Source organism: Bacteroides sp. f07, from assembly GCF_042854785.1.
In the GTDB taxonomy this organism is placed as follows: Bacteria; Bacteroidota; Bacteroidia; order Bacteroidales; family Bacteroidaceae; genus Bacteroides.
In genome coordinates, this window is the sequence record NZ_BAABXI010000001.1 from 173,014 (window position 1) to 230,684 (window position 57,671).

Consider the following 57,671-nt stretch of genomic DNA (forward strand, 5'->3'; position numbering starts at 1 on the left):
ACGTGGTAGGCAGGCGTTGCAAATTTTCAACAAACGTGAAGTATGCGCTATCTTCGTTCTTCTTCCGGTTACAGGAAATGGGTGTGTATTCATTCGAATCAATAACAGAGGATGCGGTGTTGGAAGTGTTTTCCAAAGACGAAAAACAGAAGATGGGCCATTCGCTCAAATATTCGGTGGAGTATGGGCTGAAAGCCTGTTTGCCTTACTATGGCAAATCCGTTGAACGTATAATCGCATATCTGCCGGCCATACCCAACATGCGTAAGAACATTCAATACCTTACAGAGCAAGAACTGACGGCCATCAGGCATACCTTGGAGCACGACGGCACAATATCCCTGCAGGACAAAGCCATCATAACCTTGGCCATGTACACGGGATTGCGTGGGTGTGACATCTCAGCTCTCACGCTTGAGAACTTCGATTGGGAACACGACCTTATAAAAATCACACAGGCAAAAACGGGACAGCCCCTTACATTGCCGCTTCGCGCCGTAGTCGGGAATGCTGTCTTTGATTACCTGCTCAAAGAGCGTCCCCAATGCCCGGAACCATATGTTTTTCTCACAGTACACGTGCCACACAGAAGACTCCACACAAGCAATCTTGATGCCATATGCTCAAAAGTCATGTGCAAAGCAGGAATAAGGCAAGGTGAAAATGAAAGAAAGAGCATGCACCTGTTTCGCCACCATGTAGCGACATCCCTGTTGCAGGGCGGTGTGCAACAGCCTGTTATAAGTGCCACCCTTGGCCATTCGTCCCCAAGCTCTCTCGACCGCTATCTCAGTGCGGAATTCAAACACCTGAAAGAGTGTTCGCTAAGCATCGAGGGATTCCCGGTTGGAAAGGAGGTGTTTGGCAGATGAAAACGACTTCATTCCTTTCCAACGCGATAGAAGGATACGTAAAATACCGCAAGGCTTCCGGGCGTGACAGCCACAGCTATATCAAGAACGTAATACTATTTGACCATTTTTGCGCGAGGGAATATCCCGGACAGATCGAACTATCCCAAGAAATCGTGGACAGATGGTGCAGGCAACGTCCATCTGAATGCACAAACTCTTGCGTGTCACGTGTATATCCTATTCTGGACTTCATCAAATACATGAACAAACGTGGAATGACAAAAATAGCCCTGCCAAAAGTGCCAAGGTCTGTGCCAAGAACTTATACGCCGCATCCTTTCACATATGATGAATTGAAACGCTTCTTCAATGCTTGCGACAACACAAAGCCAAGACGTGGCCGTCTCGCCACAATCCAACGCATGACACTGCCAGTATTCTTTCGCTTATTGTACAGTTCTGGGATGAGGACAACCGAAGCCATCCTGCTGGAACGTGATGATGTAAACCTTGAAAATGGCGTAATTTCCATCAAGCGAAGTAAAGGGCATGACCAACATTATGTCGTTCTCCATGATACAATGTTGGCTCTAATGCGTACTTACGACGAGAATATATCTAGGTTAGTCCCGCACCGCAAAGTGTTCTTTCCGACACCGGATGACAAGTCTCACCCTTCTGTTTGGGTTACGTATCATTTTCGGGTGTTGTGGCAAAGTTGCAATTCATCCTACGCTATCCCATATGAGCTAAGACACAACTATGCCATAGAAAACATAAACAGCTGGACACACCAAGGATTTACCATCCATGACAAGTTGTTGGCTTTGAGCAAGAGCATGGGACACCGGCAAATAGAGAGCACGCTGGCTTATTATTCCTTGACCCCAGCGATTTCTGATATAATGGAATATACAGAGAATCAATTATTAAAATTAAAGACAGATGAAAAAGAAGATTAATCCGTAAGCAATGCAGATAGCTGATTATCTGCATGACTGGCTCGAACACTATGTCCCTTCAATCAAGGCATGCAGTCCTCACACAAAGAGAAATTATAAGATCTCCGTGAAACTCTATGTAGAATTCCTCAGAGTCATAAAAGGCACTACACCAGAAACATTAAGCGCAGAATGTTTCTGTATGGAATATATAATGGAGTGGATCATTTGGTTAAAGGAAAATAGGGGTTGCAGTCCAGCAACATGTAATGTAAGATTGTCAGCCTTGCGTGTTTTTCTGAAATATTTGTCGTTTAGAGATATATCCTATATGTCTGTTTTCTTACAAGCGGAAAATGTTCCAAATGAGAAAAACTCTAAAAGAAAGGTCATCGGGCTCAGTAAACAGGCTGTTGATGTATTGTTGTCCATGCCTAATCAAGGGAGTACTATAGGCTTTCGTGATTACACTCTGATGCTTCTCTTATATTCCACCGCTGTGCGCATCAACGAGCTTCTGACTCTGAAAATTAGCAATATTGTTATAGACTGTGTAAAACCTCACATAATAGTCATTGGCAAAGGAAGAAAGAAACGTCCGATTCCTCTTTTGGCCAAGCCAGCACAATGCTTGAAAAGGTATCTTATCAAATACCATCCGAAACAGAATGATGCAAATGCATTACTTTTCTGTTCTAAGAGCAAAGGCATATATGTCCCGATGTCCGCTGAAAACGTGAACAAGATGCTGAAAAAATATGCCACAATGGCTCATGAAAGGTGCCAAGATGTTCCTATGGATTTACATGCCCATCAATTTAGGCATGCCAAAGCTTCACACTGGCTTGAAAACGGGATGAACATAGCCCAAATCTCATACTTACTTGGGCATGAAAGTATTCAAACCACAATGGTATATCGTAAGCATCCGATAAAGTACACTATAAAAAATGGCTATATCTCCTTTCCAGGTAAGCAGCCATCTATCGTTGTATCTCCATCATTCTTTATTCTTTTCCTTCCATTTGTGTGGCAACATTTGTAGCAGTTCCTCATAATTAGCCTTCTGCATATATGGCATTCTTGCTATAACGTCATTCAGATAAGTGCGCGGATTTACTTTATGCGCTTTGCACGTAGCCAGTAACGAACAGACGACACTCATGCTGACGGCCGCCTGATGGTCTCCACAGAACAAGTAGTTCTTTCTACCCAATGTGATTGGTCGGATGGCATTTTCCGCCAGATTGTTATCAATATGGATACGTCCATCCTGCAGATACCTCATCATATTCTCCCAGCGGGTATAGGCATAGGTTATCGCCTTTCCGGTCAGGCTGTTTGGGCTGTATTTTATCCCTTCTGTTTCCATCCATAGCTTCAAGGCATCCATAATAGGTCCGGCAAGTTCCTGACGTTTTCCCATTCGTTCATTTTCTGTAAGCTGCTTCTGGTCACAGTCATGTTCTATGCGATATAGAAGCTGTATTTCTTTTAAGGCATGTTCCGCCATCTGCCTGTTTTCAGCAAGTGCCTGCTCAAAATACCTGCGTATATGAGCCATGCAGTTAACAAGGCGCACATTCGGGTTGACCTTGAAAGCCGATTCGTAACCCTCAAAGCCGTCACATTGGAAATAACCCTTGAAGTCTTTAGCCAGTTGCCCTATCACCGTACCTGACCGTGATCCTTTGTCATAATGGAAAAGCACCAGTCGTTCGACTACCGCCCTGACCATCCACAAGTATTCCTTGTTGGCCTGATGTCCTGCCTTGTCCAGTACAGGTACGGTCGTTTCATCCCCCTGTATGTAGTCGGATTTCATGATTTCCTGCCTAAGTACCTCGTAAAGTGGCTTGAGAAGTTCAACCGCAGGCTTGAACCATCCGTCTATGGTACTTTCACTAGCTTTGAAGCCCAGGTGATGCAACTGTTTCACCTGGCGGTAGAAGGGAAGATGATACTCATATTTCTGCAGGAGTATCTCCGCCAAAAGTGTAGGTCCCGCTATTCCTTTGTATATAGGCAACAGCGGCATGGCGGCTATCTCCACTCCTTTTCTGCCGACCGGTGGAAGTGAAGTGTTGTCTTTAAGGGCATATTTGGGCCGTACAATCTCCCTTATATAAAGTTGTCCGGGCTTATGTTCCACCACACGGGTCACTTCCTCACCAATCTTCCTGTACAGTTCCAGGTCAATGTCTTCCGGCTCGATGATTACCCTTTCAAGTACGGGAAGACCTTCCATTATCCTGCGGTTATTCCGTTCCCGTTTCTTGCTCTCCACCGTTTCTTTTGTGATTGTCTGCACCGCTACTTCACGCGCTTTTTCCAGTTCAGCCGCGTTATCAGGAAGAAAGTCACCGAACAGGTCAGGCTGGTTGGAATCAAGAGACGAGAGTTTCTCTGACTTGTGACCGAAAAGCTGGCGGTTCAGCCATGCGACTTGAGCCGTCAGCTCATTGAGACGGTTCTGTAAGGATTCATTCTGCCGGGTAAGCCTGATAATGGTCTCAGCCTGGGATGCGTTCACCTGCTGCAGGGACTGCAACATTGAGTTCATCTGTGAAAGCATCTCTTCCTGAGTCATAATCCGTTTCTTTTAATTACACTATAAATGTACAAAATATATCCCGGACAGACAAGGAATACGACATCTATTTTTATACAGTATATACATTTCGTTCCGCCCTCAGACGTCTCAAACGCTGCCCGGGAGATTCACGGATTCCTTCCACCATAATGACAAGATCGCGCCATTCCATCGGATAGCTGCGCGATTTCTCGTCATATTCGGGAATCTTGAAATGACCGGCTTCAAGGCGCTTGACATACATCACCAGACCGCCATCCTCGGCATGGAGAAGCTTCATCAATTTACGGCTGCTGCCAATGAAGATGAATACATCACCGTTCCTGACACTGCAGCCCATACGCTCGTGTACCACACCGCAGAGAGAACTGATACCCTTGCGCATATCAGTCCTGCCGGGGCAGAGAAAATACCGCATCGTATCATTCAGGCAGAACATGGCAACAGGCGTATTGGTTAATCAAACGGGAAGCGGCCTCTTCCATACCGGCACCCAAATGGGCACGGACGCCATTAGGAAACAACAGGGTCATTCCGGAAACAGAAGAGGAGGAAGCAATACAGGGGGACTTCAGGCTGATGGGGGTTAAGACTGATTGGGGAGCAGATGTCTCGTGATCGGGAACACTGGAAGATTTACGTTTCCAATAATTGTACGTGGAGTAACTGACATGTTCACGTTGCAGAAATTTCAGAAGACTCAGACCGCTTAAACGATGCAGTTCCTGTAAAGAGGTAAATTGTTCTTTTGTCATAATGAAAATATGTTAGAAGTTCATGCAATATTGCACAGGCAAAGGTGCTATGAAAATATGATAGAGAAAACGGGTATTTTATCGGATGCTTACGGTATATCTTGATATAACCACAAAACAAGAAGAAAAAGCTTTGGAAACCCTTGAAGGCGAAAATCAAAAGAAAATGAGAAAAAAGTGGAAGACAGAGGAAGGAAAAGCAAATCTTGAAATACTTTTAGGACTTACAAAAACAAATTGAGTAGGAGAAATTTTACTTCTTCGTTTTCCTCTTACCCGATTAAGATATACAAGTACTGTTTGGTATATTATATAAACTTCCAGCAAGGTATTATACCTGCTGGAAGTTATGTTACAGTTCCCAATTAAGAACAGAGTCTAAAGGGTGCTGAGATTGATATGCGGCAAATAATTTCCTCTCATTTATAAGCGTTGATTCATCTCGTTTTAACACATTAGAAATAAAGTTATTCAACGATTTTGTACCTCTTAGAATTGGAACGATTTGAAGATACTCGGGTAAGACTGATTGTGATATTTCTTTTAATGTTAACCCTATAACAGTTGTTCTATCATATCCATATCCAACTTCCCAAGGGATCCATTTTGAATCCAATGCATTTTGGGATAAAAGACATAACATGTGCGTGCTGTTTCTGATACCTGTTTTAATTGCACTTACAACCGAGTAAGGTCTCGTTCTGTCTATTTTTGTATCATATTCATCAAAATAGACATCAATACCAGAAGTAATAAAATAGTCTGCTATTTTTTTAGCAGTGTCCGCATCTCTTTTTTGGTGACTTATGAATATACATAAACCACTTCTTTGTGCAATGGAATTTTCGGTTAAATAAAATCTATTTAATGCCATAATCTATTATTCTACTTATCCATTTTTTTTACGCATTGGCCTTGATAAATCATAAGTGCAAGTGGCACGACTATTATATGCATTATCAATCATCTGTCTCAAAATATCTGGTGTTAGCTTATCCCAATTGATTACAGATATAAAGGCATTGGGTTCGAGCAAATTATCAATGATGCGTTCCGGTAAGTATGGATAACGCCTATGATACTCTTCTCGGCTATCAATAGACATCCATTGTGTCGTCTCTGGGTAGAACGTTTTCTCACTACTATGAGCGCATGTATAATATTCGCTTTTAACAGATGGTAGTAATATCACAATAATGCCGGACTTCTTATTCACCGTACCATCGTACATACTTGAATATAACTCCCAATCAATATGCTTGCGATTTTTTGTTTCAGTTCCTACAAGTAAAATGGTTACGGTTGTATCCTTCAAATGCTCGTCGCGTATATATTCGCGTATCTTTTGGTCGTCCCAATCTTCTGGAATCTCGCCCATGTCAACAGAGCCATCAATGAATACTTTATTTTTTTCAGCCCAACTAACCAAACCTTCTTTATATTTCTGGTCATTGGCATGATGAAAACTTACAAATACTTTATGCATAATTTATATTAATAGTTAAAAGCTTTATTAATACCCTTGAGAATCAATGATATTATCTCGGGAATATTAATAGAGTTGAATAAAATTTCATTTTCATCTTTATCAAGTCCATTTCTAAGAACCTGATAATCCTTATTTTCGAATTTCTTTAGTTCATCGTAATTTATCGTTGGCAGACAACTCATTTGGCAATATTCAATTAAATTTTTATAATCCTCATTGGTTTTTGCTTCTTCAAATAGTTTTTCTGCCGTAGTTTCACCTTTCATTAGTTTCACTATTTGTGCAGAAGCTCCACCAAATCCTCCTAATAAATAAATTGGATGTTTTTTCTGTATAGCACAAATCGCCTCTTCAAATATTCCGGCCATACGCCCCTTAAAATTGACAATTTTGCCACCCAAAACGATACGTGCATTAACATTCTCTTCCATTTCTTTACGCATAATAGATAAAGAATTTGCCCAAAGAAACATTTTGCTTGGCGTAGTTGGCTCAAAGAACTTCCCCTTATCCTCCTCACCTATACCTTTGGGTATTTCTGTTTTTACTATTTCCACACGGTCGTATTTAAATTCAGCGATGTCAGATTTTGAGAGCCTATTAAATATAGGCCAAGCAAAATAATTTGTGAAATAGATTGTACTTGGATCAGACTTTTCTTTTATGCCATACTGACATGAAAGATCGCATAAAAGTTTTGTGAAACCACCAATTCTAAGATCACCTCCATACACCAATTTAGCTCCAGTAACAAGCAGATGACGAGCTATTTCAACAGATAAATCATCAAACATGGCTTTGCCGATTCCTTTAGTTAAAGCCTCCGGAGTTTCCGAAATAGAAATTGCGATTTTCTTATCCTGTATCTTATTCATATTTGAATATAACTGACTCGGAGTAACAAAACTTGTAATCTTACCATTTTTATTCAAAACCTCCAACTCTTCACGACCTAACGGTGGTTCAGGATAGAGTATTGATTTTATATTATCTTCAATATTAATTAAATTCATTAATTCCGGAGGAACAGGAAGAATAGAAGTATTTTGCAAATCGCACTTCATTACCAATTGCTCAAGATATTCTTTCTCATAATATTGGTCTAACGCAGTACGTAGAAGCAAGATAATTACGTCATCCCATTTGCCATTAAATCTAATCTTTGGCATATTACCCAAATACGGGAATGTTCGAGAAGAAACTCCATTCAATACATTTACTAATATTGAAGGTACATTATTTTTCTTACCAGAGATAGCTTCAATTCGACACCATTCTCTTTCTGAATATGTATCAGATTCTATGATAACTAATAAGGATGAAGCTATACCTGACTGAATCTGTTGGGCAAATTGATGACCATCCAAAATATCATTAACATCGAAGAAAGAATCGAGTTTAGTATCTGAACGCAAATAATCTCTTAAAGAAATTGCCGTAGATTCACCTAAATGATCTTTATCCTTTTTAGAATGGCTAATGAATAATTTTAGCTTTTGCCCAACTTTATAAGACTTTAAATAGCGTAAAATGTTATCATAAAGTCTTATTTGAAATTCATGCCAATCAGTTTCAATATTCTCATTTTTCAAACAAATAAACTGTTCTTCTTGAAGAAGTGGGTTTATGTCGAAAGCATACTTGGATAGTTTGACGGCAAATATTTTTAGTGCCCCATTGTCTTGTTTTACTAATAATTCTTTTATATACTCATCCCATATAGTATTACAATACATATTGTCATCAACCAATAATATTGCAATAGTTTTATTACTGAAGTTTATATCTATCGGGGTAATTTGATTGGCCATATCCGTTCGAAAGAACACTGGTATATCAAGCCCATCTTCAAAAGGCCTACTTGAATTACGACACAGAAGATGGTAAATTTTCTCATATGTTTCGCTACCTTTAGTATTATCCTTGTCATACAAGACATATACAGAAAGAGGTGTTTTAAAATTAGAACTCATAAAACAAAAAATAGAAGTAATTTATACTTAAGTTAGAGTTTTAAATAAATATTAAAATGTTAAGATACAGCACGTAAGTGGAATTATTCATTAATATTATGGATGGTTAAACTCATGCATTATGAAAATTCCATGCCTATCAAATACAAAGATACAATAAAAAAGGAAAATTATCTCATATTTCCGATGCAAAATATGGTTATGTTATGTAAAGTTGATTCATTAGTAGTAAATGTCATTTTTCATACAAGCTCAAAACTATATGCCAACGTAACATCTTCTAAAAAATGCCAAGTAATAAAGAATTGACAATTTGATATGCCCGGTGTTATTGGAATGGGAGTTACGCAACGGCCTGAAGAATTGGTACAGAGTTCAACAGTCAAGAATGTGGGAAACAGAATACAACCTATGTGCTTTATTGGACAAATACTAGAAACTTCCACTGAGCAGTTTCTCTTTAGAAACAGGAGGTCAAATGCAATCAGAAAAATCATTAAGATATCCAAATTTACGAAAAGGACTATTGAGCAAATACAAACATTACAGCCTTATCTCCAAATTGATACAGAATATATTCTATACCCTGCATATTACGACCGTAAAAATAATCAGAACTTATTATATAAAAAAGATGCTGAATTTCAATATATTTAGAATGTCAAACAAAAAAATAAGAAAGTTCTGATAATGGGATAAATCCAAAATTTCGGATTTATGTCACATTTTCAAGAACTTAATGTTTCAGACACGCCACACAAGGGTTGCGGGCATCGGCAACACACGAGGCTCGCAAAGGGCGATGAACCTTTTGTTTGCTATTCGGGACATTCAGCACCGTACGGGACGAGACCTCGGCGCAACATTCCTTTCTGGTACGGTGGTAGTAAATGCTTTGACCGAACTTTACGTAATGTTCAAATATTTACGCCCACACGAACTGCAGCGTCAGCAGATTTCGTGCTTTGATGCGTGGGCGGCGATATTCACGCAAAAGACCGCTGACTATGAACTGAATGTAACAGGTGCAATCAAGCGCAAAGAGCGTTTCCGTACCTATATCAAAGTGCCGGAACTGGCTATGTTCCTGCGTGAGATTACCGATTATCGCACTGCCGACATGATAAATCTCGATGTACCGGAGAAAAATGTGCGTTTCCTCTCTCATGCGCCGACTATCCAACAGGAAGAAATGATTGGACGGCTGGTTTCCTTTGCGCACAGCGGTGAGTGGGAGGATTTGGGGCTTGACATACCCGAACCTGACAACCTCGACAAAGCGAAGATGCTGATTGCAACCAACGTCGCCCGAAAAATGGCTCTCGATATGCGTTTGTTGGGTGAAAAATTCAGCGATGATGCCGACAACAAGGCTTCTATCTGTGCAAGGACAATCTATGATTATTATATGCGCTCGAACGCCAACCGGGGTACGCAGTTCGTTTTCAGCGACCTTGGCACATATAAGCCAAACGAGTGGAACATCTATAGCGACATCAAGGAGAAACTGGTGCGATTGGGTATTCCAGCAGAAGAAATACAGTTTATCCAATGCGCCACGACCGAACGGGCAAGGAAACGGCTATTTGAGGACATGAACAACGGCAAAGTACGGGTGCTTTTCGGAAGCACTACCATGTTGGGTACAGGCGTAAACGCACAACAACGTGCAGTTGCAGTGCATCATTTGGAAATTCCCTGGAGACCAGCCGACATGGAACAGCGCAATGGTCGAGCAGTTCGCAAAGGCAATACTGTGAAGCTGTGGGGCGGTAACGTGGTCGATTTGGTGATTTACGGCACGGAAAAGACACTTGACGCATACAAGTTCAACTTGCTTAGGAACAAACAGATGTTCATATCCCAAATCAACAACGGCACTATTGCTGTGCGCCGCATAGACGAGGGCGGCATGGACGAGGACAACGGCATGAACTTCGCCGAGTTCGTGGCTATTCTGTCAGGCAATACCGACCTGCTGAACAAGGCAAAGCTCGATAACAAGATTATGCAACTTGAAAAAGAACAGGCCATTTTCAAGAAAGAACGCATCCGTGCCGAGCGAAAGATTGCAGCCTCTCGTGAAGATATTGAAAAAGCGAAGCGCACAAAGGACTGTTTCATAAAGGATTTGGAATACATCACCTCTTACGAGGGCACAAAGGCAACGATGCTTCTGAACCTGCCACAAGCTACTGCAGAGGAAATCGGACGCGAACTGCACCACATATCCAAGACCTACCGCAGCGGAGCATACGCCACTATCGGCACGTATGCAGGACTTGACTTGTTGGTGCGCAGCGAGTACAGCATCACAGGAGTATTTGAGCGTAACACGTTCTTTGTCGCAGGATTAAGCGGACTGAAATACCAATGCGGACTAAGCGGCGCATTGCCCCTTGGATTCGTGGATGCGTCACGTTATCCGCAAGGTGCACTAAGCAAATTGCCCTCACTTATCGAGAAACAGCAGAAAGCGGTGGAACGGGCTGAAAACGAAATCCCCGTATTACGGGACATCGTTTGTCGCAAGTGGAGCAAGGCCGATGAACTGGCAAAGCTCAAACTAGAGTGTAAGGAGTTGCAGCGTAAGATTGACGAAAGCCTCAAAGAAGCGGAACGCTCGCACTCTCTACCTGAAACAACATCTGCCGAGTACGAACCCAAGGCTGCCTAATTCATTTCATATTTAACCTTTCCCTCTGTTCGGTAGTGATTGCCGGACAGGGGGATTTTCGTTCCGGTCTGCCGACGGCAATATCCATTTATAGGCGGAACACTCGTATCGTCTGGTGTACGCGGTGCGACTATGCCCTTATAGTATTCTTTTTCCCCTTTTATACAATTTTCCGGTTCATCCCCTTATAGCTTCTCCATGACCGCTTTCCCGACTTCGCTCCCTGTCGTACCGGTTTGGTTTTATCAGATGCAAAGGTCGGCTGTCGCGCTTGATCCGGTGGCTTGAAGTGTATTTCCTGCAAATTCTTCCTTTCGATGAAAGCGTAATTGGCAGGAAAAGCCTGACGGATGAAGCTGTACCGACTGCCGTGTACCGCATCCATAAAATCCCAAAGCAGTTCCGCCAGAAAGGAATCGAGCAAAGGGAAAAATAAAAACAGATATTCAAGGTAACGGCAGGACTAACCACCTGCTACAAACAAATTTCTATTATGTTATACGTTCATACTATCGGTCGCATCGGCAAAGATTGCCAAGTTATCACTGGAACACACGGCACGTTCATCGCTTTTGATATTGCCGTTGATGATTATTCACACGGGAATAACGTCACTACATGGGTAAGGGTAAGAAGCAAAAAAGAGAACCATATCCGACTGTCGGAATATCTTACCAAAGGACGGCTGGTACTCATTGAGGGAACACTGTCGGCTTCTTTGTGGAAGGACAGGAACGAGGACTACCAAATCCAGTTCTCCATTGCGGCGGATGCGTTGGAGTTCATCAATACCGGTAAACGGGACAGCCAAAGCAATAACCCCGATGCGGATAATCCGGTAAGTGGCGCAGAGGATGTCCCTATGCCGCCTGCCGATATGCCGCAGGATGATACGGACGATTTGCCGTTCTGATATTGTCCCATATATCACAGATAATAAGGCAATACTAAGTGTAGTATATACTATATGTAGTAAATTAGGAAACATGCCGTTTACTCATCATAGTATATGCTGCATTTAGTCATGTATCATTTTAGTATTGTAGTAAATACTTATATACTACATTACTAAAATGACTACTTATAGTAAAATAGTATATACTAATCGTAGTATTTACGAATAATAGTATTATCTTTGTACCATAAATAAAAGAGTGAGACAATGACAAAAATAATTGCAATCCTTAACCATAAGGGCGGTGTCGGGAAGACGACCACCACCATCAATCTGGCTGCCGCCTTGCAGCAGAAGAAAAAGCGTGTGCTGGCTATCGACATGGACGGTCAGGCGAATCTTACGGAATCTTTCGGCCTCTCTATCGAAGAGGAAAAGACCGTTTACGGAGCGATGAAAGGCGAATATCCTCTGCCGCTGGTCAAAGCGGAAAACGGCATTTCTATTGTTCCGGCCTGTCTCGACCTCTCGGCGGCGGAATCCGAACTTATCAATGAACCCGGACGGGAACTGATTCTAAAAGGACTGATTGCCCGGCTGCTCGACACGCAGAAATTCGACTATATCCTTATCGACTGTCCTCCCTCTTTGGGACTGCTTACGCTGAACGCCCTTACCGCAGCCGATTATCTGATTATTCCCGTTCAGGCACAATTTCTCGCCATGCGAGGCATGGCAAAGATTACGAACGTGATCGAGATTGTCAGGGAACGGCTGAACCCGAATCTGAATATCGGCGGCATCGTCATCACCCAGTTTGACAAACGCAAGACGCTGAACAAAAACGTGTCAGAAATCATCAACGATTCATTTTGCGACAAAGTGTTCAAGACTGTCATAAGGGACAACGTGGCACTGGCCGAAGCCCCGATAAAGGGAAAGAACATTTTTGAATATAACAAGAACAGTAATGGAGCCAAAGACTATATGTCACTGGCGCAAGAGGTACTGAAATTAAAGTAAACGGATATGGCTAAAAAAGATTTGACTGGAGATATGAAAAGCGGGCTGGACGGTTTGTTGTCGCCTACCAAAAAAACGTCTGGTGAGAAACGGCAGGAAGCACCCACTACCAAAAAAGAACCGGCAGTGCATTGCAATTTTGTCATAGACAAGAGTATTCATACCCGGATGAAATACCTTGCCATAGACAAAAACATGTCTCTCAGAGATATTGTGAACGAAGCAATGAAAGAGTATCTGGAGAAGCATGGGAAATGACCCGGTGCGATTGCTGCGTCCCTCCTGTTCGGTTGGATGCAGCAATCCTACGCCGGAGCCTTTTATATATTTGCATAGCTTCCCACCGCTCTTAATCTCAAAACCGGAGGCTTTCTCTTTTTTATATCCATAGAACACACCTGTAATCTGTCCGCTTGGTGTAATATTCCGGACGGAACTTCATTTATAGATCATCTGCCCAGAGGTAGGTGATTTTTCTTTTTTACCACGCCATTTGTAACCGCAGGCTATATTCCTCTTCTATTCATCTTTCTTATCGCTTATCCGGCTTCGTTCCCTACCATCGCCGGTTGGTTTTATCAGACGCAAAGGTAGGCTGCCGCGCTTGATTCCGTCACTTTGAAGTGCATTTCCTGTAAAATTCTTCCTTTCTGCGAAAGAGTAATTTTCCGGAAAAAGCGTCGGAAACAGCTTGTCCGGCAGCCCTGTACCGCATCTGTAAATCCCAAACGGTTCAGGCAGGAAAAAGAACCGAAAAAAGGGAAAATAAAAACAAAATCAACAAATATAAACAATTAAAATTAAACGCATTATGGAAACAGCAATCAGTCAAACGGCAGTGAAGAACATCGTATCGGTAGCATTGGCAGACATTCAGCCGAGCAACTACAACCCTCGCAAGAACTTTGACGAAAAGAGCCTTGTGGAATTGGCAGACAGCATTCGTCAGCAAGGAGTGCTACAGGCTATCGGGGTACGTCCCATTGCGGAAAACCGCTTCGAGATTGTTTTCGGGGAGCGGAGATACAGGGCTTCGCAAATCGCAGGTTTGGAAGAAATACCTGCTGTCATCTTGGATATTTCGGACGAGACAGCCGAGGAAATGGCAGTGACCGAAAACCTGCAACGCAAAGATGTGACACCCATTGAAGAAGCCAACGCATACCAAAAGCTCATCGAGAGCGGTCGCCATGATGTGCAATCTTTGGCGGTGCAGTTCGGCAAGAATGAGAGTTATATCCGTACACGGTTGAAATTCGTTTCCTTGATACCCGAAATTGCACAACTATTAGAACAGGACGAACTGACTATCAGCGTAGCAACCGAAATCTGCCGTTATGGGGAAGATATACAGCACGACATCTACGAGAAGCATCTGAAAGAGGGTGTGCTGTATAATAGTTGGCGTGGGATGAAAGCCTCCGAGGTGGCAAAAAACATCGAACGAAGCTACACCACCGACATCAAGCGGTATTTTTTCGACAAGACGGTATGCCTTTCGTGTCCCCACAACACCAATAACATGATGTTATTCTGTGAAGAGGGCAGTTGCGGAAATTGCGCCAACCGAAAATGCCTTGAGGAAATGAACGCATCGTATCTTGCGGAAAAAGCCGTACAGTTCATGGAACAGCGACCCTTTGCTTTACTTTGTCGGGATTTTTACGGTTGCAATGAAAAGGTGGTCGAACAACTCGTGGCATCGGGCTTTGAGGTTGAGAAACTTTCGGTGCGTCCTGCCGACTATCCCGAAGAACCCGAAGCTCCCGACATGGAGGATTACGAGAACGACGAGGAATATGCGGAAGCATACAAGGAGTACGAAAAAGAGCTGTCGGAATACAAGAAGGAATGCGAGGATGTGAACCGCAGGAGCGAAGCTGGAGAAATCACGCTATATGTGACGATTGGACACAACGACATATCATTATGTTATGTAGAAAATGCCCAAGTACAGGCAGTGACGGGAGAAGCTAAAGAAACGGTCGTTTCCCCGATTGAAAAATTGGAGAAACAGGACAAGCGCAACAAGGAGATTGCGCAAGAAAAGACCGTAGAGGACACCAAAAAGCAGATTTTGGAGGTCGATATGACGGAAACCAAGTTTGGCACAGACGAGGACAGGATGATTTATTTCTTCATGCTCCCATTTCTTCGCAGGGAACATTTTGAGGCTATGGGTATAGAGGCAAAAGAAACCTACTACCACCTTAAGGACGAGGACAAGATGAACATCATCGCCAATCTTACCGCCAAGCAAAAAGCTATTATCCGCAGGGATTTCTTGATATCCAATTTCAAGAACGCATCGGGCAGCAATGCCACCGCATCCCTCTTGCTCGATTTTGCCAAGAAGCACATGCCCGACCAGTTGGCAGACATCCAAAACGGACACAATGAGGTTTACGAGAAGCGACACCTACGCATCGAAGAAAAGATTGCTGTTCTTTCGGTACAGGAAAAGGCGAAGCAGGAAGCAAACGCCACCAAAGACGGACAGCCCGAAACGGAGGTGCAGACCGAGGAAATTGCAGCTTGACAGCCTCTCGGCTGATGAATGGAGGACGGAGAAATCCGCCCTCTATTTTTTGTGCAAAGTAAGGCATCTGTGAGTGGCAGCCCACATCCTTTTATACCTATCAAATTCTTGCTTATTCCGGCTCGTTGTACACGAGCCGACACCCTGTTCTATCTGTTATTATCTCCTTTATAGCGTTTTCCCGGATTCAGACAGCCCGTGTCGTTTCCGGTCTGTTTTTAGGATGCAAAGGTGGACTGCCGCGCCTGATTCCGCCGCTTTGAAGTGCATTTCTCGAAAAATTCTTCCTTCCTGCGTAAGCGTAGTTTTCCGGAAAAAGCGTCAGAAAGGGCTTTTTCGTCAGTCTCTTGAACGCATCGTAAAACCCGAACGGCTCCGACAAAGGGATGCCGAACAAAGGGAAGAAAAACAAATCATTAAAATTCAAGACAATGGACAACATCAAAGAAAGCAAGGAGTACAAACTCGCCAAAGAGTGGGAAATGGCGGTAAATAGTTTCAGTTTCAATCCCAAGCGGTTTACTGCCGCTATCCCTGATATGCACCCCACACTGCAGCAGAGCCTTTACCGGCTTATCAAAGAGTGTATCGTGGTCATGGCAGACGAGACACGGCGATATGACGACCGCAACCGTGCATCGCACGAGGAAGCGAAACACATCATGGAATACCTCAATGAGAACGGACGAAATATCCCTTTAAGATAACAGCGTATGAAAACACAGGAAGTACAATTTAACGGCATCACATATACCTGCCGTGTGGTGGAATCCAACGAGGGCGAAGAATTGCAGATCGGTTCGACCCTCCTGCTCGATGCCCTTCATCCGGGTAGTTTCGAGGACGAGAACGAAGGTTTTGCCAGCAAGGAAGCCGAACAGCTTTACGACGAGATATTTTTCTTCACAGACAAAAACACCCTCAATTTGCCGGACGAGGAGCTGATTGCCGAACTGAAGCAAGACAATCCCGAATGGTTCGACTAAATAAATCAATAATCATCTAAAATTAAAAGTTATGGACAAAGAGTATGTAATGCAAATCGCACAGACCATCAAAATGCAATTAGTTTCAATGACACCTATGCCCGTTTTCATGTCGTGGGGTGTCACGGAGTTTGCTGCCACCGTATTCAAAGACCTGCCGGCATTGCGGCTTGAAGTGAACGGACGGCTTCATACCGGATATGTCATTATCGCGCTCAACGGTTCCGATTATTACGAAGTATATCTACTGAAAGGCGCAAGCTCGGAGTGTGTCAATGAGGAAGTCTGCTTCGACGAGTTGGGCGATGTTATCGACCGTGCCATCGAAAGCGGTATGGATAAAGAGGAATACGACAATTTCTGTAATCAACAGCTTGCCGTATTGGTAAGTGGCAAACGAGCCTAAGCAAACAGGTGAACAAATGAACACTGCCCACATCTTCATGTGGACAGTGTTTTCATGTACGCATAGATATGTCCAAGCCGCAATATCCATTTATATTATATACTACTGTAACGTTTACAAGAACTTTTTTTGTCCGAAAGCCTGTTTTAGGATAGGGTGAAAATATAGAAATACCTGCAATAATATCGTGAGTATTGCAGGTGTTTCACATTTTTATTGACTCTCTTATCTTATCTCAGCCTCGACCGCTATTTCGCTCCGCGTTTGTTCAGCACATCTTTTATCATTTCTTTGACATCCAGCCCGACTTGCACAAAATTCTTGTACAGGATGCGCTCCCGTTCATCTCTCGACTTGAATGTATAGAACTTTGGCAAGGGTACATAGCCGGCTTCCTCTTTCTTTATCTCTTTCATGTCGAAGTCGGTCTTGCAAAAGAACTTCGTGGTTTTGAACTCTTCTGATTCCTGAATGTTCATCGAACCTCCAGTGCCGGTTTTCGTCTTTGTGAAGTCTCGCGCTGTCTGGCCGCAGATCCATCCCGTCGCCATATCCGAAATCTTCGAGGCAGGTACAAGGGCATCCATGTTTTCATTGAGGTTGATACTCGTCTTATCTCGGTCGATGGTCACACCCTTTTTGACTTGTACCACCTTACCGAAGATGTCATTCGACAGCCATTCCAACGTTTCTTTCGCACGAGCCGAACCGCTTACCACGTTACCCACCGTTGTGATAATTTTTTGCATTCCGACCTTTCCGTAGTCGGCTTCCAATTGCGGCAATTCCTGAAATCCCAGCGTCACGCTTACTTTGTTGCTTCGCGCCGTACCTATCAGTCGGTCAATTTTGTGGAAATACAAGGTTGGCAACTCATCCACGATGATGCTTACTGGAATGTTCTTTCCCTGACCCGTATTCACACGGGTAACAAGTCGATTTAGAATCAAAGCGTTCAGCGCACCGATGATACTCTCCATTTCCGGGTCGTTGGCTATCAGCAGATAGCTGGGATTCTTCGGGTCGCTCACTTTCAGGTCGAAATCGTCTCCGTCACGATGGAAGACCCAGTAGCTTTCTTTGGTAGCCAAACGCGAAGTATATACACGCAACGTACCTATCATACCTTCCAACTGCTCCATCGCTTTGTTCTTCAACGCGGTTTGGAACGGGCCGAGCAAAGGAGCAACCTCATTGTCTGTCTCCAAGACCTCGAAGATGGTCTGGTAACTCTCATTGAGGAACGACAGGATATGCGGCATATCCGAGTATTTACCCAGCCAGTAAGCAGGCTCCACGATGTTGCCACCCTCACGGTCACGCACCACTCCGGTCGGCTTCCAGAATTTCGTTTGCGGATCTTGCCGCTTCTCCGCATACAGTTTCTTGCCGTTGGCATCATAGGGTTCACGTTCGTAATTCACGAAGAAATAGATGCAGGCAGCAAGGAAGTTCACCGCTGAAGTCTGGAAAAACTGGTCGCTACCGCCGCCACCTTCTTTCTTGCCCTTTTGTAGGGATTCCAACAACGTTTCCGCTGTTTCACTCGCCGCAGCGAGGTTGTTGATATACTTCGCCTGAATCGGATTCACCCGTCGGCTGTACTCTACATCCACAAAGTTTATGATGTTGAACTTGCACCCTTTGGGCACTTTGCCGAGCTTCTGGTTCTTCTTATAATGATAGTATAACTTGGTGGCAAGTGTCGGAAATTTATAATCATAGACCACCATCGCGAAGCCCTTGGCACTATGTTGTCGGATGAACGGTTCTATGATGCTGAACGTCTTGCCGCTGCCCGGAGTTCCGACTACCCATGTGCCCCTGAAACAGTTGCTTATCGAAATCCATCCCTTGCGGAATTTGCCTTTATAATAGTACCGCATCGGTATGTTCACGCTGTATTCGTTCTCAACTTTCTCCTCGCATTGCTCGAAGCTCTCGTTCTCGAAGTTAAAGCGGTCTTTGCCCAGCCCTTCCTTGATGAACTTCGAGATATTATCCAGTGCAATATGCACCAATATCACACCGACCAGCGTGGTAGCCATGTAGAAAATGATATTGAGCGGTAAGGTATAAAACCTTGTTTCCATCGGATGCCGGAACAGCCATACGGACAGCACGATCAGAAAAAGTCCGCTTACCAACGGGTATAACACCTGCCAGCGTGCATCAAACTCCAAATGTTTCTTATTGCGTGTTCCGATACAGGTGATGCAGATAAGTAGGAACGTGGCGACCTTGCTGTACACAAGATTGCCGTCGTTGTATATCATCCACCGTTTGATGCGCCCGTGAATATCGATCAGTATGCCGCCCCAGTGGTCAAGTATGGCCGGGTCGATGGCATACTCGAAGAACTCCAATAGCACGGAGATATAGATGACCGCACGGAATATCTTGTAGAACCCTTGTAGCTCTTTGCTTTCTTCCATTGTTTTGTCCTTTCTCGCTTTTCGTTCCTACTTGTTCAGTGTGATAATCGGCCGCACCCGGTGCGCCTGTGTCTTCGGTGTTTCCTGCATTGCGCCACTACCCAATGAGTAAAGCCACGCTTTGGCAGTCTGTTGCCCCTTGACCTCCGTTGATGTCCAGTACCAGCAGTCTTCGTCTGTATTCTGTGGCAGCGGATCACCGCCGCATTTCGTCACAATGGGATTGACTGTTTCCCGGATGGCATACAGTAAACGCATCTGCGCCACCGAAGGGACGTATGCACTCTGCCCGTACCGCCATAAATCGAAGACCGCTTCCGCCATAGGTGAAGCCGTCTCGCGAGTGTCGTATAGTGCAAAAGTGTTCGTATTCCCATCGTAGGCTCCTATATCGGCCGACGTACCCTGCTCGATGCCAAGACTGTCGGCAAATGCTGCAGGAGCAATCTCCCACAGATAAACCGCATAGCCGTTCCCTTCCGTACCGTCACGTTTTTCGGTATCAAAGACAACCGCTATCGCTCGTTTCCCAGATTGCTCATATTGCACATAGGGTAATGTCGTACCGTCCTCACAGAGGATATGCCCCGGACGTACAGCCGTGTCGGGCACGTCGATATGGGCATCGCAGGCAGCGCACAGTACCGCTATCACTGCCAGTATCATCGTATGTATCTTCCGTATCATCATATTTCCGTTTTTTCTTATTTTATCGGTAGTTTCACTCCTAACACGACACCCGTGCGCAGCAAATCCGCGCCCTTTATCATCATGTCGCTCTTTACCTGCCAATACAGCGTCCATCCCGACCGCAGGACATAGTTATGTTCATACCCCACATGGATACCGGCAAGAAACTTTTTCGTATTGCTCCCTGCCGAAGCTCCGATACGCAGATTGCCGTAATGGTTGCGTCCACGCACCACACAAGGCTTGTAAGCCACGCCTAAGCCGTAGGTGCGATAATTCCGCCAGAAGGATTCCGGGCAGACATGGCCGCATGAGCCGCATTCTGCCCATTTTATATAGCCATTGGCAAAAAACTCCCACGCATGGCGGTAGTTCATTTCGTGCTCGTAGGCGAGCGTCATGTCCATGCCGTTCTCATACAGCAGCCCCACGCCAAACGAGAGGCGACCGCTGTTGCGCTGGGCATTCGCATTTATAACGAAGCACACGCAGGCAAGCACCAGTATCATCATCTTTTTCATCGTCATTCCTCCTCCAATAAAGTTGTGTTGAACGAATCGGCGGACAGCACATCCTCATAGTCTATGTTCAGGCTGATATTGCGACCGCTGATTTGCCGCTCCGTCATTTCAATAGTCAGCAGCTTGTCGTTCGGGAATGTCATCTTCTTCACCACAATCACATTGCGGTAGCCATGCCGGAACGTCTTACCATGTTCCAATACCAAGGCAGGCGTCAGTTCGATGATCTGTGCGTTGGTTGCTTTGGCGAGTTTCTTGTCCGCTAACTTTACCCGTATCTCGTCGATGTCGAACCGGATGTTCGTCTTGTTCTCTATGGAGAAGTCTATGAAGAAGTAGTCGCCGACAGCATAGATATTATTCAGGCGCATCACCATACGGTGAGCTTTGGTGGCGACATTACGGAATTTTGCAGGTGAACTCCACACGCGCCTTGCGAAACGAACCATCTCTGCAGTGGACATCGAGACAGCTGGGTTGTTATAAGCATCCCGTTCATGCAACAGGATTTCCTTATCTGTCACCGCCTCTTTCATTCGTGTGGTATAAATGAGCGCGTACTGCGTGCGGTATCGCTCCGTTACAATGGTTACAATAGCCAGCACTTCGCCGTCCTCGTGTCCCGTATCCTTTGGCTTCAGCCGGATGATGTTCTCTATGGGCTGGTCGCCTGCCACCTTGTCGGTGGAAATATCCACCATACGGACAGGTTCCGATGCCGTAATGACGGTCGTTACCTGTTCATTGACCGTCAGCAGCTCCATTTCCTCATAGGTGCGCTGGGCTTGTGCGTCGTATGCGGCAAGCATCCCTGTCGCTATAAAAAATGCAGCCACGACTCCTTTCTTGTTTACTTTCATATTCATATCATTGATATTGTTGATTTTATTGGTTTCCGTTATTTATTTCTCGATTCCCTTCTTTCGTTCCGTTTCTGCGTTTCAATTCTTCCTGAATCCGATGTCTGGCAACCTCACAATACGCCGGCTCGATCTCGAATCCGATATAATGTCGTCCCGTGCGGATGGCGGCAACGGCAGTCGTCCCCGAACCGATACAATTATCCAATACCACATCCCCCTCGTTGGTGTAGGTGCGTATCAGGTACTCCACCAGTGCGACGGGCTTTTGTGTCGGGTGATAGAACGCCCCCGTCCGATGTTCTTTGGGTATGGATATGACCGAAGTCGGATATTTCCAATCGGAGATATGTGAGGGGGTAGGCTTCATTGCACCATAACAGCGGTTTGTCATCCTTTTGAACATTCCACGAGGATGATTCCTTTGTCCGGGTTTGTAACTCATCTGCGGATGATACACCGGCTGTTTTTGGTAAAATACTAAAATGTCTTCATGTTGACGCAAAGGCATTCTGTTGGCGTTCAGATGACCCGTCACACGGTCTTTGTGCCACACGAGGTTGTACCGCCACATCCGGGGCTGTGACAGCATGAGCCGTGCGGAGAAAATACCCTGTGCGAAGAGGATAATCGGGCTTCCCGGCTTAGTAATGCGCCGGTACTGCTCCCACAGCGGTTCGAGCGAAATTTGTTTGTCCCATCCAGCTGACTCGTTTCTGCGGTTCAGCACACCATAGGGCAAATCTGCTATAACGGCATCAACGCTGCTGGCCGCAATGAACTTCATACCCTCAAGGCAATCCATGTTGTATATGTTGTCCGTTTTTATCATGGTTTTCGTTTTTTACTGTTTATCCTGACCGTTCACCAGATACACAAACGTGCCGTATTTCAGCTTTACCTTGTTCTTCTTGATGGACTTGCCAATGGCGTTGCTCGTTTTCTGGTAAGCATTCGTGGCAGCCTGCATTCCCCATTGGGCGAGACTGTTGCCATAGCTTCCGGTATTCATGTTCATATTGCCCGACACTGCACCGCTCGCCACATCCTTGCTTGTTTCCCGGAACTGGCTGTTGGGCACATACAGTCCCTCCATGCCGTCCGTGTCATACAGAGACAGATTGACTTTTACCAATTCGTCGTGAATGAGAATGCTGGTGATATTCCCTTTCACGCGCCCTGATGAGAAACCGCTCATGGTGGCGTACAGGTATGAGCCGCACTTGACCACGCACTCGTTGATCTCCACATCATCGAGCAGGCGCAATCGTACGCGCGAGCCGTCCACCGCTTTGATGTCCTCGTCAATAATGGCCTTGATGAGTTTCGGTTCATGGGCATCTTTCGCCAGCGTGTTGAAATAGTCTGAAGCGGTCTTTACCTTCCGCACGACCTCGCTTGGAGGCTCGTTATCGGACGGGGCTTTTACCGACCGGTTCTCTTCCTCTATTTTGCCCTTGACCTCTATGGTCGCCATAGGTGTCTGTGCCGATGCTGCGGTGTCCGTCTCAGTCGGTGGCATTACTTCGTTCTGTCCTCTCAGTCTCGCTTGAGCGAGGGCTTTTTTCAGCTCTGCGAGAGCTTCTTGCTCACGTGTCTTGGCATCGGCAACTTGCACTGCCGCAGCTTTCTCCTGTTGTTGTTCATTGAGCAGGGCAATGTCGTCCTGCGTGTATTGAGATTCATATTCTTCTTTGTTGCCATCGGGTTCGTCTCGTTCTATGTTATCCACTGCGGAGTAATCCTGTATCTTACCCCACGATTTCGCCATGTTCTCGTACTTGCTGCCTATGCCGTCTCCACCCTTGATTTGGGCGTCCGGCAGGTCTGGGTTCAGGAACTCCGTCGTCTGGAGCGTCTTGTCCGGAATCTTCGCCGTTTCGGTATGGAACAGGTCGAAGATGAAATACGATGCAACCAATAGCGGAATGTACAGGATGGCCGGAAGCATATACTTCGGTTCCTTGAAATTGATTCTATCTGTTATTTTCATCATGCGTCTTTAATTGATTTGTACATACTTGCCTTCAATGGTGCAGTTTTTCAGCACCTCTGCATTGTCCTTTCCGAAAGCGATCAGGATGCTTCCGCAGCCGGGAGAATCACCTCGTGTCCCGTCCGGACGGTAGAATCGGATACGGTGGCGCAGGAATTTCATTCCGTCCGCTTTCTCGAAGATGACATCTTGAAACATCTTCGAGTCGCATCGGTTGAACAATAGTGCGATGCCGTTACCATGCTCCGCCAGTTTTCGGACAAACAGTTCGATAAGAGGGCGCGAATATGGAGGATTGAGCCATACACGCCCTTCCCATTTTCGCGACAGTCCGTCCATGTTCCGGTTATACATGACCTCGGCCGTCGGCCACAGCGGACGAACGGGAGCGCAAGGATCAAGGTCGAACTTGCCCAATGCTTCCAATATCTCTTTAGGTGTGTACCATTCGTCGGACGAATGGGCTGATTTTTCAAACCGTGTATTCATAGGCACTGTTTTATTGAGGTTCATCCGCTTTATTTTCCCTCATTTCTATTCTTTGCAACCTTTTGCGCCGCTCCCGCAGCACCGAATCCTGCATCTCCGTTGCCGTGCGCGTCGTGTGGCTGTAATGGTATGCTATCGTGAGACGGTAGATATTCCATACGAAACCTCCGATAGCGAACCCAAAGATGATGACTAAGAATAGCGTCCTATGTGCGTTGGCAAACCCTTGTATTTTGGCGGCCGCCTTGTCGATGCGCGTCGCTCGGGCAAACTTGCGCCCGGCTGTCACTTCCCGTTCATACCTGTCTTTGTATTGCGGATCGTTCTTGTCCGGCATCTTCTCACCGAACAGCATCCGCCTGAATCCTTTAATATTCATAATTACTGTTGTTTAATAATTGGCTTTTGTCTTCTGTTCGATATCCTTGTTCAATAGTGTGCGCCAGTTCACGATGAGAAGTCCGTGCGGATTGTTCTCTGTCCGGGGCACGCGCTTGAGCTGTCCCGCCGTGACCAGTTGGCGCATAAGAATGTTGCTTCGTCGCTCAATGCGCTGACGTCCGTAGTAGGTGAACTCCATCTTTTCTTTATTGAAAGCTATGCTGTCACAGTAGATAGAAAAGACAGAACTCGTACCCAATATATTGGAATAGAATCCCTTTTCTTTGAGAGTATTGTATTGTGCCAATCCTGTTTCATCTACCAGATACATCGCTTTCTCCATCGTGTACCGGATATACTTGTCGTCCGGAGGCAACGTGAAAAAGAAATGATGAAACATTTCCACGTGGCTCTTGGCTTCCACGTCAAGCGTTTCGTCCATTGTCGTGCGGTTCACGAGGATTGGCACGTTACCGTCCAGCACGTACACCTTTTTCTGCGCATCCGTGACCATCGTGCGAGCCGTCCAGATGCTTGATACGCTAATGATGATGCACCCCACAAGGAACGCAGTGCAGATAATGCCCACCAGCCTGATTTTGTTTTCCAAGTTCTTTATAACCATAGTTGTCAAATATTTATAAATTCAATCATTTATCTCATGATTCCACCCATCGCTCCGGTAGCCGTCATTTTGGCCTGCTGTGCCACACCTTCACCGAAGTTTCGGGTCGAGAATGCCGTATCGCCTTCAGGTATCATCCATGCCGCCAAGTCCGGCACGAGGTTCAGGCACTTCAAAGCCACGATGCTTGCCGCCATCAGATAACCGGCGGAGAAGAAGCTGTTTTGCAGATAAGCCGCCATTGTCTGCTCGCTGGCTGTGATTGCTGTCAGGTTCTCGATTTGGATGCACAGCACAATGTCAAAGAGCAGCAAGACATAAAACCCGACGAAGTAGAGCATGGTTCCATAGAAATGCACCGTCAGGTAGCGTGTCAGCCACTTTGCCCAAGCACCTTCCCATTTTGGCAGGATGCTGAACGCCCATTGAATCGGGCCGAATATTGTCAGCATACCGAGTAGGATTTGCTGGCAGTAGATGGTTGCCCACTATTCACTAAATATATTCAGTGAAATTCTATTTTATAGGTTGTCTTTGTATATCAGTTATTTGCAGATGTTTTTATTGGGTTTGAATACTCACGAAATTTCACGGTTTTAGAAAATATTGGTACTATTTGATACTATATTTCGGGATATATTTTGTACCTTTGCATCACAGTAACCAAGATATATCGCGTATGGATTTCATCTTCATCAAATCATCCAAGGCCGGAAAGGAGGACTATGGTTCCATCTATGCCCGTGTGCGCAGCGGAAAGGCGAACATGAAAGTCGTGACGGGCTTCACCATCAAACAGCTTGAATGGGAAAAGTACCGCAGCCTGCAATACACCTCGTCAGCCCTGATGTCGAGCATCGGGATAAAGTACGGGCAGTTCGCCCAAGTCCTCGCGAGGATAAAGGCGGCATTCGAGGCGGACGGGTTCAACCCCAAGGAGGCCAAGAACATCATCGAGAGCGTGAAACACGACGTGCTCAACGGTATGATGCAGATTGTGGAGGTCAAGCCCAAAGGCAGGATGCTGTTCGAGGATTTCCTCACCTCTTATATAGAAGACATGGAAACCGGACGGCGCACCAAGAAAGGCCGTACCGTGAAAGTATCACCTGCCTATATAAAAGGTCTGCGCATTATCCAAAAACAGATTCTCAACTACCAAAAGGAAACCCACCGCAAACTCGGACTGGATGACATGACGATGGAGACACGCAACAGCCTTGTCGGTTACTGGAAGGAACGGGGCTTGATGCCCAACGCCATCAACTCGTACATGACCGATGTCCGCACGGTGGCAAAGGCGGCCTACGAGGACAAGCTGACCAAATGCGATGATTTCCGTCATTCCGACTTCGTGCCGAAAAAGGAGGAAGTGGACAACATCTATCTCACGCCGGAACAGATACAGGAAATGCTCGACCTTGACCTTTCCACCAAGGAAGCTGTGAAAAAGAGACTGGAATCACTTGACATCAGCGAGGACGAGAAATTGGCACAACTTTCCAAATGCCGCATCACCCATATCAGGACACTGGAGCACGTGAGGGACATTTTCATCGTGGGCTGCCTGACCGGGCAGCGTGTTTCCGACTATTCAAGGATATGCGAGGACATGATAACGGAAATCGGCGGCACTGAGTTCATACTCATCACCCAACAGAAGACGGAAAAGAAAGTCTATATCCCCGTTGACAGGCGCGTGAGAGCCATACTTGCCAAGTATGACGGCAAGCTGCCCCCGGTTCATCCCAATGAAATGAACAAGCTGGCGAAGACCATCGGCCTGTTGCTCGGCTGGACACATGACTGCGGCTTTGACGAGAAGCGTCTCAACCCCAAACGGGGAAGGAGGTTCTGCGACATGCTCCTTTCCCATACAGCCCGGAGAAGTTTCGTCACCAACGCGTATAAGGCTGGTGTCCCTCTGCCTTCCATCCAAGCCATCACGGGACACAGCAGCGAGGCGCAACTGCGCCGTTACCTGAAACTGGACGCAGAGGAAAAGGCCGTCATAGCGTTAAAGGATTTCAAGGGTATCATCAAAATATAAGAAGGTGCTTATGGAAAAATCAAGGTTTGACATCATTAGCGACCTGTTCAAGCTGTCCAACGTAATCAGTGGGAGCCTGAAACTTGCGGAATCGCTTGCCGACAAGTCTTCCGGCAGTGACGAAACGGATTGCAAGGATATTTGCCGGAACATCAGATACAGCCTGAAGCCCCTGCCTTTTCTTTTGGCCGGCATCAGGGAATATGTCACCGAACACGAGGATAAGGATCTGGCACGGAAATTCGTCGGGCTGCACGATGACACGAAAAGGCTTCATGGCATCTGCTCCAAATATGCGGACTTGAACAAGGCGGCTTTCCGTACAGGGGTGGCTTACCTGAGCATGGAAGTCATAAGGCAATACTTCTTTCCCGAAAAAGAACAGGAGCAAGTATCGCCGGAAGGTTCTGATATTTCTCCCAAACCAATGACACGTACCGAAGCCACCGACTGCATCGACACCATCCGTGCCGCCATACGGAAGTGTGCAAAGGATTCAGACGGGAACAGAGGGAAAGAAATGTATGCCATGCTTGCCAAAGTGGACAAGGCGAAAATCCAAACCGTCAAGGAGTATATTGTCAATGCCAACGACAAGGATTTGGCACAACTCTTCACGGAATATTTTGCGGAAGCCGTCCACCTTTCCATGCTGCCCCAAAATGATGATGTGAAAGCACAGTCCGCAGGAATAAAGATGTTCCATATCGCAATGACGATGGGATATGTCAAGAGGAACGTGCTGCATGAGAACGAGTCCAAGTCGGCAACATCACAAACAATACCCTCTTGTACGGAAGAAGCGTCATCCGGTTTTACCGCCACAGATACAATGCAAGGCGGTACGTTCAGTACGACCGCGCAAGTTCCCGTTTTAAGGCTGTACCGTTTCCTTACCACCTTTACCGTGCAGAGTGGCCCCGACAAGGGCAAGCCTCTATTGGACGGCAATGCCGTTTCCGACCGGGACTTCCTCCGTGCCGTCATGCGTGCCGACTATTCCACGATATACGGCAGTTGCGTGAAGGGCAAGATGCGCTGTGTCGCCATCCTGCTGTCCAAAGCCTACTTCAAGGACTGGAAAGGTTACAGGGCATCCGCTGCCCGTTCCATGGGGCTGACACCCGAAAGCCTCGCCAAGTATAACGTGGAGAAAACCTTTATAGCGAAGCTCAAAGAGCTGCTTCCCATGATAAAATAGTGACATAACCCACAGGTGGCTACAATTCACCACAACCCACAGACTTCCACAAGCCGTTAAGCACCAGTTGTTTGACGGCTTTTTTCATGCGGTGTCATTTCACAGAATACCACAAATTCACAGGTTTTATTATTGCCATACCTTTGCCGCCATGAACTTAAAATCAGTGAATTATGACAGATAAGACAGAAATGGTACTGGTATCGCGCGACGAGCTTCAACAGCTTATCGGCGCAAGCGTGAGGTGCGCGTTTGAGGAATACCGGCAGGAACAGGCACCACAGGACACATCGGAGTATTACACCATCCGGCAACTGGCGGAGAAATGGGGTGTGAGCATAGCGACCATCTGGCGGCACGAGAAGCTGGGACACATCAAAGGACAGCGGATAGGACGGCGTGTCCTGTTTCCCAAGGAACAGATAGACCGCATCAAGAGCCTGAAAGCCACCAACAGGAAGGCCGACAAGAACACCAAGGGATAATTTACAAGACGCACAACAAAAAAATCAAGACTTATGAAGAATTTGAAGCAGCTTGTTTTGCCGTGCTACAAATTGGAGATGGCAATGTCCGTGGAGGCATGGTACTTCCTGCATGGGAGTACGGACGGGATATGCAACCTTACCTATCTTCTTTCCCTTTTGTCGAAGATGGCGGTTTCGGAAGTACAAAACACCAAACGGGGATTGGGCTATGCCGTCCATCCCGGACAGGTGGATAGATCTATGCTGGTACTGGCCAAGGAATGGGGCATCGGGCGCAAGGCGGTGTCCCGCCTGTTGGAGGATTTCTCGGAACGCGGACTAATCCGTGTTGATTCCAATCCCGTGACTTCCATCATAGACATGGTGTGCGTGAAGTCGTGGATGATAGCAGGGCGGCTCATCGAGAATCCGACATACCGCCAGACAATCAAGGCATACGAAGGGGTACGGATTTTCCTTTTCAACGGGCAACAATTAGAGATCTTGCGCCGCAGTTCGGCAAGGAAGAAGAAAGAAAAACCGATAGAAGAAACGCCAGAGGGAACGGATGGCTTACCGTCCATGAATCTGACCGGTTCCAATCCTATTATAGAAGGTACAGGAACAGCGGAAACCGAAACGGCAGCAACAACCGAAAGCGAAGTGGAAAGCACTGTGAAAAATGCCGTTGTGGATGCCGACAACACACCTGTTTTAGAGGATGGCAATACTCTGTCCGGATCACAGAAATGGAAACAGCCACAGGAATGAAGCGGCAGGAATGGCAAGCGACAGCGTTTTAGAAGGGATAATTTTTAGGGCTGGCAAGTTAATGTTTTCGTCCACGAAAACCACGCCACCAATGGCGACCCGGCCACACGGGAAACGGCAAGTCCGGATTACAGCCCTAAAAAACAGAACGGTTTAACGGATAAAAGAAAACGGATATGACATATCAGGAGAACAGGAACAAGGGAGGCCGCCCCAAAGCGGTGAAAGGCAAGGCGCGGACAAAGACCATATCCACACGGCTCACGCTTGCCGAATGGAAAGCGGTCATGAAACGGATAACAGATGCAGGCAAGAAGCCGTCACACTTCCTGCGCGAACTGTTGTTGCATGGCAAAGTCGAGGCGGCACGGACACAGGAGGACAGGCAGCAGATAAGGATACTGGAGGGAGGATGCAACAACCTGAACCAACTGGCGAAGATGGCGCACCAGCAGGGCTTTTCTCTTTTGAAAGGCAAAATCATGGACTTGCTGGACGAGTTCAACAAAATCATAGAGAGGATATGATGGGCGACTTGAAAAAACGGGCAAGCTTCGCCAGAGTGGTGAACTACGTGAACAACCCGAAGAAGGCAAGGATCATCGACAGCAAGGACGTGAGGCTTGATGACAACGCCACCATCGCAAGGAGTATGCAGGGACAGGCGGACGACAAGCCGGGACGCAAGTTGAAGAACCCCGTGTACCATATTTCACTGGACTTCGCACACGAGGACACACCCAAGCTGACAGATGACCTGATGGTCGAAATCGCCCGTGAGTATATGCGGCGCATGGGCATAACGAACACCCAATACATTGTGTGCCGCCATACCGACAGGGAACACCAGCATCTGCATATCGTGGCCAACAGGGTGGACAATGACGGGAACACCATCAGTGACAGCAACGATAATGTGCGTAATGTAAAAGTATGCAAAGCTCTCACGAGGGAATACGGACTGCACTTCTCCAAGGGCAAGATGAACGTGAAACGTGACCGCTTGCGTGGTAAGGACAAGGTGAAATACCAAATCTATGACGCTATCAAGGCGGCATTACCCTGTTGTAACTGCTGGTCGGATTTGTGTGACAGGCTGGCAAAGCAAGGCATCGGGGTGAATTTCAAATACAATAGGAACAAAGGTAAAATAATCGGTGTGTCGTTCACGAAGAATGAAATCTCATTCAGCGGCTCACGGATAGACCGGAGCATGAGCTTTTATAAGTTAGACAAGCTGTTCGGAAGCCACATTGCCGAGGGCATGGAATGGCAGCCCCGTGTGCCGGACAACGGATTTGACAGACGGACATCACCAACCATGCAAGGTATGGCAAAGGACAGCCATGCGGCAGGTACTTTTATAGAACAACCCCCATCAGCCGGAGCGGAAACGGACAGCAACGGTTGTTGTCTTGCTGAATCATGCTCAAACATTGTTCAAGTGACCATCGGCACACTCATGGAGTTGTGCGTACAACCGCACCAAGCCAAGGTCTCATCCGGCGGCGGAGGTGGAGGAAACGAAAGCGGCTGGGGCGACAATGACAACGAAAAGGACAAACATAAACCAAGGAGGAGAAAAAGATGAAGGACAACAAGCAGAACTTAACCGACCTTATCGGGGCATTGGCAGTGGACATCGAGGAAATCAAGAAAAAACTGGACGCAAAGGATAGCCCGGACAAGAACGAGGCATTGAAAAGGCTGGAAGCGAAGCTGGAGCCTGTTATACGGTTCTTCAATGGCAATGCACCGGAAAATGTCAATGCCATTTTCGGAAGCAAGGAAGCCATCGAGGAATACAAGCAATCAATAGGTGATGAAGCGGTAGCAAGTCTGCGGTTATACACCGAAGCCAACGAGAAGGATATGCGCAAGCATGGTGTTCTCACCATCAAGGAACAGCTCAACAAGATACTGGATCTGCTGACTGCCCATGTGGAGAAAGACAAGCAGGCTTCGGAACAGGTGTGGCAAAAGCAAGGTGTCATACCGGAACTGTGGCAGGCAATCCGACCGGACAAGGTGATAAACACGATAAGACGATTATGGAGCAAAGTTCCCGATGGCTGGCACAAGAACCCTTACGCATGGGCCGGTATCGGTTGTATGCTCGTATTCTTTGCCCTGTTTGCCGTCAGTTGGGTACAATGGCATGAGTACCGGGAAGAAAACAGGCGGTTGAGAACGGTTGCTGACAAACACCATGTGACTACGTTCATGCTCAACGAACTGCATCCGGGACTGGCCGTGACCGTTGGAGCATACGAAAAACTGGTGGATGTTGTCGGTGCGGATTCCACGCTGGCCATATTCAACAGGCAGGTCAAGACAGTGAGAGAGGAAGAAAAACAATCCAAACAACAAAAATAAAGTGAATGGCATCCATCAAAGTAAAATACCGTCCTTCCACCGCAAGCGGCAGGGAGGGCAGCATATATTATCAGGTAATCCACGGGCGCATAGTCCGCCAAGTCAAGACGGACTACCGCATATTTGACACGGAATGGGACAAGAGAACTTCCTCTCTGAAAATCCTGTCCGAAATCGGTGAAAACAGGCAACGGTATCTCCGTGAAGTGGCGGAACATATTGACTGGGACACCAGACGGTTGAAAGCCATAGTCGCCCAATGCGACAGGCAGGGAGGAATTTATTCCGCTGACAGCATCGTCGAGAAGTTCAACGGGCAAACGGGCGAACAATCGCTGTTCCGTTTCATGCAAGGCATCATAGGGCAGTTGAAGCAGCTTGGCAAAGTCCGCACATCAGAAACCTATACAGCGGCATTGGCCAGTTTTATGAAGTTTCGTGAGGGGCAGGACATACTCTTGTGCGAGATTGACGGCAACACCATGATGCTTTACGAGGCCTGGCTCAAAGGCAAGGGCATCTGCCCCAACACGGTTTCCTTTTATATGCGCATACTCCGTGCCGTTTACAACCGTGCCGTGGAAAAGGAGCTGACGGAACAGAGACATCCTTTTAAACACGTTTACACGGGTATCGGGAAGACAGTAAAACGAGCCATCCCATTGAAGTCCATCAAGCACATTAAGGAACTTGATTTGACTTTGAAACCGCATCTGGACTATGCAAGGGATATGTTCCTCTTCTCCTTTTATACCCGTGGCATGTCATTCATTGATATGGCCTATCTGAAAAAATCGGACTTGAAGAACGGAATAATCACGTACCGTAGAAGAAAGACTGGGCAGCAGCTCACCGTCAAGTGGGAGAAGTGCATGGAAGACATCATCGCCAAGTATGGAGAGAATACGGCCACCCGTTACCTCCTGCCGATAATTACAAACCCCTGTTCCGATGAACGGACACAATACCGTAATGCCATCTGCCGCATCAATGTGGCGTTGAAGGAAGTTGCCGGTCTGGCAGGATTGAACATACCGCTGACCATGCACGTTGCGCGCCATTGTTGGGCGAGCGTTGCCAAGAGCAAGAACATCCCTCTTTCTGTCATCAGCGAGGGCATGGGACATGATTCGGAAGAGACTACGCGCATCTATCTCGCATCGCTTGACACAAGCGTGGTGGACAAGGCAAACAGCCTTATCTTGAAAGATTTTTGACCGGATATTTATGGTGAAATGTGTTGAGCGAAAAGACGAATCTCTTGATAAGAGATATAGTTTACCTTGCAAAGGTACGCATAATATTTCAAATTCCGTGTTCAATCCTCATTTATAATGATATATGAAAGGCATTTTGTGAGAATCTGTTTTGTAAATCCATCAAATCGTGTTCCTATAGCACTGATTATTAGTGCTTATTCCTTCGGGATAACTCTCTTATCAAGAGATAAAACTGAATTTAACATTTAAGCAAAATATTATGGCTAAAAGTATTGGTATCGACCTCGGAACCACCAATTCCGTTGTTGCATTTAAGGATGCAACTGTGAGAGTTATTGCAACAGGCCCAAACAATGAGGACCTGTGTCGTTCATGTGTAGCCATTGACAGAAGTGGAAGCTTTACAGTTGGCAATGCACCGTACAAGAATTGGAGAAGATATGCTCCTAATATTGTTGTGTCTGCAAAACGTCTAATGGGTGCATCTATTTCCGATCCTCAGGTGCAAAAAATGAAAGCAGATAAGGACATGTATCCTTATGGTATTTCAAAAATGTCTGGTGGAACAGACGAGTCTGTCGTTGTCATTATGAATGGCAAAGAGTACACCCCAGAACAAATCAGTGCTGAGATTCTACGCCAGTTAAAGAATGATGCTTCTGTTAAGCTTGGTGGTGAAATCACTCATGCCGTAATTACGGTTCCTGCATATTTCAACGAGAAGCAAAAGACGGCAACTCGCAAGGCTGCTGAACTTGCAGGCTTGAAGGTTCAACGCTTATTGGCAGAGCCTACAGCCGCAGCTATTTCTTATGGCGCAGACAAGATGGCTGCTGATGAAGATAAGATTTTTCTCGTTTACGACTTTGGTGGAGGCACATTTGACTTGTCTATTCTCGTTGCTTCTGGAGGTAATTTCATTGAATCAGGAACTGGTGGTGACCGTTGGCTTGGTGGTGATGACATTGATAGACTCATCTCTGAGTATGTTCTTTCAGAAGCAGGTAAAGCCAATAATGTGGACATTCATAAATTGATAGAAGAACTACCTGAAAGAAAGAAGTATGCTTTTCAGGGTGAATTGAAAGATAATGTAGAGAGTGTAAAAAAGGCATTAAGTCAGTCTGAGTCGGCAACAATTTCAATATTTGACCAGTTGGAAGACGAAGATGGTTCTCCCATTGATATTGAGGTCAAGTTGACGAGAGAAAAGTTTGAGAGCATGATTCGTCCTCTCGTACAGCGTTCTTTGGACTTAATAGACGAATTGCTCGAGAAAACCGCTTATCCAATAGACACCATTGACAATATACTTTTGGTTGGTGGCTCTTCATGTATTCCTCTTGTAAGAAAGATGTTATGTGATAAATATGGTATGGATAAGATTCTTTCTTCAGAGAAACCCATGCTCGCTATAGCTGAAGGTGCTGCAATCTTATCTCATTCTCTTGGTACTGAAGTTGAATGCCCACATTGTGGTAAAGCTATTCCAACAGGTACTTCAGAGTGTCCTCATTGCCATCAATCTTTAGAAGCTATCCAACAGATTTCTGTAGAAGAAGGTGGCGTACAAGTAAGCCATACAACCAAACATAAGTTCTTTATTCAGGTTTCGGATGATGCTGATAATATTCAGTATGAGAAGATTATTGATGAGAATACCCCATTACCATGTGAAGAGAATCGCAAGTTCTATACATTGGTAGAAAATCAGAAGATTGTTGGGGTTAAGCTGTTTAGTGATGCTGAGAATAATCAAATGGATAAACTCGGAACTGGCTATTTCACAATTCCTGAAAACCTACCAGTCCACAGTGAGCTACAATTTACTTTCAGTTTGAATGAGGATGAGACAATGAATGTTAGGGTTAGAGTACCTGCTACAGGAAAGACTACTAATGTTGTTCTGAGTAGAGGCGCATTAGACGCCCACTGTTTGGAATCTGTGTCACCCACGTTCGACAGAGTGATGAACGATCCGAATATAAGCGAATCTAAGAAAGCTGATTTTGTTGAGAAGCTACAGAAGGTAATTAATTCAATATCAACATGTAATTATTCTCCAAATAGTAATGAATGGCAGATGCTGGAGGATTCTTTGAAATCAGCAAGTCAGGTTGCTACTACAAAGGAAGACGATATTCCTGTACAATTGATAATTGCTCAGATTCAATTGGAGAACTTCGGTCGTTTCATCAAAGACGAGGATAAAGTCGCCATGCGTAGAGAGATTGAACGTTACAAAAACGTATCTTCACCTATAGAAAAAAACGATGCGGTAAACAAGTTGGATGACTTGACCGAAAAATATGGACTATTTACTCATGGTTTCATGCTCAATATAGCAGGGCATGATGATAGTGATCCTGTGAGAGCTAACAGGGCACTGGTAGCATTTAACCAGTTTATGGCCGCCTTGAACGAAGGAAATGTTCAGCGTGCAAGGGATATCCTCTCTGCAAATGAACATCTAATTGGTAATATTAATTTGCCAACAACTGGGGCAACTACTGGCATTGGAATCGGATAATATTATGGCTGAAAATACAAAATGTCCTGTTTGTGGTAAAACAGGTATCGATGATTATCTGAATAATGATGTTAAGTGTCCATGTTGTGGAAGCGATCTGAACATCTATCGTGTGATAGAGCAGATTCCTGAAGAAGGACATAAAACAAATATTTGGAAACCTATCTCCGTAGTCGCTATTTTAGCGGCTACGGGATTGGGGGTGATGCTTTACACTCAAAAGCCTTCTGTTCCAACATCCGTGAATGAAGAATTAGCTCAATTAAAGGATTCAGTTGAGGTGTTAAATACCCAGTTGGCTCAGAGTCAGGATTTAAGTGTACAACCAAGTTCTAGCTACAAGTATGTTGTATTGCGTGGGGATTCATATTGGTCTATAAGCAAGAAATTCTACGGGACAGGAACCCGTTCAGAAGAGATAGCCCAGCAAAACGACAGAACTTTAGATACTCCATTATATGTTGGTGATACTTTGATAATAAAATAAGATGGGATTAATAAGCTGGATAAAAGGCAAGTACTATGATAGTCGCTTGGAAAAGGCAGACCGTCTGGTATCGGAAAATTACTTAAACCAGGCCGAAGAAATTTACCGGTCTCTTTTAGGCAATCAGGATCTTGCAATAGTCCATTTAGCCGACATGTATGTTTCACATTCACAAGGCGTGGAAGGAAAGTTGAAGGTCCTTAAAGACATTGTCGATTTACAAGGTTATTCAAATGAGCAGAATAGGCAAGACTATGAGAGGTGTCTGACAACTCACTTGAATAACATAGAATCATTTGCTAATGATAGATTTAGGGATGAAAGCTATCATGATGCGGTATTGTTGATTGATGCAATTCAGACATATCGGAATAATAATCGTGCTTATGATGAGAAACGTCATAGATACCATGCATATCTGGCTTTTTCTAAATCTCAGCAAACTTCTTCTTATGACCTGTTAATCAATGAAACAATTACAGAATTGAATCAATATGAGCAGAGCCGTACATCAGATATAAGGGCATTTGTGGATTTGTTGAAGTCTAAGAATCGATATTCTCGTATCATAAAGCTATTGATACCTTTCTTGTTTTTGGATAAAGACTTTAAAAAGCTTGCGGTTGATGCTGTAGTGAATGTTGTTTTAAAGAAGGACGAGGATGTAAGAAATCCAAAGAAAATATCTGAGTTCTGTTCTGATTCGTTGTTGTGCAAAGATGCTGCTAATGAATTGGTTTCATTGTCAGCTTTCTCTGCAAAAAAAACAGATTATAAGACCTCTGTTTTATTTGACTCTTTTGCATCTGAATATTTCTCATCAGATAATCAGTTTAACAACACAAGGTGTGTTCATGTACTTGAAGAGTTAAGTGCCAGGGCAAATGCTATAGAAGTAAAGCAGTTGCTTAAAATGGCTAAAGACTTGAAGCTTACTGATGCTCAGATTGATTCTTTAAAAATGCGGATAGCAAAGATTGCAGAAAAGGCTAATCCAGAGTCTGCCATCAATATTTGCCGTTTGTTTATTTCTGAGAAGACATTTGACTTCATCTACATCAATCAAGCTGAAAACCTTGTTTCAAATGGTAATCAGTCAAAGATTAATGAAAGTGAGCTGAAACAGCTTATTCATGATAATACAGATGAAGATACCATTGTAGATGTACTGTCTTCATTTGTTAGTATATCGTCGTTTGAAAAACTATTCTTTGATTCTGCTATATCTAAGATAAAAAGACATAAAAGTATGTCTTTGTTGGAAAAATACTGGGATATCAAAGAAAGTACAATCTTTTTTGCCACTTTGATTTCACCATCTTCGGATATTGTGAAGGAAGTTGTCAAGCTTGTTTCGGATAAGCATAAGAAGTTTTTGCATACAAAAGAATTAAGGACGGCATTCTGCAAGTCACTGGATTCTTTGAATGACAATGCTTATGCATATACGGTTTCTGAGTATTTGATTCAAAAAAATTGCGATGTGAATAGTTATTATGTAACGGTTTCACTGAACGAATCCAAGAATGAGAAATCGCCTGATGCAATAGCCATTATCAATCATTCAATTTCTGTTTTATCTGATAAACAGTTACTGGAGAGGAAAAAACAGATAATTCGGCAGTTGATAAAAGAACAGAATTTTGAACTTTCTGAGAAAGAAGCAAAATCACTGGTGGATGTTGATAATGAAGCAGAAACACTGCTTGCAGAAGTTTATTATAATAGAGGTAAATATACATCCGAAACTTCGGAGAAAAAAGAGTGCTATTATCTCGTTTTAGGTCTATGTGAAGATGGCAAGGTCGACTCGTCTTTTAAGTCATCAAAAGAAGATGTTTTAAAGGGACTTGTCCTCCTTTCCAGAAATGCTTATGATAGTGGCAAAGAACAAGAGGCGTATGAAATCTTAAATAGAATAAAAGGCTATCAGGCGTATTGGCTACCACTTTTCATCGAATTGCGTAACCTTGACTTTTCTAAAGTTAGTTCCCTGGGGCAAAAAATAAAGTTTGAGGAAGATACAATTTCTCAAATCTCTGAAAGTGTAGAGAATACAAAAGACATTAAGGATTCTTCATATTATGCACTATGGGACAGCTATATAGATTTGCTGTACAATAAAGCTAAATCACAACCGAAGGAAAAGGCAATTGACAGCTTTATTAAAGTAAGAACCTTATTAAACGCCCAGTGCAATTCGGATTATGCGAAAGAAAAAGTTGACATTTTAACCAAAGATATTGTCAAGTTAGAATGGTCTTGTGCAATCGAACTGGAATCTGATATAGAATACGAAAGGGCGATTTCACTCTATGAAGCCGTTAAATCTGAGAATCTTCCTTCTTATAAAGGTCGCGCCGAATTGCGGTCTCTAATTTGTAATGTCAAATCGGGTACTATCGACACGTCAAAGGAGCAGCGTATAGTTAATGCATTGGATTTGAAATCGCATGAATCGCTTAAGGATGATTTGGCTTATCGCTATGCTTGTTATTTGTTACAGTCTACTCGACCTGCTGATGCAGAAAAACTGTTAAAGAAGTATCTTCCTAATGAAACGTCTCTTTTGACTTTATGTGAAAATATTTACATAAAGGAGTCCGAGAAGTATCTTTTAGAGTTCAATAAGAAGATAAAGTCTGTTATTGAAGGGACAATGACTGTCGCAGAGGCAACCTCTTTCTTACAAGATATTGATCAATATAAGGCTAAAATATCAAGTAAATTAACCGATACCTCTTCAAAATTCAACTCTTACAAGAGCAAATTGGAGTCTTATATATTAAGGGGAATGTTTAATGAGGAACAGTATGATAAAGCTTTCGACAAACTCATAGCAATGTACCCTGCATATATTGAGAATGACAACCAGTTCCGTAATGTTGCCATTGCTGCATTAGGTGTCGTCGAGTCTGGAAAAGCTAAGGAGAAAATCCTAAAATATGCAATATCAATTTGGCTTTCTGCTGTATATACCGACAGGTTGTTTGTGAAGAGTTTGGATTATACTTCTTGGGATGATAATTTCACATTTACTCTTCAAAGCAGTTTAGGTCAAACAAGTGATTATGATTATGACAATCTGCCAGATAACATTAATTTTGATAATCCGGTAGATAATCAAAATATTGCCATTAAGGATGTTCAAGTTTCATTGTCTTTTAGAATGGAAACTTTCATTCGTGACAATTATCCTAAATATGAGCAGTTCTTCACTGATGAAAAGGAAGCTTTGGATGATTTGATGGAACTTAACTTGGATCAGGATTGTATTACGGCATCACCGTATTTGGCAAATCAGTTGTCAACTGTCAGAAAATCCATAAAGGAGGCTTTGGATTATGATATAGCACAAGGCTATGATAATGAAGAAAACGTATTAGACGTTGGGGTGAGATATGGTTTTTCGGGTAATGATTATTCTTCTTATAGTGATGTTCAACAGAAAGTTGATAAATGCAAGTCTGCTATGTCGGGGAGTGTTACGACTATACGTTCGGCTTTTTCTTCTTTGCCCCAGATTAAGAATTACTCCAAGTTGTATACCTCATTAAAGTCTTTTGCTTCAAGTCGCATGAATGAGGATATAAAGTCCAAAATGGATTATAAGAAATTCATTGATGTGTACGAGATTATCTGTAAGTCATTCAATGAAGCTCCATTGTCTTTGGCTTTTTCTAATTATGCAAATGGCGAAATAGTTCAACGCCTGAACGATGATAGAATGCAATTACGAGATGGTGTTGGGTATATGGTTCGTGTTTACACAATTGCTCCGTCAAGCATTCAGGTAAAACAGAACTTGGAAGGTATGTTAGCGGCATTGGCAGTCCAAGCTGAACAAAATGATAGTAGTGCAGATAGAACAGCAGTAAACAATGCTCTTCTAAGTACAGAAAATACCTTTAAGTCCACAGTAGAGGATGCACGTGTGCAAGCATCCCTTTCTGTAATAGTCGATAAAGTCAACAGTGGTTCTATGGCAAAAGACAAGGCTTTAAAAGAAGTGTATGACCTGTATAAGAAGAATCCAAATAATGACCGTATTTGTGAGAATCTGGTTACCCTGTGTGATATGTGCATAATGGAATATATTATAGCTGACAAGTGGGGCGCATCTTCTGTAAAGTCAATTCTTGATTCACTTAATAATAATAAGAGTGCTGCATTTAATAGGCACAAGGGAAAATTGGCTCAGTCATATTCCAATATTTGGAATCAACTCGATATAAATAACCGTATGCTTCTAATGGGACAAAGTGTTCCAGGAAGATCTCTTAATGATAAAGGTTGGGCACTTAAAGCCGGACTGGATTATTATAAAAGACTAGGCGATGTACGCAGCTATAGTTCTAGTAGGCTTAGCGGACTTTCAGGTCTTGGCCTTTTTGATGATGACCTTCCATTCTAACGTAATAAAAAGTGTAGGTATGAAGAATCCATATAAAGTATTAGGGTTAAAGCAAGATGCTAGTAACTCAGACATTGTTAAATCGCAAATTAAGGCTCTGAAGTCGAAAAAATATACGATGAAAGAGATAACCGAAGCACAGGCGACCCTCAGAAAACCAGCCCAGCGTTTAGCCGCTGACTTTACTTTCCCGATTCTGGATGAGGAGAAAGTAATTCCATTAGCGTCTTCTATCAAAAGTGAAGAGGATAATTTGGATGCGTTGGATTTGAATAAGTATAATTCGTTAAAATAGAATCCTATGAGTGTAAGAAGTGAAATAGCTAACAAAGTTTCTGAACTATCAAGAGAGAATCTTACATTAAGAAATCAACTTAAAGAGTTCGAAAAAAGTCAAGACAAGAAAATTGACGAGATTTTCTGTGAGTTTTTGACTGTTCTGGACACGTTCGAAAGAGCAGAACAAACAATTAAAGAGCGTGAATTGGACAAGGATGAAACTACAAAGAAAGCAATCAATAGACTTCTTAATGCAAAGAAAAAAGCATTGTTTGTATTAGAGAAATTTGATGTAAAAAGCATTGAGTTTGAAAACAGTAAGTCTATTGAAGAACTCTGTGAAGTGTCAGATACAGAACCTGATTCCAATAGAGAGACAGGTGATATTGTGTCTATTGAAAAGCAGGGCTATACTAGGCAAGGCCATTTGATTCGCCCTGCCGAAGTTATTATTGTTAAAAATTAAAAGACTTTGCTTATGTTCCTATTCAAGAAAAATGACATCATTGGAAAGTATGTAGTTGTCTTCCCCCACAAAGAAGGTCTCTATGCTCAAACATATCGTGTTAAAGACGAAAATGGGAAGGTCAAGTTCCTCAAATTGATTTTCATGGAGGAACTTGAAGTATATCAATATGACAAGGATGGACAAGTAATTGAGGTTGAGTTGGCTGGCAGCTTAAATCACATGAACCTTTGTACATTCGTTGACTCAGGAAAACTTGAATGGGACGGTCACCAATTGTTGTATATTGTCACTGAATATGTCAAAGGTGAAAACTTGAATGACAGGTTGCATAGATGTGGCTCACTTAGCCCAATGGAAATACGTCAAGTAATGGTTGCACTGCTTTCTGCCATCAATTTTATACATACGCTTAATCGCCCGGTTATTCATAATGAGGTAACAGTTGAGAATATTATGCTTGATACTGTGGGTAATTTGAATAACTTGAAACTTATAGACTTCGGGGCAGCAAGATTTGCAGATTTAAAGCCTGATACAGAATCTTGGCATGGTCAGAATCTTTATTACGTTGCTTCAGAACGGTTCTTTGGTGAAGGATGTACTCGTTCTGACTTGTTCTCAGCAGGAGTTGTACTTTATAAGCTTATTTTTGGGGTTATGCCTTGGGAAACAAACATTGCAGGACTAACCTTGCAAGAACAGGTTCAAACTATTGTAGAAAAACGGAATGGCCCTTTGGCATTACCCAATATGCAAATTATGGAGATGGATAATGACTTGTTAAAAATTATGGTTAAGGCATTGGCTCCAGATCCTAAACAACGTTTTGCATCAGCTCAAGAGTTTTTGGATGCAATAGAGCGCAAGATAGAAATTGATGCTCCTCCGATTTCAATGACTCGTGTTAATCAGGGCGAAGGAAAAAATAAGATGCAGCCTAAGCATGGTAATGGTTTTGCTGATGTTGCTGGCATGAATGAAATAAAATCCATCATGCAGAAAAAGATTATCAACATTTTGAAAGATCCACAAAAAGCTGAACGCTTTAAAATTCAGATACCTAATGGTATGCTGCTTTATGGGCCTCCAGGATGTGGAAAGTCTTTTATCGCAGAGAAATTTGCAGAAGAAGCTGGTTATAATTACGTATTTATTAAATCGTCAGACCTTGCCAGCATATATGTACATGGTTCACAGGAAAAGATAGGTGCTTTATTTGATGAAGCAAGGAAAAATGCCCCAACGATTCTGAATTTTGATGAATTTGAAGCATTGGTTCCCAATCGTAGTAAAATTAATAATTCAAGTGAATCGGGAGAGGTAAATGAATTTCTGTCACAAATGAATAACTGTGGTAAAGACCATATTTTTATTATTGCCAGTTCAAATCGCCCTGACTTGATTGACCCTGCAATACTCAGAAAAGGACGCATGGATAAAGTTATTTATATACCTGTTCCTGATAAAGATGCACGACAAGGTATATTTGAAATCCACATGAAAGATCGACCTGCATCTGATGACATAGATTATATGCACCTTGCTGAGATGACGGAAAACTTTGTAGCTTCAGATATTGCTTATATTGTTAATGATGCAGCAACAAGAGCTTTTGAAGATGATGTGGAAATCTCTCAGTCTCTTCTCGAAGAGGTTATCAAAGAAAACTCCTCATCTATAAATAGCAAAGATTTGGATTTTTATAACAATATTAGACAACAATTTGAAGAACCTCAAAAACAAACAAGAAATAGAATAGGTTTTAGGTAATTATAGTCTCCAATTTTCATTATAAAAACATCTATTTAAGAGTTGACCATAAAGAAGTATTTTTCCAATCGCAATCAAATCCCATCGCAGCTATATCTATTGACGGAAAATCCGTCAACAGTTCCGAAAGTTTTTCGTTGAAGTTGTTGTTGGGAGAAACCGAAGAGAGAAAGTATCGGATTATACACAGGCGATAGTAGATTCGTTTCTTATCAGCTTTTGAGGTATCAATCCATGCGTTTTTAGTCTTTTTAGGTTCAGCAGGATTCAGCATAAAATCTCTGTTCCATACTCTCGCATGGTGACAACACATATTGCGGAGGTTGGCTAGTACCGTCAGCCACGACACAAAAACCTGTGGTTTCAAACCGAAATAACTTGCAATGCGCTTCATTAGTTGGTTGCTGGCTATATTGGAATAGATGTAGTTCAAATTACCGAAGGACAACACTTCCGTTATCATCCATGCAGGAGGGTAGTCCTCAATAAAATTTTGTCGAAAATCTTCAATGTAATCTTCCTTGCTTGAAGCCAGTTCCTTGTCTATGATTGCCAATGTTTGATTAAATTTATCCGCATTGGCAAAGTATTCGGGTTTTGTTATCCAAAACTTGTCTCCCAATTCTTGGCAACCGACATTTGCCAATACACTGCGGATGGCTACTTCTATTTTCTCTATTTCGTTGAAAAGGAGAAGACGCAGTTTCTTGTCAAAGCGATAGAGCGTCAAGACTTGTTCAAAGGTAGTACCCTCTTTTAGTACCAGCTCACTCTTAGGGCTTTTATAGAATGGGTAAATGTATGCAGACAAACGATGATAACCAATGTTCATCAAATAATTTTCCACCTTATGCTCATCTTTTATAAGCATCCCCCTTGATTTTAGCACTTGAACTATCTGTTCCGGAGAAGAGTACGGTTTGGCGAAACTTGTTTTCATGTATGTATAATTAAAAAACGACCCGCCGATTTGAGCATTGTGAAGAGGCTTGGCAGGTTCTAATGGTGCAAAGGTAGTAAAACTGTTTGGAATAGCCAAATAATCTGGGGTATAATCATTAGAAAAACTTGAAACACAGATCGAATAGCTATATCTTCGCAAAACAAATCAGTATTCAATAGAGCATAAGTTGGAATTTCAATGTAATTACCACAAAGACTAAATAGAGGTACTAAAATGGCACTAAATTGTAAAATAACTCTTTGCTTGTCTCTATAAAATATAGTAAATCAGTTTATTACAAAATTATATATCTTGTTGCCCACCATCCGATACGGAACACCACAAGGGCAATCAGCATGATGATTTTGTCTATCCCCACGATAACGCCTGCCGTCAGCGATGTGAACCAAAGTTTCGATGCGTCCTTTTCCATGTTTGTCACCTCGTCCACGCCGGTCTGTTCCATTGTCGCCTCTATCAGGTTGGGGTCAGAAGTCCCCGTGTGGGCGACATCGGCCTGCGCTTGCAGGTTCGTGTACATCGTGTCCCGTACATGGATGAGTTGCTGCACCTCCTCGAACCTGTCCGAAATCTGTGAGGCTTCGGCCTCGTACAAGTCGTGCGTGTACGATCCGATGCAGTTCGGGATATAGGAAAGAAAATCGAGGAAGCACCAGTTGCTTCTACTACCTGCCATTCCCGTGTCCGCCGGCGGATACCACCAGCAGATGATAATCGACACGGCAAGCGGCCTAAACAGTTTCATCACATCCAACGGCTCGTGTTTCACCATCATCTTGTAGGCGATACCTGCCGCCATAACGATGGAGAAGAGTGCCGCCAAAGCCATGCACAGCTGCAATATCCACCAAAAAGGCCCCTGTGCGCCGGTAAAGGTCGCATCCGTCAGAAACTCATTGGTCTGAAAAATGACATCATCTATTTCCTCTTCCAACAGGTTGATGCCGAAATCCGAAAGTATATCTCCGTTTGCCATAGCCCGTATTTTTATTTTCCTCTGTTTACCGTCTCATCCCGGTCGCTGTCACCGCCGCCGTTCCCGTTGCCGCTCGACTGCGCACCTCGCACCGCAAGGCGTGATTCCTGCCACCGGCTCATGGCATTATGGACAATGCTTCCCTTATGCAGGGTGCGGTTGTCCGTTGCATTCAGCAGCGCACTTGTCACACCGGCATTCTGCCGTTTGGCAAGGAACAACACGAGCGTTTCATTCTGCCGCACTACATCCTCATAGATGCGCAGATACTCCTTCTTGCGTTGCGCATTGGGCATATAGGCATCTTTCGTAGCGTCGATGGCAGACTGATATACATGGTAATATTCCGTCCACCGCTCTTTGTCTGACGGAGTGCCGCCAGACAGGAGGATTCGGTCGATGTTGCGTTTGAACCGCTCCATCTCTCCATTGACTTTACTGCCCTCGGCGAGCCATGCAATGTCCACTTGCCGGTCTGCGACATTCAACGCCTCGATTTTCGCACGTTTGACCAGAGCGGAGTCGATGGATTCCGCTTCGTCCGTCTGATTGTATAGATTGATACCTGCGAGCGTGCGGAACGAGAGTTTGTTCTTGGCCGCCGCCGACTTTTTGTATTTGTTGTGAAGCACGGAGTAATAAAGGTCGGGCGATAGTGCCCCTGTGCCCGTTTCCATGACTGTGACCTGATTCTGCTTTGACGAATCGTGGTTGTACGTCACATACTGCGCGTGTGCGGCCGACGTTGCAACAACAGCAACCGCCATGAGTAAAAATCTTCTGTTCATATTCTTTTCCCTTTTATCGTTAATGTTCCAATCTTCCGGCTCCGCGCCACCGCCCGAAGGCATCGTCAAGAATCTCCTGCTTGGTGCGTGAGCGATATACTTTTGCTTTCCAGTAGCCGATACGAACCTGTATGTACCGCCATGTCTCGATATACGCCCGGTTCAGATGCCGCTCGATGTTGTCCAACGAGCGGTTGATCGCCTCCAGCACCATCAGCAGGTCACTGGTCGAACAGGCCGCCGCACCTGTGGCATACAGCACGAGGTCGCTGACCGACTTGTATAGCTGTTCTCCTTCTGCGGCAATCGCTCGTAGCCCTCTTGCGTTGATGGCAATAATCAGCGTGTCCGTGGATTCAATGTGCCCTCGTTTCAGTATTTTCGCATTGAAGTCATCCAGTAATTCCTTGTAATCACCAATGCGGTCGCTGACTGCCGTATAAGTGTTTTTTACATTCAGCACCGTGCGTAACGACTGATACATCACGTCGATGACGTCGAACGCACGGGTGTACCGGTCGAGATCTACGTTCAGTTCCTTATAGTTTCCGACTTCCTTCCGGCTGTACTCGTGCAACAGTTTGTTGCTGTATTCCAAAGTGCTGCGTGCAAGCAGCAGGCTGCGTTGCTTCTTATGATCATTGATGTAGGCTTCGACGGAAACCACATCGAAAGTCCACTGCGCTTTAGCGATACCGGGCAGCAGGACAAACAGCATGAGGGTAATAATCAGATTCCGTCTCATTGCCGATCCTCCTTTCTTTCAACCCCGTTTCGGAGTGTCCGTGCGTTCTCTACCCAGCGGTCATGGCACTCTTCCACAAGCGTCAGCCGGCGTCCGGCATCCATATCCAGACCGGGCAGCACATCCTTCATTACATCGAGGATGCTCCGTTTGTAGTGCATCATCTTCTCCAAGGACACAAGGTCAGCATATATCTTCGTGATACGCGAATCCACCTCCCTTGCGATTTCGAGTCGGTCACTCGACCACAGCAGATGGTACACATCTCCGGTCGGTGTCTCCTCCGCAGGTGTGGTACGGGCATATTCTGTCGTTATCTTACACGAGGGGTGTTCACGTGCAATCTCCGCGATGCGGTCGTTCACTATTTTGCTCTTCTCCGCATCGGACAGATTCGGGTCTAAGGTCAGTACGTCAGCGACGTGTGTGTCGGTATATTCCGAGGTCAGCTCCCACCGTATCTGTATAATGGCGCGGTGTATCTTGATTCCCAGAAAATATTTCGGTTTACGGGCTATCGAGACCGTTGCCCTGAACGTGATGATACCGTTTATATTCGGCATCGTCGCCTTGCGTACATACGAGTAACCGTTCCATGCTCCGCCGTCCTGCCACGTAAGGCTGTATGCCGCCTTACAGTCTTGCATGATGGCCGGGATGCGGTAATAATCATCCGTCGCCACGCTGTTGTCGTCTGCGGCTTCTATTTTCGCCTGGGTGTAGTCGGATTGTTTTTTCTTCCATTCCGCCAGTTCACCTTTCAAGCCGTCTATCCGTGTCTTGTTCGCATTGTATTGCTGGCGATAGACCGCCGCATCCTCGATGCTTGCCGTACTGATTTTTTTCAGAAGAGCCGTATTTTCGTCCTCCAAAGTCCTGATTTGTGCTTCAAGTGCGGAGACTTTGGCATTCGCCTCGCTCAACATCGCATCCAGCTCCGAGAGGTCAAGGTTGTTTTCCGTGACCGAAGTCTGCATGGCGCATTCTTTGGTGTGAGCGTTCAGTGAACTGCCGCACTTGCGGCATTTGTACTGGGTGGAGCCTTGTCCGAGCGTCACTCCGTCGGAACAGGTCACGCTGATGGTCACGCTCTCGCATCCTTTCAGTTTGGCGGCGTCCGTCGCCTGATAATAATTCCGCGCACCGGAGGATATATAGTAGGTATAGCCGTCCTCATTCTCGTTGAACTCCACAAGCCGCACGTTTAGTTGCGCCCGAAACGTGTTCAAGTCCATAGAGTAGGAATCGAAGACATCTTCATAGACGACCTCTTCCTTGTTCCAGCTCTTGTTCACATGGATTTCGTATGCGTATGCTTTCTTGGTCTGCTTGTTTTTCTTGCTGATGATATAGGCACTCATCCAATAGTTGATACTGTAGCTGAACCCATCGTTTTGGTTGTTCAACTGCTGCACGCGGTTTCTTGACCAGCCGGCATGGGTTTCCGAGTTGGCAAGCACCTGTTCCCGTTGCGAGGCATTAGGATAGAAATTCGGGTCGCTCGTGTTGAAACGTACCCATGCGCTTCCGTTCAGGATGCTGTTGTCATCCGTCGGAGGATAGTAGTCGCACAGCGATATGCTTCCTTGATCGCGCCGGGCGATATACCACCGCTGTGTGTAATAGCTTCCTGTGGCCTCGCTCAGGTAGTCGCTCATCCATCCGGCAAGGTCATAGTTCCCGAAGCCGAACAGTCCGGCGACATTATCCGAACCTCCGATTTTATCGAGCAACATAGCTCCGATGCCGTTCTCCGCCTGCTCAAGCAAACCACCATAGTGGTCATACAGGGAGACAATGGCTCCGAGTTTGCCGTTCATCAGTTCGTGGAAGGCACTTTGGGGCAATAGCGCGTCACCTATGTTGGCGATACCGGCAGTCGCAAGACCGACCCCCATGTTGTAAAGGTTGTCAAGGTCATTTTGCAGGTTTTCGCGCGTAAAACGGTTCGGAACATGGGCAAGATCGTCCATTATCCGCTGCCAGTCGATGTTACCGGCTTCCGACAGTTTCAGCAAGGGGACGATATCCGGATTGATTTCGAGGAATGCGATGTCCGAGAAGGTCAGCGTGCTGTTTGTCACCACGCTCTCGAATTGCATACACAGACTTTTGGTATCGTCGCAGATCTTCATCAGGTAGCTACCCCAATAGATAGCCGTCTGCGGTGAGTGAAGCATCTGTTTCGCTACGACCCATATCTTAGGCATGATTTTCTCTGCGACCATCCGGTAGATGCGACGGTAATAATAGTTTTCCGTGCGGCTGTTCCATATACCGAGGTCGGTCAGGGCTTTATGCTCCAAAAACTTGGAGGCGAAAATTCCGGCTGCGGCAACCTCTGCCGCCGTGTAGTGCTTCAGGATGTCATCGACCTGCTCCCGATAATATCCTTCAGCAACGGCTTCCGTGCCGAAAGCGGCTACCATTGCCGCAACGGTGCGTGTATCGTAGTTTACACTGTAATACTGTGCATGTACACTCTGGCAGAGTGAGACCGAGACGATTATCAAAATCAGGAGAAGTCGTTTCATATCAGTCGTATTTATTGGGATTCACGCTCGGAATGGAGATTGAGCACATGTCCGGTCTCGTTTACTTTTTGAGCGAACGGCAGCGACTTACCGATGCCACTGGCTTCCCAATCGCGGCAATACGCCTCGATAGCTTCCTGATGGCTACATCCAAGCTCTTGCTTGTACAGTTTCAGAGCCTCTTTCTCTGCCCGTTCCGTCGTGTAGGTCATATAGCACTCATGCGGTTCTTCCACGCCATACACGCCGCTGGTCGTGCCGCGACGGATGAAAACTTCCCGGAAGAAACTACGTCCCTCCTTGTTCTCAAGGCGGTTGATTGTAAAAATCTTCTTGCAGTCCACATCGGTCAAACCAAGGATTGCCTTGATGGTGTCGAACCTTTCGCGGAACTTGCTTTGATCAAGCAGCATCACCACGTCCGAATTGTTAATAATCGCCTCTTTTACGATTTCGCTGCCGATAATATCCTGTATCTCCTGCGTTACCACGCCGACACTTGCCCAGAACTTACGGGCTGTCTTATACATAAACTTGATGTACTCCGCCATGAGCGGACTGGCGATGGCTTTCCATGCCTCTTCGATGACCAAGACCTTGCGACCCTTCTTGATACGCATTTTCTGAAGGAATACATCCATGATAATCAGCGTAACAAGAGGGAAAAGGAGAGGATCATCTTTTATACTGTCGATTTCAAAGACGATGAAGGTCTCATCGAACAGTGAACTGTCCATGTTCTCGTTCAGTGTCTTGTCGTGGTTCCCGCCCCGGTAAAAGTCTTTCATCATGTAGCGGTAGGTCGATATGTCAATGCCCGTAATGCGATTCTCATCGCAGATGTCAGGAATGCGTTGCACAGAGTATTCATAGAAGGAATTGAACGAAAGCTCTTTTACTTTCAGTTTCATGCGCCTGCTTTCTATCTTGTTGATGGTGTCCTCAATACGTGCGGCACGTTCCTGCTCGCTTTCGCCCTTTTGTTCACCGCGATTGCGGTCGTCGATGACAAGGCTTTTGCGCAAGTCCTCACGTTGCTGGGGCGTGAAACCCTCGAAACCATTAAAGTAGGCATCATAATATTCCGTGATGACGTGTTCTATCAGGCGGTCTTCCGTCTTGGTAATCGTTCCCTGCGTCCCTTTCCAGATGAGCAGCACAAGATTTTTCAGAAAGCCCGTTTTCTCCACGTTCATCTCCTCCCGGTTGATGCGGAACGGATTCATCGTGATAGGCTTTTCCTCTGTGTATGATATATACTTACCACCCAGATACTCGCATAGACCTTCATAGGAGTTACCAGTATCTACCATAACGACATCGGTGTTCTGTTCATGAAGCTGGCGCACGACCGAGTTCATGTGGAAGCTCTTGCCGCTGCCCGAAGGCCCAAGACAGAAGAAGTTTGAGTTGTCTGTCAGTTTGTTTTTTCCCTCTTTTCCCGTGATGTCAATAGCTACCGGCACGCCCTGACGGTCGGTATAATACACTTTAAGCGGAGTCTCCTCGCTGTGCTGGATACGCTCCTTGTACATCAGGCACGTCGCCGCGTCGCCGAGTGTGAGAAAACGGTCATATTCCTCACTAAGGGAGTAGCAGTTGCCGGGAAATCCACCCACGAACAGCTCTAATTGATTATAGGCTCGTTTGCTGACGTGGATACCCATGCGCCCGAATGCGTTTTCAAGGTGATTCGTACACTTTTGCAGGTCGGCATCGGCCGGTACAGCCACCACCATGTTGAAATGGCAGTACACAAGCTGCTTGCTCTCACGGGCAATAACCTCCTGAACACGCTTGATGTCCTCGACAGCCATCTGGTTGTTCGGGTTGGGAATGCTCGCGTGGCGGTTCTTTTTCTTGTCGAGCTGCGACAGCTCCCGCTTTTGGTTGGGCAGGAAGATGATTTGGTTATAAACCACAGTCTCGGCGTTCGGTATGCTGTCCACCACCGACACCAAATCCACCGGCATTTCGGTATTGTTTACCTCGATATTCGTGTAGGGACGGATCAGCGACGGCAGTGCAGCGCAGTCCACGTCCACGAGGCTGTACACCTTGCAACGCTTGTCGCCCATAGAGACAGTCTCATCGTCCGCCTTGAAGTTCGTCATCGAGACAGTACGGTCGTTGAAATTCATGGCGAAGTAGCGATCCACATACTCGCTCGCTTCGGCTTTGTTCAGGAATCTGGCCTGCACACCGCTGTCACGCAGTTGATCGTGTACCTTGCGGATTTTCACAAGGAAGTCACGCCATTTCTTGTTGTCGAACGAGAAAAGGCGACTTTTCTTCGCCTCCTGCGTGATGGTCAGGTAACAAAGGCTGTCCGTGTATTGGCGGCCACCGAAATAACGGAAGTAAGACGCCGAGAGAAATTCCCGTCTGCCGTCCGTTTCATTCGCAAAGCGTTTCCTGACGAAAATATCCTGCTTATGGATGGCGTACCCTTCGCCCAATGTCTGCGCAAGGGCAGTGAACAGGTGCGTGAACTCGTAGTAACAGTCGATGTCCGCCGAATACTTCTGCACCGGATTCTCTATTTTCAGTACGGCGGAGTATTCGCCAGTCTTGGTGTACAGTACGCCCACTCCGTCCGTCTCTTCCGCCGAAAAATAGATATCCTGAAAGATTCGCTTGCGCTTGCCGCCCGTGCCGAACGCATAGACCGATACGGCCATGCCGATACACAGTGCGATAAAGGCTGTGATAATGTATAGGGTCATTTCGATATACGTGTAATTAAAAATAGGGGCAGGTTCGCCTTGCTTCAAGACAAACCCGCCCGCGTTCAACAATCAATATAGCCATGCACATTGCCGTGATGGTTTCTCTTTCGTCAGATCTTGCGCGAGTGGGCATAGACGTACACACCCGGTGCGATCTTCTTGCTGTGCAGTCCTTTCCGCTGTTTGAGGATGATGAGCACGATGCCTGTCGATACGGAGGCTGACAGTACGACAAGCCCGGCAACGAAACCTATCAGGCAGTAAGCAGCGACGAAACCGACAATGGCTCCACACGTTGTCGCTGCCGCCCAATAGATGTATCGTCCCTGAATACCTAAGAACTCAAGAGGCCGTTGCAGTCCCTTGAACAGCGGATAATCCGGATAACGTTCGTCCTTGCCTTTCATCCTCTGTCAGCTTAAGCGGCAATACCGAAGAACAGGGGCAACGCCTTGGCTGCCGCAATCAGAAAGATACAGGCGCCCACGACCATCATGATCTTCTTCTTGACATCCTGCTCCTCGTTGTTCATGGCGATGTACACGCTGATTGCGCCCACGATGGCCACGACGCCGGCAATGGCGTAGCATAGTTTGACCATGATAGGCACATACTTGGTAATCTCCTCCGCGACGGTGGACAACGCAGTTGTTCCGGCAGAGTAGTCTCCTGCGGAGTTCTGTGCCATTGCAGTCGTGCCGGACAGCAACATGAGGGCAAGCATCTTTACCTGGGTAGAGATTCTGTTGATGAATCCCATTGCCTTTCGGCACATTCGTTTGGTTCTTTGAAACATACATTTACTGTTTTTAGTGAATACTTTTATTTATCTGTGACCGTCATACGGTCGGTGTTATATGCGGTAGCCGAAGAAGGCCGGGAAGACGACGAACGCACCGATAAGGAACAGGCACGCACCCACAAGTGTCAGTATCGACTTGGTGATGCCGTCCTCGCCAGTGTTCATCTTGACATAAATCTGGAAACAGGACACGATGACATAAACTCCGGCTATGGCGCAACAGATGTACTGGACGTAGAGCATCATCGTCACCACGTAGTCGTGCATCGTAGCCAGTGCGTCTGCACCCCAACTGTAGTTTACGCTACCGCTCTTGGCGGAAACCGTGTAGGGGAGCGTGAGGCACACCGCACATAGTATCTTCTTAGCTTTCGACATTTCACAACCGGTCTTGAATTGGGTTCCACATTATTTCAGGCCGGTTGTCCACCCGTCCTTTGGCAATCATCGCCTTGTACATCTCTTCTGAAGTGCGTTCGTCAGACAGGTAAGGCACGGTTTCTTCCATTCGTTCCTCCGCTTCGGCTTTCAACTGCTCCAATTTCTCCTGTGCTGTCGTCGGATTGTTCACACTCTTTTCCGGTGGTGTTTCCTGAACAGTAGTTTCGCTTTCTGTGTCGTAGCTTTCGTCGCCGATACTGAAGCCCGTTTCACTCTCCGTGACAGCAACACTTTCTTCCTCGACCTCCGGTGCGCCGATGTCGAAAACTTCCTCGTCCTTCTTGTCCGTTCCCTTTTTTCCATAAAGGTCATGCGTGATGATAGCGGCGTAGTAGATGACGTAGGCGACCGTCAGGACAAGGGCAAAAATGAAATATGAGTTCATATCTTTTAGTATGGATATTGAAATTTATATTAGTATGATTTTGCAAAGGAATACACGAAATATCGAACTATAAAATAATTGAACAATAAACAGATATTCTGTTAGTAAGATTTGTGTAAATTTTCAAAATCGAACTATTAAATCGTACTATATACCTATTCCGGCAAAGAAAAAAGAGGACTGGAGGGCATAAAAAAAGCCCTCACGATGGAGAGCTTTGAATGGAAAATGGCGATAAGACATCAACGTTTCTTTCCGCGCAGATAATCGTTCAGGTCTTTGTATTCCGCATAACGGCCGGATTCGTCATTGGCACGTCCGTCATACATGCCGGCAATGGTTTCGGCGGTTTTCTGCCCGGCAAGATCATTGTCGAGGTAACAGTGAATGAACGAATATTCCTGCAAGCGTGTCAGTGCCTTTCTCAGGTTGTTTACCGAGTTCATCACGAGGTAGTCGCACGGCATGTCAATACACACCGTTTTGTCTCCAGCCTGCTTCAGCGTCAGATAGGAAAGAAAATCCATGAACCCCTCGAAGACACAGGCCCTTTCCTGCGTTTCTTCGCTCCGGTGTCTTATCAATGAAATATCCTTGTTGTTCAAGCATCCTTTATAATATGCGTTACGCACCTCGTAACCGCCGGAGACATTGCCGAACGCAAGAGCGAAATAATGCCTTTGGCGCAGTTCATAATGAACCTCCCGGCAGAACATTCGACCGATGTCCGCATCGATCAGACGGGACTGGAGGTAAGAAAACAATGCGTAGTGGCGCAGCGGAACCACGATTATATCTTTCATTTCCGCTTCCACCGGACGGGACGGAGCGGTCGGCACATGGATGACCGGTAGCGGTGTGGCCTTTGCGTGCCTCTCGATAAATGCCAGCACCTCGCTCACGTTGTTCGTTTGATACAGGTGCTTCCCCAGTTCCACCAGGTCGCCACCTGTAGCCTCGCCGAAATCATACCATTCATTTATCTGGTCATTCACTTTGAATGACGGAGTACGTTCTTCCCGCAATGGCGAGAGATACCAGTGCTGCCCTGATTTTACATATAGCGCACGGTGGCCGAGTTGTGCCAAGAAATCCACAATGGGTATTTGTTTTGCTTCTGCTATGGTCATGTCTTTCTCCTTGCATTATATCCAGTATGTATTTGCATACGGTCTCATTCTTCATCAAAAAGCATGACCTCGGCAGGTGTCATGTCATTATAAAACAGCTTGTCCCGTTTGATGATGAGTTTGAGATTATCGGTCAGATATTGCAGCAACTTCACCATGACACTTCGTCCCCGTTTGAATCCGATGGCTGCATAGGAATCCATGAGAGCTTGCAACATATTCTCGAAACCTTTGATGGGTTTGTCGCCAAAAGCAGCGGCAAGGGCTTCCCTGTGCTGCTCCAAGGATAGATCCATAAAACTCATCCGTGATTTCTGTTTGATGCCACTGTTGAACGAATGGTTTTCCGCAATGACAGGCAGCCCGTTGTCATCAACGGTAAATGCAAAAGGCTTGAACTCTTTTTCACGGATATGCAGCGCATGGACTTCGCTGATACTTGGATTGTCACTATTTTTACTGATGACCAATACGGTTTCCGCCTTGTTGCTCATCTCCGTGCCTATATGTCCCCGTACATTATTGTCCCCTTTGTTCAAATGGAGCACGCAATGAATATGCAGGTCATGTCGGGAAGACCATTCCATCATCTTGTTGATGACTTCCACCGATTCGCCGGTACTGTTGATGTCAAGCATCAGGTCGCGGATACCGTCGATGATGACCAGTCCATAGCCTTTATTCTGGCGTAGCGCATAGTCTATGACTTCAATGCGTACTGCAGGTGTATATTCTCTTAGACAAATAAAATCGAGGTTCTCGTTGTCGGTCTTCGTAGACAGGCCGGCCAATCGTAAGATGCGTTCCAAAACCGTGTGACAATGGAAGCGGCTCTGTTCCGTATCGACATACAAAATTCTGCGCTTCCCCTCTGGTAGGTGTGCCCGGTAGTTCAACACCTGTCGTCCAGCCAGTGATGCAGCAACAAGAGCAGAGACATTGAATGTCTTTTTCGATTTGGCTTTACCAGTCGAGGCACTGAAATTACCGAGGGTGGCTATCGTTGAATTGTCTATCCAAATGATTTGTGGTGGGGTTTCGTAGGTGTCGGTAGCCCTGATTTGGGATGCGGCAAGAATATCAAACAGTTTATGCTCCTCAAGCCCTGTGCTTATGTTGTAATCAGTCTTTCTTTCGTTTTCCATAGCGTCTTTGCTTTAAGAATGGTTGTGTTGCTACTGTTTCGGTTGCCATACGCATGGCTTCATCTGCAGTCGGTTCGTGATTCTGCAAGAGCCATTCATCCAGTTCTTCCTTGGCGAAGTAGATCATTTTACCACGTGGTTTGTAATGTGGAATCTCTTTGTTTGCCGTGAGCTTGTACAGCATACTGTCGGAAACCCCGATATACATACAGGCATCCTGAAATGTAAAGACCCGTTTGGTCGAATAGATGCTTTGCTCCAACAAATCCATCCGTTCCAAGATATTTTCAACCGGTTCCAGTTTCTTGAGAACCGACTCAAGGGCGGTAATTCGTTCGCTCATCCGCTCCATGAAAGTTAGTCTGTTCGACATATGTTTTCAATTAAAGTTTGACAATAGAATTGTATCTCCGTTATCAGTGCGTCGATAACGGAGGACAAAGGTATGATATGCCGATAAAGGATAGGAAATTATCAGCATGATACTATGCAAGTATCACGCTAACTCTCATTCTTTTATCTTTCACATGGTAGATTTATTCTCACTTTCTTTCAACTGACCGATAGCTCGTCTGATGCTGTATGATACCGCTGTCTTGTTGTTCCTGACAGCGGAAAGAGCAGACGAAAGATTAGATGCGGTAATAAACCGTGAGCCGTCCTTGGATTGCAAGAACCGTCCTTTGTCGAGAACAGATTGCCAGCGGGATTGGATGAACGAGTTTTCGAGAAGTACATCGAAAAAAATAGTCACATGACGAAGATTGTTTACCCGGATATGAAACCCCTCTTTACAGGAAAAGAGAGCTTCCATATCCTCTATGCGGAGTGTAGAAACGCAAAACAGATGATAAGTATTGGCACAAGACACAATACCTGTCATCTGTTCTTGAGTGAAGTTGCATCCGAAAGAAAGCGGTGGGGCATCTGTCACCTTATCGGTGCGGTGCTCGACTGGTGGCGGCAACGGCTCCGACCTATCATACCTCCTTCGCAGTTCCATACATTTCTCGAATGAGAAATCTGATGCTGTAAAAAGAGGTTGGATAAGTCGTGCACATTCTGTCAGCAGCCCTCTGACGATGTAAATGTTCATTTCGTGGCAGTTCCGACAACCGCATTATCGCAGTTGATGTACCGGTGACTGTTAATGAAGTCATCCACATAGCGGCTATACCGCTTACCATCCGCAGTCACATTTTGGAGATAAAGTTCTCTCGCCTCGGAGAGTAACTCGAATAATTCTTCCGCTACATCCTGTTCAGTAGCAAAATGGGTTAGGTGTTGCTTCCCTTCAAAAAAAGAGAAGACATGTTACATTTCTCTTTCATGTCTGTTTACTTATTCATATTTTAAGTTCAAATTTGATGATAGTTTAAAGAGGGTTCATATCAGACACCCTCTTTTTACAAACCTTCTTAATATCAAAGCCTTGCATGAAAAACTATTTGGTTACCTTGTAAGTTCCACTTCCATAGTTCTTTGACTTCATCTCTCCGGGAAGAGTTACGGTAGCGGTGGCACCTTTAGGGATGGTAAATTCCCAAATCCAGGCGTCACCTTCGTATTTCCAGGCACTCTTGATGAGTCCGGCGGCGGAACGGTATTCGGCAGTCACGTGTCCCAACCGCTTGTCTGGAATAGGCTTCATAATGATATGCTTGAAGCCGGGGGTGGCTGGATCGGCTGCGATGCCGGCAACAGTTTCCCAAATCCATTCACATACGCATCCGTAGGCATAATGATTGAAACTGTTCATGCCGCTCGGTCCCATTCCTTTGTCTATCATATAGCTGTTCCACCGTTCCCAGATGGTGGTGGCTCCGTTGTCCACAGAGTACAGCCAGCTTGGATTCTTACGTTGGAAGAG

At 45.3% G+C, this 57,671-nt stretch carries 52 protein-coding genes and 6 pseudogenes (2 of these 58 only partly in view); 26 read left to right on the top strand and 32 right to left on the bottom strand.

Annotation, left to right across the window (positions count from 1 at the left end):
• The 3 genes and pseudogenes from ACGHVY_RS00760 to ACGHVY_RS00770 form a co-directional block, all read left to right on the top strand.
• Window positions 1–872, top strand: the 3' portion of a protein-coding gene (locus ACGHVY_RS00760; RefSeq protein ID WP_008655076.1) for a tyrosine-type recombinase/integrase. Its footprint begins 340 nt before the window's first position; 872 of the gene's 1,212 nt are visible here — the last part of the coding sequence; the start codon falls outside the window, past its left edge; its stop codon occupies window positions 870–872.
• Window positions 869–1,816, top strand: a complete 948-nt coding sequence (locus ACGHVY_RS00765) for a tyrosine-type recombinase/integrase (protein ID WP_008655075.1) — start codon at window positions 869–871, stop codon at window positions 1,814–1,816. The genes ACGHVY_RS00760 and ACGHVY_RS00765 overlap by 4 nt, the downstream gene beginning before the upstream one ends.
• A 10-nt stretch (window positions 1,817–1,826) precedes the next feature.
• Window positions 1,827–2,714 (top strand): annotated as a pseudogene (locus ACGHVY_RS00770) (tyrosine-type recombinase/integrase); the annotation flags it as partial.
• An 81-nt stretch (window positions 2,715–2,795) separates the two neighbouring features.
• Here the strand turns inward: ACGHVY_RS00770 and tnpC are convergent.
• The 3 genes from tnpC to tnpA form a co-directional block, all read right to left on the bottom strand.
• Window positions 2,796–4,385, bottom strand: a complete 1,590-nt coding sequence (gene tnpC / locus ACGHVY_RS00775) for an IS66 family transposase (protein ID WP_390596378.1) — start codon at window positions 4,383–4,385, stop codon at window positions 2,796–2,798.
• Between the two features lie 73 nt (window positions 4,386–4,458).
• Window positions 4,459–4,827: an IS66 family insertion sequence element accessory protein TnpB gene (tnpB, locus tag ACGHVY_RS00780; RefSeq protein ID WP_167511782.1), complete on the bottom strand. Its 369-nt coding sequence runs from the start codon at window positions 4,825–4,827 to the stop codon at window positions 4,459–4,461.
• On the bottom strand, window positions 4,811–5,143 hold the full coding sequence (tnpA, locus tag ACGHVY_RS00785; RefSeq protein ID WP_390596381.1) for an IS66 family insertion sequence element accessory protein TnpA: 333 nt from the start codon (window positions 5,141–5,143) through the stop codon (window positions 4,811–4,813). Before tnpA ends, tnpB begins: the two co-directional genes overlap by 17 nt.
• A 94-nt stretch (window positions 5,144–5,237) precedes the next feature.
• Between tnpA and ACGHVY_RS00790 the strand changes: the two are divergent.
• A pseudogene (locus ACGHVY_RS00790) lies at window positions 5,238–5,384 on the top strand (recombinase XerC); the annotation flags it as partial.
• A gap of 111 nt (window positions 5,385–5,495) precedes the next feature.
• Here ACGHVY_RS00790 and ACGHVY_RS00795 read toward each other — a convergent pair.
• From ACGHVY_RS00795 to ACGHVY_RS00805, 3 genes are read right to left on the bottom strand one after another with little or no spacing between them, the layout of a single operon-like run.
• Entirely contained in the window at window positions 5,496–6,017 is a 522-nt protein-coding gene (locus tag ACGHVY_RS00795; RefSeq protein WP_390596384.1) for a toll/interleukin-1 receptor domain-containing protein, read from the bottom strand.
• Window positions 6,018–6,032: 15 nt separating this feature from the next.
• Window positions 6,033–6,629, bottom strand: coding sequence for a TIR domain-containing protein (locus tag ACGHVY_RS00800; RefSeq protein WP_008655066.1), 597 nt, complete (start codon window positions 6,627–6,629; stop codon window positions 6,033–6,035).
• 8 nt (window positions 6,630–6,637) lie between these two features.
• Window positions 6,638–8,605 (bottom strand): TIR domain-containing protein, encoded by a 1,968-nt coding sequence (locus ACGHVY_RS00805; RefSeq protein WP_390596387.1) that lies wholly within the window; start codon window positions 8,603–8,605, stop codon window positions 6,638–6,640.
• A 712-nt stretch (window positions 8,606–9,317) separates the two neighbouring features.
• Between ACGHVY_RS00805 and ACGHVY_RS00810 the strand changes: the two are divergent.
• Window positions 9,318–11,282 (top strand): annotated as a pseudogene (locus ACGHVY_RS00810) (helicase-related protein); the annotation flags it as partial.
• 160 nt (window positions 11,283–11,442) lie between these two features.
• On the opposite strand, the gene ACGHVY_RS00815 reads toward ACGHVY_RS00810, so the two are convergent.
• Window positions 11,443–11,706, bottom strand: a complete 264-nt coding sequence (locus ACGHVY_RS00815) for a hypothetical protein (protein ID WP_249938221.1) — start codon at window positions 11,704–11,706, stop codon at window positions 11,443–11,445.
• Between the two features lie 69 nt (window positions 11,707–11,775).
• Between ACGHVY_RS00815 and ACGHVY_RS00820 the strand changes: the two genes are divergently transcribed.
• The 7 genes from ACGHVY_RS00820 (at window position 11,776) to ACGHVY_RS00850 (ending at window position 17,131) form a co-directional block, all read left to right on the top strand.
• Complete coding sequence (locus ACGHVY_RS00820) at window positions 11,776–12,195, top strand: single-stranded DNA-binding protein (RefSeq protein WP_390596391.1); 420 nt, start codon at window positions 11,776–11,778, stop codon at window positions 12,193–12,195.
• A gap of 249 nt (window positions 12,196–12,444) precedes the next feature.
• On the top strand, window positions 12,445–13,200 hold the full coding sequence (locus ACGHVY_RS00825) for a ParA family protein (RefSeq protein ID WP_117703407.1): 756 nt from the start codon (window positions 12,445–12,447) through the stop codon (window positions 13,198–13,200).
• A gap of 6 nt (window positions 13,201–13,206) precedes the next feature.
• A complete protein-coding gene (locus tag ACGHVY_RS00830; RefSeq protein ID WP_390596394.1) occupies window positions 13,207–13,458 on the top strand; it encodes a hypothetical protein in 252 nt (83 codons plus the stop codon).
• 553 nt (window positions 13,459–14,011) lie between these two features.
• Window positions 14,012–15,739, top strand: coding sequence for a ParB/RepB/Spo0J family partition protein (locus tag ACGHVY_RS00835; RefSeq protein WP_390596397.1), 1,728 nt, complete (start codon window positions 14,012–14,014; stop codon window positions 15,737–15,739).
• 431 nt (window positions 15,740–16,170) lie between these two features.
• Window positions 16,171–16,446, top strand: a complete 276-nt coding sequence (locus ACGHVY_RS00840; protein ID WP_390596400.1) for a hypothetical protein — start codon at window positions 16,171–16,173, stop codon at window positions 16,444–16,446.
• 6 nt (window positions 16,447–16,452) lie between these two features.
• Window positions 16,453–16,725 carry a hypothetical protein gene (locus ACGHVY_RS00845; protein ID WP_186976202.1) on the top strand — a complete coding sequence of 91 codons (273 nt, stop codon included), beginning with the start codon at window positions 16,453–16,455 and terminating at the stop codon, window positions 16,723–16,725.
• 31 nt (window positions 16,726–16,756) lie between these two features.
• Entirely contained in the window at window positions 16,757–17,131 is a 375-nt protein-coding gene (locus tag ACGHVY_RS00850; protein WP_390596403.1) for a hypothetical protein, read from the top strand.
• A gap of 248 nt (window positions 17,132–17,379) precedes the next feature.
• On the opposite strand, the gene ACGHVY_RS00855 is transcribed toward ACGHVY_RS00850, so the two are convergent.
• The 10 genes and pseudogenes from ACGHVY_RS00855 to ACGHVY_RS00900 all read right to left on the bottom strand — a co-directional run.
• The gene (locus ACGHVY_RS00855) at window positions 17,380–19,566 is read right to left on the bottom strand and encodes a type IV secretory system conjugative DNA transfer family protein (RefSeq protein WP_390596406.1); all 2,187 of its coding nucleotides are present in this window, start codon (window positions 19,564–19,566) and stop codon (window positions 17,380–17,382) included.
• A 27-nt stretch (window positions 19,567–19,593) separates the two neighbouring features.
• On the bottom strand, window positions 19,594–20,253 hold the full coding sequence (locus tag ACGHVY_RS00860) for a DUF1566 domain-containing protein (RefSeq protein WP_390599630.1): 660 nt from the start codon (window positions 20,251–20,253) through the stop codon (window positions 19,594–19,596).
• Window positions 20,254–20,270: 17 nt separating this feature from the next.
• On the bottom strand, window positions 20,271–20,783 hold the full coding sequence (locus ACGHVY_RS00865; protein WP_390596409.1) for a hypothetical protein: 513 nt from the start codon (window positions 20,781–20,783) through the stop codon (window positions 20,271–20,273).
• Window positions 20,780–21,643 (bottom strand): conjugative transposon protein TraN, encoded by an 864-nt coding sequence (gene traN, locus ACGHVY_RS00870; protein WP_390596412.1) that lies wholly within the window; start codon window positions 21,641–21,643, stop codon window positions 20,780–20,782. Before traN ends, ACGHVY_RS00865 begins: the two co-directional genes overlap by 4 nt.
• A gap of 19 nt (window positions 21,644–21,662) precedes the next feature.
• Entirely contained in the window at window positions 21,663–22,469 is an 807-nt protein-coding gene (locus ACGHVY_RS00875; RefSeq protein WP_390596414.1) for a DNA-methyltransferase, read from the bottom strand.
• 12 nt (window positions 22,470–22,481) lie between these two features.
• The gene (gene traM, locus ACGHVY_RS00880) at window positions 22,482–23,630 is read right to left on the bottom strand and encodes a conjugative transposon protein TraM (RefSeq protein ID WP_390599631.1); all 1,149 of its coding nucleotides are present in this window, start codon (window positions 23,628–23,630) and stop codon (window positions 22,482–22,484) included.
• A 9-nt stretch (window positions 23,631–23,639) separates the two neighbouring features.
• Window positions 23,640–24,122, bottom strand: a complete 483-nt coding sequence (locus ACGHVY_RS00885) for a DNA N-6-adenine-methyltransferase (RefSeq protein ID WP_390596416.1) — start codon at window positions 24,120–24,122, stop codon at window positions 23,640–23,642.
• A gap of 10 nt (window positions 24,123–24,132) precedes the next feature.
• Window positions 24,133–24,501 (bottom strand): hypothetical protein, encoded by a 369-nt coding sequence (locus ACGHVY_RS00890; RefSeq protein WP_390596418.1) that lies wholly within the window; start codon window positions 24,499–24,501, stop codon window positions 24,133–24,135.
• Window positions 24,502–24,513: 12 nt separating this feature from the next.
• On the bottom strand, window positions 24,514–25,128 hold the full coding sequence (traK, locus tag ACGHVY_RS00895) for a conjugative transposon protein TraK (protein ID WP_390596421.1): 615 nt from the start codon (window positions 25,126–25,128) through the stop codon (window positions 24,514–24,516).
• Between the two features lie 29 nt (window positions 25,129–25,157).
• Window positions 25,158–25,616: pseudogene (locus tag ACGHVY_RS00900) on the bottom strand (hypothetical protein); the annotation flags it as partial.
• 191 nt (window positions 25,617–25,807) lie between these two features.
• On the opposite strand from ACGHVY_RS00900, the gene ACGHVY_RS00905 reads away from it, so the two are divergent.
• The 14 genes from ACGHVY_RS00905 (at window position 25,808) to ACGHVY_RS00970 (ending at window position 43,162) form a co-directional block, all read left to right on the top strand.
• Window positions 25,808–27,178: a site-specific integrase gene (locus tag ACGHVY_RS00905; protein ID WP_390599632.1), complete on the top strand. Its 1,371-nt coding sequence runs from the start codon at window positions 25,808–25,810 to the stop codon at window positions 27,176–27,178.
• Window positions 27,179–27,188: 10 nt separating this feature from the next.
• Window positions 27,189–28,379: a hypothetical protein gene (locus tag ACGHVY_RS00910; RefSeq protein WP_390596423.1), complete on the top strand. Its 1,191-nt coding sequence runs from the start codon at window positions 27,189–27,191 to the stop codon at window positions 28,377–28,379.
• 173 nt (window positions 28,380–28,552) lie between these two features.
• Window positions 28,553–28,864, top strand: coding sequence for a helix-turn-helix domain-containing protein (locus tag ACGHVY_RS00915; protein ID WP_117721554.1), 312 nt, complete (start codon window positions 28,553–28,555; stop codon window positions 28,862–28,864).
• 33 nt (window positions 28,865–28,897) lie between these two features.
• Window positions 28,898–29,617 carry a hypothetical protein gene (locus tag ACGHVY_RS00920; protein ID WP_390596426.1) on the top strand — a complete coding sequence of 240 codons (720 nt, stop codon included), beginning with the start codon at window positions 28,898–28,900 and terminating at the stop codon, window positions 29,615–29,617.
• Between the two features lie 176 nt (window positions 29,618–29,793).
• Window positions 29,794–30,144: a plasmid mobilization protein gene (locus ACGHVY_RS00925; RefSeq protein WP_390596429.1), complete on the top strand. Its 351-nt coding sequence runs from the start codon at window positions 29,794–29,796 to the stop codon at window positions 30,142–30,144.
• Entirely contained in the window at window positions 30,141–31,208 is a 1,068-nt protein-coding gene (locus ACGHVY_RS00930; protein ID WP_390596432.1) for a relaxase/mobilization nuclease domain-containing protein, read from the top strand. Before ACGHVY_RS00925 ends, ACGHVY_RS00930 begins: the two co-directional genes overlap by 4 nt.
• Window positions 31,205–31,993 (top strand): hypothetical protein, encoded by a 789-nt coding sequence (locus tag ACGHVY_RS00935; RefSeq protein ID WP_390596435.1) that lies wholly within the window; start codon window positions 31,205–31,207, stop codon window positions 31,991–31,993. The genes ACGHVY_RS00930 and ACGHVY_RS00935 overlap by 4 nt, the downstream gene beginning before the upstream one ends.
• Window positions 31,994–31,998: 5 nt before the next feature.
• Entirely contained in the window at window positions 31,999–33,210 is a 1,212-nt protein-coding gene (locus ACGHVY_RS00940) for a site-specific integrase (protein ID WP_390596438.1), read from the top strand.
• A gap of 262 nt (window positions 33,211–33,472) precedes the next feature.
• Window positions 33,473–35,743, top strand: coding sequence for an Hsp70 family protein (locus ACGHVY_RS00945; RefSeq protein WP_390596441.1), 2,271 nt, complete (start codon window positions 33,473–33,475; stop codon window positions 35,741–35,743).
• A gap of 4 nt (window positions 35,744–35,747) precedes the next feature.
• On the top strand, window positions 35,748–36,230 hold the full coding sequence (locus ACGHVY_RS00950) for a LysM peptidoglycan-binding domain-containing protein (protein WP_390596443.1): 483 nt from the start codon (window positions 35,748–35,750) through the stop codon (window positions 36,228–36,230).
• 1 nt (window position 36,231) lies between these two features.
• A complete protein-coding gene (locus ACGHVY_RS00955; protein ID WP_390596445.1) occupies window positions 36,232–40,644 on the top strand; it encodes a hypothetical protein in 4,413 nt (1,470 codons plus the stop codon).
• Window positions 40,645–40,663: 19 nt separating this feature from the next.
• Window positions 40,664–40,939: a hypothetical protein gene (locus ACGHVY_RS00960; protein WP_390596448.1), complete on the top strand. Its 276-nt coding sequence runs from the start codon at window positions 40,664–40,666 to the stop codon at window positions 40,937–40,939.
• Between the two features lie 6 nt (window positions 40,940–40,945).
• The gene (grpE, locus tag ACGHVY_RS00965) at window positions 40,946–41,389 is read left to right on the top strand and encodes a nucleotide exchange factor GrpE (protein WP_390596451.1); all 444 of its coding nucleotides are present in this window, start codon (window positions 40,946–40,948) and stop codon (window positions 41,387–41,389) included.
• A gap of 12 nt (window positions 41,390–41,401) precedes the next feature.
• Window positions 41,402–43,162 (top strand): AAA family ATPase, encoded by a 1,761-nt coding sequence (locus ACGHVY_RS00970; RefSeq protein ID WP_390596454.1) that lies wholly within the window; start codon window positions 41,402–41,404, stop codon window positions 43,160–43,162.
• 31 nt (window positions 43,163–43,193) lie between these two features.
• On the opposite strand, the gene ACGHVY_RS00975 is transcribed toward ACGHVY_RS00970, so the two are convergent.
• From ACGHVY_RS00975 to ACGHVY_RS01045, 15 genes and pseudogenes are all read right to left on the bottom strand, one after another.
• The gene (locus ACGHVY_RS00975; RefSeq protein WP_390596457.1) at window positions 43,194–44,102 is read right to left on the bottom strand and encodes an Abi family protein; all 909 of its coding nucleotides are present in this window, start codon (window positions 44,100–44,102) and stop codon (window positions 43,194–43,196) included.
• Window positions 44,103–44,412: 310 nt separating this feature from the next.
• Window positions 44,413–45,102 (bottom strand): annotated as a pseudogene (locus ACGHVY_RS00980) (hypothetical protein); the annotation flags it as partial.
• Between the two features lie 11 nt (window positions 45,103–45,113).
• Window positions 45,114–45,890 (bottom strand): DUF5045 domain-containing protein, encoded by a 777-nt coding sequence (locus ACGHVY_RS00985; RefSeq protein WP_390599633.1) that lies wholly within the window; start codon window positions 45,888–45,890, stop codon window positions 45,114–45,116.
• Between the two features lie 19 nt (window positions 45,891–45,909).
• Window positions 45,910–46,635, bottom strand: a complete 726-nt coding sequence (locus tag ACGHVY_RS00990) for a hypothetical protein (RefSeq protein ID WP_390596460.1) — start codon at window positions 46,633–46,635, stop codon at window positions 45,910–45,912.
• On the bottom strand, window positions 46,632–49,169 hold the full coding sequence (locus ACGHVY_RS00995; RefSeq protein WP_390596463.1) for a hypothetical protein: 2,538 nt from the start codon (window positions 49,167–49,169) through the stop codon (window positions 46,632–46,634). Before ACGHVY_RS00995 ends, ACGHVY_RS00990 begins: the two co-directional genes overlap by 4 nt.
• 11 nt (window positions 49,170–49,180) lie before the next feature.
• Window positions 49,181–51,895 (bottom strand): helicase HerA domain-containing protein, encoded by a 2,715-nt coding sequence (locus tag ACGHVY_RS01000; RefSeq protein WP_390596466.1) that lies wholly within the window; start codon window positions 51,893–51,895, stop codon window positions 49,181–49,183.
• A gap of 113 nt (window positions 51,896–52,008) precedes the next feature.
• Window positions 52,009–52,305, bottom strand: a complete 297-nt coding sequence (locus ACGHVY_RS01005; RefSeq protein ID WP_390596468.1) for a DUF4133 domain-containing protein — start codon at window positions 52,303–52,305, stop codon at window positions 52,009–52,011.
• Window positions 52,306–52,316: 11 nt separating this feature from the next.
• Entirely contained in the window at window positions 52,317–52,694 is a 378-nt protein-coding gene (locus tag ACGHVY_RS01010; RefSeq protein WP_390596470.1) for a DUF4134 domain-containing protein, read from the bottom strand.
• A gap of 57 nt (window positions 52,695–52,751) precedes the next feature.
• Window positions 52,752–53,078: a DUF4134 domain-containing protein gene (locus ACGHVY_RS01015; RefSeq protein ID WP_172275394.1), complete on the bottom strand. Its 327-nt coding sequence runs from the start codon at window positions 53,076–53,078 to the stop codon at window positions 52,752–52,754.
• A 1-nt stretch (window position 53,079) separates the two neighbouring features.
• Window positions 53,080–53,526: a hypothetical protein gene (locus ACGHVY_RS01020; RefSeq protein ID WP_390596474.1), complete on the bottom strand. Its 447-nt coding sequence runs from the start codon at window positions 53,524–53,526 to the stop codon at window positions 53,080–53,082.
• Between the two features lie 242 nt (window positions 53,527–53,768).
• Entirely contained in the window at window positions 53,769–54,656 is an 888-nt protein-coding gene (locus ACGHVY_RS01025; protein ID WP_390596476.1) for a toprim domain-containing protein, read from the bottom strand.
• 44 nt (window positions 54,657–54,700) lie between these two features.
• Window positions 54,701–55,801, bottom strand: coding sequence for an AAA family ATPase (locus ACGHVY_RS01030; protein ID WP_390596479.1), 1,101 nt, complete (start codon window positions 55,799–55,801; stop codon window positions 54,701–54,703).
• Entirely contained in the window at window positions 55,779–56,174 is a 396-nt protein-coding gene (locus tag ACGHVY_RS01035; protein WP_390596481.1) for a helix-turn-helix domain-containing protein, read from the bottom strand. The genes ACGHVY_RS01030 and ACGHVY_RS01035 overlap by 23 nt, the downstream gene beginning before the upstream one ends.
• 150 nt (window positions 56,175–56,324) lie before the next feature.
• Window positions 56,325–56,998, bottom strand: a pseudogene (locus tag ACGHVY_RS01040) (hypothetical protein).
• Window positions 56,999–57,245: 247 nt separating this feature from the next.
• Window positions 57,246–57,671, bottom strand: partial view of a family 78 glycoside hydrolase catalytic domain gene (locus ACGHVY_RS01045; RefSeq protein WP_390596483.1) — the 3' portion only. It continues 2,142 nt past the right edge of the window; only the last 426 of its 2,568 coding nucleotides appear in the window; its start codon lies beyond the right edge, outside the window; its stop codon occupies window positions 57,246–57,248.

Coding starts and splice junctions, on each gene's coding strand:
- ACGHVY_RS00765 (WP_008655075.1), top strand. CDS start 869: ATGAAAACGACTTCATTCCTTTCCAACGCGATAGAAGGATACGTAAAA.
- tnpC (WP_390596378.1), bottom strand. CDS start 4,385: ATGACTCAGGAAGAGATGCTTTCACAGATGAACTCAATGTTGCAGTCC.
- tnpB (WP_167511782.1), bottom strand. CDS start 4,827: ATGTTCTGCCTGAATGATACGATGCGGTATTTTCTCTGCCCCGGCAGG.
- tnpA (WP_390596381.1), bottom strand. CDS start 5,143: ATGACAAAAGAACAATTTACCTCTTTACAGGAACTGCATCGTTTAAGC.
- ACGHVY_RS00795 (WP_390596384.1), bottom strand. CDS start 6,017: ATGGCATTAAATAGATTTTATTTAACCGAAAATTCCATTGCACAAAGA.
- ACGHVY_RS00800 (WP_008655066.1), bottom strand. CDS start 6,629: ATGCATAAAGTATTTGTAAGTTTTCATCATGCCAATGACCAGAAATAT.
- ACGHVY_RS00805 (WP_390596387.1), bottom strand. CDS start 8,605: ATGAGTTCTAATTTTAAAACACCTCTTTCTGTATATGTCTTGTATGAC.
- ACGHVY_RS00820 (WP_390596391.1), top strand. CDS start 11,776: ATGTTATACGTTCATACTATCGGTCGCATCGGCAAAGATTGCCAAGTT.
- ACGHVY_RS00825 (WP_117703407.1), top strand. CDS start 12,445: ATGACAAAAATAATTGCAATCCTTAACCATAAGGGCGGTGTCGGGAAG.
- ACGHVY_RS00830 (WP_390596394.1), top strand. CDS start 13,207: ATGGCTAAAAAAGATTTGACTGGAGATATGAAAAGCGGGCTGGACGGT.
- ACGHVY_RS00835 (WP_390596397.1), top strand. CDS start 14,012: ATGGAAACAGCAATCAGTCAAACGGCAGTGAAGAACATCGTATCGGTA.
- ACGHVY_RS00840 (WP_390596400.1), top strand. CDS start 16,171: ATGGACAACATCAAAGAAAGCAAGGAGTACAAACTCGCCAAAGAGTGG.
- ACGHVY_RS00845 (WP_186976202.1), top strand. CDS start 16,453: ATGAAAACACAGGAAGTACAATTTAACGGCATCACATATACCTGCCGT.
- ACGHVY_RS00850 (WP_390596403.1), top strand. CDS start 16,757: ATGGACAAAGAGTATGTAATGCAAATCGCACAGACCATCAAAATGCAA.
- ACGHVY_RS00855 (WP_390596406.1), bottom strand. CDS start 19,566: ATGGAAGAAAGCAAAGAGCTACAAGGGTTCTACAAGATATTCCGTGCG.
- ACGHVY_RS00860 (WP_390599630.1), bottom strand. CDS start 20,253: ATGATACGGAAGATACATACGATGATACTGGCAGTGATAGCGGTACTG.
- ACGHVY_RS00865 (WP_390596409.1), bottom strand. CDS start 20,783: ATGACGATGAAAAAGATGATGATACTGGTGCTTGCCTGCGTGTGCTTC.
- traN (WP_390596412.1), bottom strand. CDS start 21,643: ATGAATATGAAAGTAAACAAGAAAGGAGTCGTGGCTGCATTTTTTATA.
- ACGHVY_RS00875 (WP_390596414.1), bottom strand. CDS start 22,469: ATGATAAAAACGGACAACATATACAACATGGATTGCCTTGAGGGTATG.
- traM (WP_390599631.1), bottom strand. CDS start 23,630: ATGAAAATAACAGATAGAATCAATTTCAAGGAACCGAAGTATATGCTT.
- ACGHVY_RS00885 (WP_390596416.1), bottom strand. CDS start 24,122: ATGAATACACGGTTTGAAAAATCAGCCCATTCGTCCGACGAATGGTAC.
- ACGHVY_RS00890 (WP_390596418.1), bottom strand. CDS start 24,501: ATGAATATTAAAGGATTCAGGCGGATGCTGTTCGGTGAGAAGATGCCG.
- traK (WP_390596421.1), bottom strand. CDS start 25,128: ATGGTTATAAAGAACTTGGAAAACAAAATCAGGCTGGTGGGCATTATC.
- ACGHVY_RS00905 (WP_390599632.1), top strand. CDS start 25,808: ATGGATTTCATCTTCATCAAATCATCCAAGGCCGGAAAGGAGGACTAT.
- ACGHVY_RS00910 (WP_390596423.1), top strand. CDS start 27,189: ATGGAAAAATCAAGGTTTGACATCATTAGCGACCTGTTCAAGCTGTCC.
- ACGHVY_RS00915 (WP_117721554.1), top strand. CDS start 28,553: ATGACAGATAAGACAGAAATGGTACTGGTATCGCGCGACGAGCTTCAA.
- ACGHVY_RS00920 (WP_390596426.1), top strand. CDS start 28,898: ATGAAGAATTTGAAGCAGCTTGTTTTGCCGTGCTACAAATTGGAGATG.
- ACGHVY_RS00925 (WP_390596429.1), top strand. CDS start 29,794: ATGACATATCAGGAGAACAGGAACAAGGGAGGCCGCCCCAAAGCGGTG.
- ACGHVY_RS00930 (WP_390596432.1), top strand. CDS start 30,141: ATGATGGGCGACTTGAAAAAACGGGCAAGCTTCGCCAGAGTGGTGAAC.
- ACGHVY_RS00935 (WP_390596435.1), top strand. CDS start 31,205: ATGAAGGACAACAAGCAGAACTTAACCGACCTTATCGGGGCATTGGCA.
- ACGHVY_RS00940 (WP_390596438.1), top strand. CDS start 31,999: ATGGCATCCATCAAAGTAAAATACCGTCCTTCCACCGCAAGCGGCAGG.
- ACGHVY_RS00945 (WP_390596441.1), top strand. CDS start 33,473: ATGGCTAAAAGTATTGGTATCGACCTCGGAACCACCAATTCCGTTGTT.
- ACGHVY_RS00950 (WP_390596443.1), top strand. CDS start 35,748: ATGGCTGAAAATACAAAATGTCCTGTTTGTGGTAAAACAGGTATCGAT.
- ACGHVY_RS00955 (WP_390596445.1), top strand. CDS start 36,232: ATGGGATTAATAAGCTGGATAAAAGGCAAGTACTATGATAGTCGCTTG.
- ACGHVY_RS00960 (WP_390596448.1), top strand. CDS start 40,664: ATGAAGAATCCATATAAAGTATTAGGGTTAAAGCAAGATGCTAGTAAC.
- grpE (WP_390596451.1), top strand. CDS start 40,946: ATGAGTGTAAGAAGTGAAATAGCTAACAAAGTTTCTGAACTATCAAGA.
- ACGHVY_RS00970 (WP_390596454.1), top strand. CDS start 41,402: ATGTTCCTATTCAAGAAAAATGACATCATTGGAAAGTATGTAGTTGTC.
- ACGHVY_RS00975 (WP_390596457.1), bottom strand. CDS start 44,102: ATGAAAACAAGTTTCGCCAAACCGTACTCTTCTCCGGAACAGATAGTT.
- ACGHVY_RS00985 (WP_390599633.1), bottom strand. CDS start 45,890: ATGAACAGAAGATTTTTACTCATGGCGGTTGCTGTTGTTGCAACGTCG.
- ACGHVY_RS00990 (WP_390596460.1), bottom strand. CDS start 46,635: ATGAGACGGAATCTGATTATTACCCTCATGCTGTTTGTCCTGCTGCCC.
- ACGHVY_RS00995 (WP_390596463.1), bottom strand. CDS start 49,169: ATGAAACGACTTCTCCTGATTTTGATAATCGTCTCGGTCTCACTCTGC.
- ACGHVY_RS01000 (WP_390596466.1), bottom strand. CDS start 51,895: ATGACCCTATACATTATCACAGCCTTTATCGCACTGTGTATCGGCATG.
- ACGHVY_RS01005 (WP_390596468.1), bottom strand. CDS start 52,305: ATGAAAGGCAAGGACGAACGTTATCCGGATTATCCGCTGTTCAAGGGA.
- ACGHVY_RS01010 (WP_390596470.1), bottom strand. CDS start 52,694: ATGTTTCAAAGAACCAAACGAATGTGCCGAAAGGCAATGGGATTCATC.
- ACGHVY_RS01015 (WP_172275394.1), bottom strand. CDS start 53,078: ATGTCGAAAGCTAAGAAGATACTATGTGCGGTGTGCCTCACGCTCCCC.
- ACGHVY_RS01020 (WP_390596474.1), bottom strand. CDS start 53,526: ATGAACTCATATTTCATTTTTGCCCTTGTCCTGACGGTCGCCTACGTC.
- ACGHVY_RS01025 (WP_390596476.1), bottom strand. CDS start 54,656: ATGACCATAGCAGAAGCAAAACAAATACCCATTGTGGATTTCTTGGCA.
- ACGHVY_RS01030 (WP_390596479.1), bottom strand. CDS start 55,801: ATGGAAAACGAAAGAAAGACTGATTACAACATAAGCACAGGGCTTGAG.
- ACGHVY_RS01035 (WP_390596481.1), bottom strand. CDS start 56,174: ATGTCGAACAGACTAACTTTCATGGAGCGGATGAGCGAACGAATTACC.